This window comes from Paenibacillus sp. FSL R7-0273 (genome assembly GCF_000758625.1).
Taxonomy (GTDB): domain Bacteria; phylum Bacillota; class Bacilli; order Paenibacillales; family Paenibacillaceae; genus Paenibacillus_AQ.
Genome location: NZ_CP009283.1, coordinates 3,756,041 through 3,813,711, shown reverse-complemented (window position 1 = coordinate 3,813,711; position 57,671 = coordinate 3,756,041). Strand labels below are relative to the sequence as shown.

The window sequence follows — 57,671 nt, the reverse complement described above, 5'->3', positions numbered from 1 at the left end:
TGTTGCTGTTCCCGGTGCGGTGCCCGGAGTTGCTCCAGTTACCGGTATCGGTGTTGGTGTTGGTGTCGGTATTGGTGTAGGCTCCGGACCCGATGGCCCTCCGCTGTTACTCAGCGTGGTCACAGAATGGCTAGGACCGTCTGTGCTCCAGTTGCCTGCCGCATCACCGGCCTGGACTGAGAATTCATATCCGGTACCTGCTGAAAGACCGGACACCTCGTAGCGGTGTGCCGTTCCAGGCAGCGCTGCGATCTCCTCAGCACCCCTGAAGATCTTGTATGCTGTGACCGCTTTATCATCAGCCGCACTGTTCCATGTCAGGGTAAGTCCTGAAGTGGTTACCCCGGCGGCTTGAAGCTTGCTGCCTGCAGGCCATGAAGGCGGGATCGTATCCGCAGACGGCAGGGTCGCAGCCGAAACGGAAGGTCCGCCGGTGCTCCAATTTCCCCCGGTATCCCCGGCTTCTACGGTAAAGATATATTTCGTATCAGGTGTTAAGCCCTTGACCTGATAATGGTATACTGCCCCGGATACAGTTTCCGTGTACACGGCATCTGTAACTGTAAACGGCTTGTCGTCAACACCGTTAGTAATTCTGTAAGCGGAGATTCCGCTTTCGTCGGTTGCTGTTGCCGACCATGTCAATGTTAATTCCGTATCGGTAATGCCGAAGGCTTCAAGTGTACTGCCTTCCTGCCATACCGGCGGTGTGGTATTGGAAGTCGGCAGAGTTTTTACTGTAACAGAAGGTCCGTCCGTACTCCAGTTGCCGTCTGCATCCCCTGCTTCTACCTTGAAGGGATACAGGGTATTCGGAAGCAATCCGGTAAGCTGATAATGGTATACAGCGTCTGATACAGTAAGCTCATCCCCGTTCACAGTAACCGGGTCTGAACCAGCACCCGTATAAATCCGGTATCCGGTGACTCCAGTTTCATCTGTTGCTGCCGGCCACGACAAGGTGACTTCAGTACTCGTCAGATCAGAAGCTTCAAGCTTGCTTCCCTCACCCCATGCCGGCGGCCTTGTTTCCTCGAAGCTGAAATCGTCAATATAGTACGAAGCCGTAGCACTGTTAGGGCTTTCTACATATAGAGTGACATCATCGTGCAGGTAACGGTAGATGCCTTCCAGCTTGACCCAATCTCCGGTTGTACTTACAGTCCGGGTTGAAAGGCTGATGTAATAAGGTGTAGCAGCATTGACCAGTGCGGTCAGCTTCAGCTGGGCGCTTGCAGGCTCAAACAGCTTGACCCATACGGCAGCCTTGTACGCATTACCGGTCTTGATCATATCCTTCACATGAACGGACGGGCCGTCGGAGCTGGCTGTTCTGCCGGTTACCTTCAGGGCATACGCTCCGCCTGGAGTATGGTTGGCCTCTTTTACAGATGAAAGCGTTACGCCTGCGCTGCCTTTGGGCTTGAAGCCCTGAAGCGTCTGATCCTCAAAATCCCTTACAGCTTTCACACCCTCCGCAATGGTTAACGGACTGATCAATACACTTGCACTGCCCTTGGACAGCGTTAGGGAGAAAGCCTCATCCTGGTAGGTGAGCGCAGCTCTTACTTCAAGTGTCTTCAGCTCCTTATGGTTGTTCAGATATTCCTGTGCTTTGGCCAACAGTGCAGCTGCATCATCACCGGCAGCATCCGGAACTGTAATCCGGTTTCCGATCAGTGCAGCTGCCTCTTCTACTGCCAGCTGATCCGCACTTACCCCGCCGGTTTCTCCGGATGTTTTGAGAAGATTCACATTGGTGAAGGTTACCTGAAAATCAGTAGAAGCACTGGTATTGGTTCCGTACAATTGTACCCTTGCATCCTTAAAGAATTCCGGGGTATACGTTGACGGACTGCCCATAGCTGTCCAGCTGGAGCCGCTATTCGTCGAGAAATACCCCTGAACGACATTCCCTTCCTTTACAATGCGCAGGAAATAGTTCACTCCGCTCAAATTGGTCTGATTGGTATTGTTGGTAAAGGAGGTGCTGCCTGTTTTGCCCGAATTATTGACTTTAATATTCGCGCTTACTTTTCTTGCATTGATCCGGTAGAATTCTCCGCTCGATACCCGGCTGATGCCAAGTCCTGCCTGGGAATTCTCCCCCATGGACGAATCATTCAGCGGTTTATCCATTATCAGCTTTGCTGTCAGCGTCCAATTGCCTTCGGCAGTACCCGGAAACTGCAGCATATTATGGCTGGCCGGATATTCAGTATCGCCTTTGAGTGTCTTAATCGTGGCGCCTTCGGCGCTAAAGCTTAAAGCGCTCTGCGGATCCGCAGGATTCATGATTTCCCAGCCTGCCGGAAGGCCATTGGCAAATGAGATCAGCTCGCTTGTGCTGAAGGATATTGTATATGTCTTTACATTGTCCCCTTTTATAAACCGGACTACTGCAGTACCCTGCGCACTGTCTGCCTGTGAAATACTGATGATTTCTGCAGGATCACTGGAAACTGCCTTAACCTCCGGTATGGCATTTCCGGACAAGGTATACGTGTATTCATATTTGGCTGCATCAAAATTGGATGGCTGAATGCCGTCAATAAAGATACTGTATGACGCTACCCGTTCTGGAGTCAGCGACAGCTGATCTGCATACAGGATGTTGGCATCCTTTGCATATACCGCCAGCACTACCTTGGCAGTGCCTGCCGGTTCGTCGTAGGTAAACGGCCGGTTTGGCGTCTCATGCCAGTCTGCGACCTTAACGTCCACAGGCTGGAAGGAGCTTAAGGTAAGCGGCCCGCCCTCCAGGATGCGTCCGGTAAATTTACCGTTGCTCCAGTAAGCCGGATCACCAGCCTCACGGGCTGCATACGGCTCTGGCATATCACGGCTATTGATTCCGCTTATGCCCAGCTGATTGCCGTTCTGGTCATAATACACCAGCGCAGCCTCCACATCACCGGGATGCTCTGCGGCGAGATCATAGCTCTCCGGCCGGCTCGTCATCGAGAGGAAAAAGCCTTTGAAATTATAGCTCTCTCCCTTACTAAGCTTACCGGTAACATCCTGCCACATGCCGTCATACTGTCCGGCAGCGTCGATGCGGTCCGATATTTTCCCGGATCCGGCAACCTTCGAGGTGGCATTGTTTTTCAGGTAACGGGACAGACCCGAATAGCTCTGGATGGTATCTGCCGTTAACGCCGGTCCAGTCACAGACGGCTCAAAGATTCCATTGTGGTATCGGCCTGTAGACCAATGCTCTGTGTTGGAGGAGGTGGCTGTATCGAAGTCTCCATTCTGCAGAAGGTTACCCGGAATGGAGACTGTCCAATTATTAGCGGCAATACTCCAGTCGGAATCATTTGCTCCGAACAGGAAACGGTCTACGGTGATTGTACCGTCAGCTCCATTAGGTTCGGCAACAATGTAAAGATCCTTATGGCCATAGGCGCTCAGGTCCCCCGTATCAACCATATCCTGATACATACCGTACATATCGTTGGCCGGTACTGTGATCTCCGCTACACGCGTACCCTTGGACAGGACATCAGCTTCACTGCTCACTGCTGTGCCTACCGGAAGGACATAAGCGGCAAGCTTTCCTCCCCGGGCCGATTTCGTCTGGGCAGTCAGATACAGCAAATGCCTGCGGACAACACCGCCGTTAGCGGAGCCGTCGGCAAAATTCAGGTTTTTATAGGTGAGATACCGGCCTTCAGCCAGTGTTACGGCTTCATTGGCCCTGCCCGCATTTCCCGTACTGTCTCCCGGTATGCCGTTGTCATTTACTTCTGCTTCCAGGGTAGAGAAAATATCACGCTCTCCGTCAAGACCGCTGTATGTGGCGAAGGTCCCTTGGGACGGAACGATGGTAACAATGCTGGCGGACGGGATGTCAATGACGAACTTGCCGTTCGTAACCGGAATGGTTGCCAGCTTCTTCATATTTTCGCTTCCTGAAGTACGGAACACAGTTACACTATTGGTGCCCGCCGGAAAGTCCTTCAGGCTGAATTCAAGCGGCTGAATACTGTCATCGTTTTTAGCATTGGAAACCGTGATGGAGTAATCGTTGGTATTCGGGTTCTTGAACCCGGAAATATTGATATCGGCGGCCGGATTACGCGTCACATCAAACCGGACATCGCCGGGATTCATAAACCGGGAGAAATGCCCGTAGCCGTAAAAGCGCTTAAACAGACGATATTCACCGGTTAATGTACTGATACGCCCCGGCTCCTGCTGAGAGTTGGTGGTGACGAAACGGATCAGGTCAGAGCCGTCTGCTCCGTTGCTATCCCACATGCTCCACCAGACGAAGCCGTTAAAGCCCGGATTGCTGTTGAACATATTAGTCATGAGATTCGACCAGCGCACCGCGTCATTAATATTCTGATTGCCGTACCGCTGGGTATAGGCGCCTGCCGATCCGTCAGCGGTATCCTGATTCATGAACTCGGCCTGCCAGAGCTTATACTTGGTCAAATATTCGGGATACTTGCTTCCGTCTCTTGAATAATCGAGCGTATTCTGGGAGAAGTCACCGGTATGATACAGCTTGTTCTCGTCTGTACCTATGCCGACCGTGCCGTACAAGTGAGTCGTAAATACATCCAGATACGGATTTTTGTCGAGTGCATTATCAGGGTCGGTCTGGGAGAATACCTCCCCTCCTCTGCTGAGCGATGCGCCTAGATTGGTGCCGTCTACTGCTGCAAGCTGCGGAATAAAGTCAATCAGCTTGCCGTCAGGATTCTGGATATCGTAAAGAGCGCCGCCCGGCTGCATGGACTTCTTCAGAGTAGGGCCAATATAGCCGTTGATCAGCTCGGTTACATAGGAGGCGGTCCCGCCTGCCAGATCGACTTCATTAAAGGGGTTAATATGTGTAATGGGAATTCCCCATTGCTCCCACATGCCGCGGATATAATTAACGAGATAATCCGCATAGGCCTGATAATAGATTTTTACCGTCTTCCCGTTTATGGTAGCTGTGTCGTTGCGGATAATTTTACTTGGGGTATTGGTCGAAGACTGGCTCATCCAGTAAGGTGCAGTCCAGGTACAGGCATAGAATTGCTTAACACCGTACTGCATGGCCTGCCGCATCGTCCAGACCTGATCCACATCGAACAGCTCCTTGCGGGTACGCGGCGAATTCTTTATGACCACAGGTGCTTCTCCCGGAGCACTTAAAAGATTGGTCGGGCCGCCGTCATCATTGCCGATCGGCTCATTCCACGATGGATAATCCCAGACGAAATCCTGCACCGGTACAAGCGTACCGGGAGCATGCTCAGGTTCAACAGGCCAGACGCTGTCGGTATTCCCGTCATAATAGCGGTTCTCCGCTTCGATTTTATAACCATATTGACCCGCTGATCCCCGCATCGGAATCGCGTTTACCTCAACATCGAAGCCGGGCTTGCTGACATCGGCCAGCAGTCCTGTTAAAGGGTTGAATCCCGGGCTGGCCGCAGTGGCTCCTGTAGTGGTTAGACCGCCGTTGTCACCGATAATAACCCGGACAATGTCATGGCCTGTGCCTTCCTTTTCACTGAAGGTCAAATCCAGCAGATGCCTGACCGTATCCTGATGGCCGGCTGTGGCCAGCTGCAGCATATGGATAGAATCCGTATACGCATAGGCTGCCCCTACCCCGTCCATCGTCTGGTAGGTCTTGTACCAGTCGGCGGTTACCTGAGCCGGAGCTGCAGCTGCCGCAGCAGCCTGAACCGGGTTGGAAAACGGCACCGGGACAATAACGGACAGCGCAAGCGCGCCTGCCATTGAAACCGCAAGTGTCTTTCTCCAGATTTTTTTCCTCATTCTGCGCGTTCCTCCTTAGATTATTCTGTATACGCTTACAACGCCTTTCCTGGTTATAGCTTATCAATTCAAAAATGGAATTTGTATGAGAGCGATGCACGAATCATTTTAAAATAACACTGTAATGCTTTAAATTTGCACAAAAAAACACCCCTTGCCTTACAACGGTAAAACCATAGGTTTATTCCGGCGCAGTACAAAGAGGTGCATTGGATCAATTCGATTATTAAACTTTGAGGATTGTTGATTAGCCTTTTACTCCCCCGACGGTCATCCCCTGGACAAAATATCTCTGGAGGAACGGATAGACCATTAGTATAGGAACACTGGCGATAATGGTCATCGTTGCCCGCAGGGAAGTAGGAGTAACCCTTACGGCGTTCCCTGCAGACTGATAGGCCTCCACCGCGCCTGCTGTCGCCGAGGTGTTGGTGGTCTGTAAAATTTTCATCAGCTCATATTGAAGTGTACTTAGCTTGATGTTAGAGGAATTATATAAAAATACATCAAACCAGGAATTCCATTGTCCTACAGCTGTAAACAGCGATACTGTCGCCATGGCCGGAATAGTCAGCGGCAATACGACGCGCATAAAGGTTGTGAACTCCCCGGCCCCGTCAATACGCGCGGATTCCAGAATGCCTTCAGGCAGGCCTTCAATAAAGGATCTGACGACGATCATGTTGAAGACTCCGATAACCCCCGGAACAATGTAGACCCAGAAGGAATCCGTCAAACCCAGATTGCGGATCAGCAGATAGCCGGGAATCAGCCCCCCGCTGAAATACATTGTGAATACAAAAAATACGGTAACAAACTTGCGCAGGACAAACTCCTGGCGGCTGACAGTGAACGCGAGCATTGCCGTACAGAAGACAGATACCGCTGTGCCGATCACCGTGCGTAATAAAGAAATCAGGGTGGCGTGGTAAATATCCGACTCTCCAAAAATATATTTATAATTGTTCAAGGTCCACATCCGCGGCCACAAATAGATACCGCCCCTGACGGCGTCGTTGGCATCATTAAGAGAGACTGCGATCATATTAATGAAAGGATACATCGTAACAACCATCAGACAGATCATGAAGATTACGTTGCATATGTCAAATACGCGGTCTCCGGGACTGGAATTGCGTAAACGGGCCTTTTTCGTTGTCTGCATGTCATGGACCTCCTTCTAGAATAATCTGCTTTCACCCATTCTCTTGGCAATATGGTTGGCTGAGAACAGGAATATGAAGCTGACGACGGTTTTGAATATGCCTGCTGCCGTCCCCAGAGAGAAGTTACCCATACCCAAACCATATTTCAGCACAAAGATATCCAGGTTCTCCGAGTAATCAAGATTCATCCCGTTGCCCAACAAATATTGCGGCTCAAATCCGGATTCAAGAATATTACCCAGGTTCATAATCAGCAGGATAATGATAACCGGCTTGAGTCCGGGGAGCGTTATGCTCATCATCCGCTGAAAGCGGTTAGCCCCGTCGATTTCAGCCGCCTCATATTGAGAGGGATCTATGGCAGTGATGGCTGCCAGATAGATTATGGTGTTCCAGCCCACATCCTTCCAGACCTGTGTCGCCCCGAGAATTCCCCAGAAATACTCACCCTTACCCATCCAGAGCACCGGCTTATCCAGAAGATGCAGCTTTGTGAGCAGCAGATTAATAATGCCGTCCGGCGATAACACGGTTAGCACAATGCTGGATGCCACAACCCAGGAGATGAAGTGGGGTAAATAGCTGACGGTCTGTACAACGCGTTTAAAAATAATATTCTTCAGCTCATTCAGCAGCAGTGCCAGCGTGATCGCGGTAACGAACCCCAGCACCAGCTGAATGGTGCTCATCACCAGCGTATTTCTTAACACCCGGTAAAAGGTGCTGTCCTCGAACAGAATCCGGAAATGCTTTAACCCAGCCCACTCCTGCTCCGAAAAGCTTCTGGCCGGCTTGAAATTCTGAAATGCCATGGTCCAGCCCCACAGCGGGAGATACTTAAAGACAAAAGCCCAGATTACAAAAGGTATACACATAAAGGCCAGCGTCTTCTGCTGTATCAGGCGTTTAAAAAAAGTATGGGTTTTATTTAAACCCGCTCCGTTGGATTCAGGCGGCGGGCTTACAGAATAGACCGGTTTCTCCACTTCTTCTCTCTCCCTTCTCCTTGCCGGCAAAAGCCGGGGGCTGAAATCACATCATTCTAACCCCCTGGCCTCTGTCAGCCTTATAAGCCTGATATCACCAATTGCCCGCAACCCGCTCCTGGACTTTTTTGGTGATGAAATCCTCATACGTCTTCTTATCCAGCTTGTTGAACTGGCCCATGTATTCATCCCAGTTCTTATCGAAGTTAGCCGTATTGTCCAAAATCATGGTAGGCAGATATTTACGCTGCAGGTCATCCGCCTTGGTGATAAACATCTGTTCAGGTGAACCCTGCTCCAGGGCAATGGACCAGGCCGGCGACCACGGGCGTGCATCAGGAGCACTGAACAGCTCGCTGAAGGTTTGTACGCCGTATTTTGCAAGCAGCTCCTTGTCACCTTCTGTATATCCGTAGGATGCTACCTCAGGCTGGTTCCCCGGCCCGTAAGCATTGCCGTCCTCCAGTACAGAGTTATTGCCGTAACGCGGCCAGCTGTAGTTGAAATAGTCGAAGCCGAATTTAGTGCTTTTCTCCGGATCCTCGTGCATCTGGCGCTGTTCATCATTGGCATAGGTGAACCGGCCGTTCTCATCTACAGTATAGGACTGATCCTTAACGCCCCACTGAACCAGAATCTGATTCTCTTCCTTGAGCAGGTTGTCGAAGTATTTGATAATCCGCTCCGGATCCTTGGCATTAACCGTGATGCCTACGCCATAGTTGTTTACAAAGCCGGGAGGATCGATATATTGATCCTTGATTTCTTTGTCAAACACGATCGGCAGCGCAACATAACGCTTGTCATCATTGCCGGCCTTCTTCAGGTTGTTGGTTGCGTCGCCGACCTGCCAGGAATAGCTGAAATAACCGAGCACGCGTCCTGAGGTCAGCTTGGCCAAATACTGGTCTCTGTTCATCGTAAAGGATTCAGGATCGACCAGGCCCTGGCCGTTCGCCTCATTCAGCTTCTTGATCCACCGCTTCTGATAATCAGAGCCTCCTACCAGCTTGGCTTCATGCGTCTCCATATCCACAATGGTACTGCCGTCATTAGGATAGCCTGCCAGGTGGTTGGCCGGATTCTGGAGTGTAAAGAAGCTGCCCTGCTCTCCGGCAAAGGTAGCGAAGCCAATCGTGTCCTGGCCGTCCACCTGCGGATATTTATCCTTGTATTGCTTGATCAGATCAAAATATTCGTCAAGGGTTTTGATTGTGGGATAGTTGAACTCCTTCAGGACTGAGCGCTGAATATAAAATCCTGTCTGGAAATTTGGCTCGGAGACATAACCGATGTTGGCATCGTACGGGAAGAAGTAGATTTTACCGTCTTCCTGTCTGAACTTATCGAAGTAAGGTCCATATACACGCTTAATATTGGGGCCATACTTGTCAATCAGATCATCGAGCGGAATGAAGGCTCCCGCATCCATCAATTTGGCCATCTGGTTACTGGAATCGATAATGTCAGGGTAGTCTCCGCTGGCAATCATAACCCCGGCTTTTGTGTCGCCGTCCCCCACCAGATACTCTATGTTCCAATCAACACCGGTCTGGGTCTGCAATTCTTTACCGATTGTAGTTTCGCTTGCTAAAACTTGTTTCTTGGGTGCACCAAAGCTGAAATACTTGTAGGTAACCGGCGAGGTGTCTTCGCTGCCCGCTGAATTCCCCGGTTCTGCGGTGTTGCTGCCCGATGAATCATTACTGTTACCGCTGCAGCCTCCCAAAGCTGCCGCCAGGACGAGTGCCATGCCGGCGGTTACAAATTTGCTCTTTAACATTTTCGGCTTAATCCCCCTTTAAGTTCGCAAATCCTTATTGTTCTTGTAAGCTCTTTCAATATAACAAGAAACCGCTTTCCTGATTACCCACTAAACCATACCTTGTACTGCGAAAAGTATATCCGTCTATCCGTTGTCCTTTAGAATTTCAGTTCCGCAAGCGGAAGGGAAATTTCAATGCTTGTCCCCTGTCCGTCCCCGGTGTGAATTGCAAATTTGAAGCGGTCCTGGAAGCACAGCTTTAAACGGTAATAGGCATTTTTCATTCCGACCCGCTCGCCCATATCCTCATTGTCCTTCAGGTAACACTCTATTGCCTTCAGCTTATCCGGTGGCATTCCAATCCCGTTATCCTCCAGTCTGAAAATAAGCCGGTCTCCTTCTACCGTAACGGAGATCGTAATAATCCCTTTATCCGGACTCGATTCGATACCATGAATGCTGGCATTCTCTACAAAAGGCAGCAGCACCATCTTCGGAATCCGGTGGTCAAGTGCTGCGGGATCAACCACGATGCTGTATTCCAGCTTGTCGCCGAAGCGGTATTGCTGGATCTCCAGAAAGCTGCCGATGAGCTCCAGCTCTTCGCGGACAGTAACCTCGTTCTGGCTCCAGGAGATGGATTTGCGGAACATTTTCGCCATATGCTGAATGATATTTGCCGTCTCCTTCTCCCCTTTAATAAGGCTTCGCATCCGGACCGATTCCAGCGAGTTGAACAGGAAATGAGGGTTAATCTGGCTGTACAAAGCATGAAGCTGTGCCTGCTGCTGCCGCAGCTCCAGATCCTTTTTTTGAATATCGGCAATATAGACCTCATTAATCAGGCTGTTGATTGTCTCAGTCATCCGGTTGAACTCCATTGTCAATTGGCCGATTTCGTCTCTCGCCTCCTCGTAGGGGATGGTCTGGAAGTTCTGGGCCTTCACCTTTTTCATATGCTTCAGAATCCGTACCAGCCGCACATGAATTGATCTCGACATGGCTGCAATAATGATAGTGGGCAGGATAAAGTTGATGCAGGCCAGCCAAATGACAAAATAACGTGACTTGCGCACATCCTTGAGTACGTTTTCCTCGTCCATGACCCCTTTCAGGCTCCAGCCCTCCAGATAGTTAATTCCGGTGTAGGCAGATTCAAAGGTCAGTGAATTTTGAGGGAGGGGAATTTCCCTGAAAAGAGGCTCTTCTGTTATGCCGGCTCCGTTATTCTGAAACTTCACTTTCCCCCGGGGGTCCACCAGATAGACTGTGCCGTTAAAGCCGCTTCCCCGGAAAATTTGCTGGATATGCTCCATATTAAGATCGATTTTGACGAGCTGTTCGATGCCTCCGGTATTGTAGTTATTTAATTTTTGAACCAGACTGAATTTTTGTCCGGAATAAATAAAGGTCGGATAAGGGGCTGAGAAGGCTTTGGACTGGATATACCAGTCGGTAAGGCGGACCTTGTCTGTTAAACGGTCAATATAGCCCGAGGACAGTACAGTGGGATTATCTGTATAGACCTGATACCAGTGAACCCCTTGTACATTCTGGTCTGCAAGCGCTCCTCTTAAATACGAATTGAACGTTTCCACATAATCCATCTCACTTGTAAATCGGCGGGAAATGGTTTTGTTGAGTATAGAATCGGCATACAGAGAGTAAGAAACGCCAACCCCCTGATCGATGGTCACCTGCAGGTCATTTTTCAAGTTAGACAGCGCCATGTCTGCGTCACGGATTTTTTGATTCCGTATATTCGTAGTGGTGACGTTATAGAAAACAACATTCGTCAGGACGATGGGAATGAATACTGACAATATGTACATCATCAGCAGCTTGTCGCGCAGCTTCATAACATTCAGGAATTTGTTCATAGGACCGCCCCGCTATTCTTTTTCAATCAGCATGTTCCGGTATTCAGTCGGCGAGACATGCTCCAGCTTCTCAAATTGGGTTACGAAATAATCGGAGCTCTGAAAGCCGACTTTACCGGCAATTTCATAAATTCTCAAATCGCTCTGGCGGAGCAGCTTTTTGGCTTCCCCGACCCGGAGCTCCAGCAGATAATCGTTGAAATAGACACCGTAGGTTTTGCGGAACAGCCGCCCCAGATATACGGCATTCATATAAAACTCAGCAGCGATACTCTTGAGACTGATATTTTCAGTGTAATGGGTATCGATATACTGTTTGATAGGTTTAATACCGCTCAGGCTATGCGCTTTGCGGAGCCGGCCGATGTAATCCGCCGCTTCCTGCACCGCCAGTATAAAATGGTCCTTTAGCATCTGCAGGCTCCAGAGCTCAATGTCCCGTTCAGCAAGCTCCTTCAGCCGTAAAATCTCATCCTCGCTGCCATCCATGTCCTTAATAACACTAAGGATTCCGGTCATACACCTGGACAGGGAGCCTGTAACGGCCTGTGAAGTGAAGCGCTGCTCCTGAAACTGCCGGAACATACTGTTTACAGTATCCAGATAATCGTCCATACTTCCCTCTTCCAGTTGCGTAATAAGCCTGTTGGTCAAAGCCGGACTCATATCGAAAACGTACAAAGACTTCTCTTTAACCGCAGAATACATAATGACTCCGGAGGTCTCGGCATATTTGTGCCTTGCCGCTTCGTTCGCCTCCTTAAAAGAAAGATTCACAGCAGTCAGGGTATCCACAGGATTACCGGCATAGAGGCTGAGGCTAATATTCAGCTGCTCCGCCAGCCCTGCCCGAAGCTGCTCCAAATGCAGCATAAGACCGGTCTCGCCGCCTTGAATACGGCTTGTACACAGCAGCATTCCAAATCTTCCCGGCTGCTGCTCATGTACAGGGACACGGGTGTCTATACGTTCAAGGGATTGAATCACGCTCTGAAGCTGCTTCAGGGTAGGCTGCTTGTCCTGTAAATGACCATGAATTTCGGTAACCGCATACAAGAAGCCGCTTTCGCCTTCCAGTCCCAGTGCAGCAGCAAAAGGGTCCGCATCCTCTTCATGGAAATCACCCTGTACAAGCGCTTCCAGGATTGCACTGCTTGTGAGATCATCGTTAGTCAGTGCAGGGAACTTCTTCCTTCCGAGCGAATAGGAAAGCTTCCGCAGGGTTGCACTCATCTCCTCTTCGTCTATGGGCTTCAGAATGTAGTCATGCACACCATAGCGCAGGGCCTGCTGGGCATACTTGAAATCGTGATAGCCGCTGATGATGATGAACATCGGATCCGGGAAGAAAGCTTCCTTCACACTGCGAACCAGCTCCAGCCCGTCCAGAATGGGCATCCGGATGTCTGTAATCACCAGATCAGGCTCAAGCTGTTGGATCAGCTCCATTGCTTCCGCTCCATTATCCGCCTCACCTACTATGCTGAATTTAAGGGATTCCCATGGGATCAGCGCAAGCAGCCCCTTGCGGACAAACACCTCATCGTCTACCAGTAACACTTTGAACATGATTAGCCTCCTTCAGAAAAAAACAGGTATGCAATGTATTATAATAAGTATCCGCGCGATAATCCTTGTAAATTTTCCTCTAAATATTGCGTATTTTCTTTTTTTACGCAAAAAGAATCCCGGTTTGCAGGCCGCACTTATATATGCGGGGTCTGCAAGCCGGAATCGTCAGCAATCAGAAATAGGCAATGAAGAGGCTATTTCATTTAATTAAGCGTGAGGGTAATGCTGTCTATATTAGGTCCTTCAGTACCGGTAGTGACCACCTTGAGGGTGTTGATTCCAACATTCATCGCAACCTGAATTGTCTTCTCGCCCCAGGTTGTCCAGCTTCCGGTTGCTGTAAAGGCGAGATTGCTGATAACCTTGGTTCCATTTACATAGACATCCAGGTTTCTCGTGCCGGACTCCAATGCATAACGGAATTTCACATTTTTGCTGCTGGCAGTAGCGCAGTAGATACTGTTCCACTGGATGGCCGCATCCGCTGCTGCATTAAAATTGACGTATCCGCTGCCGTTATAGCCGGAATTGGTTGTTTCTGTTACTGCAGCAGTCAAGGTTGTGCCTGTTTCGGCTTCGTATGTGGTTCCGGTGCTGCCGCTGCCGCTTCCCAGTGCAGCTACAAAGGTTGTTACACTCTGGGCAGGAAGCTGGGCTGTAAACGCATTGTTGGTCACATTGATTGCAGCTCCTGCAGCAACCTTTCTGGACGCATCGGTTACCCACGGGGATACGCTTGAAGCTGTTCCGTTCTGCAGAACAAATTTTTGATTGACCGCTGAGGTGCCCTTGTTAATGGCTACAATGACAACCTTGTTGTCTCCCTTGTAAGCCGAGGTGTACACATTCGTATCCGGATTCTTTGTTGCGTCCACTCTGACATAGCCCGGGCGGATGAATTTGGAGAACTGGGCCATGCTGTCCCCGCGCTTGCTGATCGTACCGTCCTCATTCATCGGGCCGTATTGGCGGCGGATGTACCACCACACATAGGCCTGGAAATCCGCCTCGGCCATTGCATTATGCATATGGTAAGCGACTTCCAGTGCCTCAGGCCAAAGGTTGGCTGAGCTGTTATTACTGTTGGGATAATACACTTCCGTCATCCATAGCTCCTTCCCTGCCCCTTTTTGCTTAAACAGCGGGTACGGGAAATTACTGAACGAGGTGCCATAAGTATGAGCACCCAAAATATCCATATTCGCAAGGGCCTGCGGGTCGTTCAGAATCGGGTCCGACATATTTTTGAGATAGGAGAAGGATTCGGGAGCGATCACCCGGCAATTGATGGACCCGGCATTTTCTTTCATGAACTTAAGCATTTCTTCAGGTGTCCACCAGGTCCAGGTATGGGCATAATCCGGTTCATTCTGCACAGATATCGCGTAGAGGTCTACTCCGTTATTCTTCATGTACGTAACAAAATCATTGAGATGCTGCGCATAGGCAGCATACTTGTCATATCTGAGCCGCTTGGCTGACTCGCCGCTACGGGTAAAGGTTTCCGTCATGTCACTTGGAGGATTCCAGGGCGAAGCGAAGACTGTCGCTCCTTTGGCAATAGCAGCCTTTGCGGTATCTACTTCCCTGTACCAGTTATTTTTGTTCTCGTCTACATAAATTCGCAGAACAGAGAAGCCCAGCTGGTTGGCACCATTGCCGAATGCCGTGTCTCTTTGTGCAGGGGTCAGGTCTCCAATCCAGGCGGGGAGATTGATTCCCCCAAAACCGCGGATGACCTGCTTCTCTGCCGACAGGTTAACTGTGACATCACTTGCTGCCGAAGCTTTGGGAGGTGCAGGAACCAGTACTGCCGTCAGTACCGTTACAGCTGCCAGGAGGGTACACATTGATTTTTTTACACCGGTTATCATTTATCCATCTCCTCACTGAATTTGTCACTGCATCAATGAAACCTGGACCACCTCCCGTCTGGTCGAAGCAGCTGCATTAGGCACCCGGCTTGCCTTACCTGCTTGCAGTACTTGCAAGCGCTTCCTTTTACTGTATTATAATAGGTATTGAAGTTATAATCCTTGCAGTAAAACGATTTGTTATTGCGCGAATGCCACTTATCCCAAAGATCTACAGAAAAGGATTGAATGCGATGCTGCAGGCTACCGGCCATATATTTTCACCGATTAAGGAAGAGCTCCTCTGCTTTCACAATACGTCAACGACAGAGCTGATCGATCCAACGCTGCCTTATCACCGTCATGATGCCTATGAAGTTTATCTGTTCCTGAGGGGCAATTCCCTGATGTATCTTGAACAATCCTGCTACAAGCTGGTACCCGGGGATTTAATCATTATCAGCCCGGGTGAGCTGCACCGGTGTATCTGTCTCGATACCCAAACGTATGAACGGATCGGATTGAATATCAAACGAACAGCACTGGAAAAGCTATCAAGCCGCCGCACCAGCCTGGCCTCCTGCTTTGAGACTCACACTTTTGGACAGAACAATCTGACCCGGCTCACGCACGAGCAAATGATATTTTACACCGGATTAGCTGAACAGCTGATCTCCTGCCTGAGCTCAGAGGAATATGGACAGGATGTTCTGGCGGAGGCTTACGCAACCCAGCTGCTTGTATTCATCAACACCCTTTACCGCTCCTCGACGCATAGTCCGGACGATATCATGCCTGAGCTGGTCAGCAATACGATGTCCTATATCAAAAGCCATCTGGCGGAAGACATTACATCCGGACATTTGGAGCAGGAGTTTCATTACAGCAGCAAATATATCAGCCGGCTGTTCCGGGAGCATACCGGACTTACGATCCGTTCCTATATCATTGACCAGCGCGTATCGCTCGCCAAAAGCCATCTCGCCGCCGGTAAATCCGTTGCGGAAGCCTGTGAGCTATCCGGGTTCAGCGATTATGCGAATTTTATCCGCAGCTTCAAGAAGACAGCAGGCATCTCCCCCGGTAAATACAAGGCCAATAAGCATTCGGAGCGGTACCGGAGCGAAAGAGCTGCAAATGCCGGCAGAAAAACAAAATGGAGCTGACCCTGCCGGGTTAGCTCCTTTCTTAAATTACTAAAAAATTATCCTTCCTTTGTCAGCATAAAGTCAGTTTTTTATCAGTTCTGTCGGATTCATGCCGGTAATCTTTTTGAACAGCGTGCTGAAGTAGGGGATGTTCCTGTAGCCGACCCGCTCCGCCACTTCATATACCAGCATGTTCCGCTCCATCAGCAGCTCCCGCGCCTTCTCGATGCGTACCCGGGTCAAATAATTGTTGAACGTCTCCCCGGTGATATTCTTAAACAGGATAGACAGATGATTCCGTGAAATGAATACCTTATCCGAAAGCTCGGCAAGGGTCAGCTCCTCCGCATAATGCTCATGAATATAGCTGGTCATAAAATCCACAATCTGGCGGTGCTTGCTGCTTCCCTTCCATTGTCTGCTGGTGCAGATTTTGCTGATTTTGTCCATAAGCCAGCTTGCCAGCTGATCCGGTACAACAAGGCCGCTGATCTCCTTGGCAATCTGGTCATTGGTGAACAGATCATCCAGGACAAATCCGGATTCATATAGCGAGTAGGCTATGATCCCCCACAGCTCGCTTCCCAGCATCTGAACGTACCCCTGCGAAATGCCCTCTTGCTTCTTCATTTCCGTTATAAAAGCCAGCACAAGGTCATGGGCTTCTGCTTCCTGTGAAGCCTTCATTGCTGCTGCCAGCTTATACGAAAATTTCACAGGGAAGTGGGCGCCCCTTACCGGCACGCTGCTGCTGCTCTCCCTGTATCTGTATACCTCATGGGCCGGGGCGCACCGTAAGGCAGTCTGGTCCATGGCCCGGAAGGCCTCCTCCGTCGAGTCAGATAGCCTTGTCCAGGAATCCTTGATTCCCCCGATCCCTATGCGGGTGACAAGCTTGAGATAGGTGCTGATACTGTCGGTCAGCCTGACTCCCAGCTCATCCAGCCTGTGCTCAAGCTGTTCCTGCTGCCCTTCCTCCGGATGAATAATTAATAAGGCCCTTGTACTGTGCAGCTCTGTATATTCCAGATCCGGGAACAGCCTGCGTGCAACCTCACATGCGATATTGCTGACTGCAAAGCGGAACAGGTTCCAGTCCGAGACAGAGAGACATTTGGCCCGTTCATCCCGGATCAGCTCGATGCCGACCGTGACATGCCTGCGTTTCAGCCAATACTCGTAGGACGGCGGAAGATGCATGCTGTCCCTGTATGCGGAATCCAGCGTGCCGACAGCAGCCGAGCGGACCCACTCCTTTTCTACAAAAGGCTCATACAGCGTCATTTTGAATTCGAGCTCCCATTGGCGCATACGCTTTTCTTCCTCTGCCTCAAGCTCCTGTACGACATTTGACAGAATCGATCTTAAGGTTGGCAGGCTGATTGGCTTGGATACATAATCGGTCACCTGAAACCGCAAGGCCTGTCTGGCGTGTTCAAAATCTGAATAGCCGCTCAAGATAATGATTTTGCCGCGGAAGCCCTCATTCCTTAGCTGCTCCATCATATCCAGCCCGTTCATGACAGGCATATACAAGTCAGTAATGACTATATCCGGCAATGTTCGGCGTATAACCTCAAGTCCATCCTCTCCGTTCATCGCTTCTCCGACCCACTCCGCGCCTAGGTCATCCCAGGGTATTGAGCGTTTCATTCCCTTGAGTACCTGCCGCTCATCATCTATGATTGCAATTTTCCACATTGCCCTTTCCTCCTTAACTCCTTCAGCGAAAGCACCTTCCCGAAGGAAGCGCTTACGAAAAATTAGCGCAGTCCCTTGCTACACCAGCGCGGTCTCCGATCATTCATTGCCGGCTGGATGCTCCGTCAGCAGCGGCAGTGTAATCCGCACTCTGGTTCCGCCTTCTTCACGTTCCTCCAAAACAATGCCATAGCCTGCTCCAAAATATCCGTCGATCCGCTCTCTCACATTGCGGATGCCATAGCCTCCCGTATGCCTGTTCTGCGGCTTTTCTTCAGGCTGCTTCAGTCCAGACCCGTTATCCTCAATTCGAATCTGCAGCTTATCACCGCTCTTCTCCATCACGATGGATACCAAACCGCTCCGCTGCTTATTGAAGCCATGGACGATCGAATTCTCCACGAACGGCTGCAGCGTAAGCTTGGGAATGTATAAAGACTGAAGGTCTGCGGATGCCTCGATGCTGTATTCCAGACCCTCACCCCAGCGCAGCTGCTGGATTTCAAGATAACAATTAATATGCATAAGTTCATCTGCAATGGTGATAAGGCTGTCCCCGTTCGACAATCCGATCCGGAACATCCGGCCCATGAGCTCCAGAATCCGGCTTAACTCATCCTGGCCGGCCTCAATCGCCATCCAGTTAAGCTGGTCCAGCATATTGTACAGGAAATGCGGATTAATATTAGCCTGCAGCGCTTCAATTTCAGCTTTGCGCTGCTGCTCATAACGGCGCTCCAGGGACAGGTACAGCTCTTCAATCCGCTCATTCTGCTTACGGTAGCCGGAGAATAAATACCCGAACTCATTCTCATAGTCCGAGGGGAGCTCCACATTATCGCCGCCTACGGAGTATACCCGCATCGCATTTACAAGTCTCCTGATCGGCTTCGTAAACTGCCTGCTCAAAAAATGGGTCAGCAGCACGACCATCAGCACTGCACCAAGCCCGATTAGACCAATCCATTCCGCCAGCTTCAGGCTGCTTGCCGTGATCTGCTTCCAGGAAGTAAACTCTATGAGCGTCCAGATGGAATTATCTACCCTGGAATAGACTAGCAGTGTATCACGCGCTCCGTCCTTTGCCGGTATATGCACATAACCTGAGTTATTGCTCTTCAGATCAATCCACCGCGGCCAGTCGTCCTGGGCCAGCGTATCGCCGATCTTCATAATCTCCCGGCCTTCGCTGTCAGCCATGATCCGGTTAGATCCGTCAGAATTGCCGGTTAACAGCTTCCTTATTTCACCCGCTTTGATATGTACCATCAGAACACCGAGGTAGTCATTTTCATAGACAATTTTCCGGAAAAAGCTTAGTACCGGAACGTCCCCCTGTGAAGTAGATAAGTTATATTCCCTGGACCAGCAGAAGTCGCTTTTCTCCAGGCACTTGATCCCCTCCTGCTTATTCAGATCTTTGAAGCTGCGGAATTGAATATAGCTTTGCCGCTCGCTGAAGATGGGGTTATCCATGTAAAGATCGATCCCCTGGATCAGGGGAATGGCGTAGGTCAGATTCGCGAGTGCACTCTCCACCCCGGCACGCCTCCGGTATCTCTCGAACTCATCCTGCCTGTTCAGCAGGAAGTTGGTTAATTCACTGTCGCGGGTGCTGGACAAGGAAATCTGCTCAATCATGACCAGCTTGGTTGTAATTTCATTGTTAAGCTCATCCAGCAGCTGCTGCTGGTAATGGGAGGTTGTCTTTACGAGCGCTTTGGAGGAATTGCTGTAGCTTGTCCATGCGGTAACCCCGATTACTGCAATCAGCACAATGGCAAAGCTATGAAAAAACAGCCGGTCAATTCTATATTTTTTAAAAGGATTAGTCAGTTCCTTCACTCCCCCCGGCTATTGTCTAGACAAAATAAACGGCAAAGCAGCGAAAGAGATTCGGGGCTTTACCGTTATCGGACCAATGTTTTTACATCTTATCCTTTAATTCCCGTTGTTGCAATCCCTTCCACAAAATACTTCTGGAGGAACATGAACACGATGGTTGCCGGTAGAATCGATACAAGTGACATGGCAAGCAGCTGGCCCCATTCCTGGGCGGATTGGGAATCATTAATCATCCGCAGCGCCAGGCCGACCGTGTACTTGTCTACTGTGTTGATATACAGGAGATGACCCAGGAAGTCATCCCAGTTCCACAGGAAGCAGAAGATCGTCACTGTAACGATGGCCGGAAAGGCAAGCGGCATTACCACTCTCCAGAAGATACCGAACCAGGAGCAGCCGTCGATTTTGGCAGATTCGTCAAGCTCTCTGGGAACTCCGCGTATAAACTGGATCAGCAGGAAGACGAAGAAGCTGCCGCCTGCCCCGCCTGCGAGCAGATGGGGGATAATGAACGGGAGATATGTATTTACCCAGCCAAGCTGATAAAACAACGCATACTGAGGGATAATCAGCACTTGTCCCGGCATCATCAAGGTAAGCATCAGAATGGAAAACCAGAAGCCTTTAAGCGGAAAATCCAGTCTGGCAAACCCGAAGGCAACCAGTGTAGTGGACAGGAGTGTCGCAGCAATGACCGCCAGCTCAAGGCCGAAGGTATTCAGATAAAAATCAGTGAAGGTATGTCCGGGTACCGAATTCCAGCCGTTGCTGAAGTTGCTCCACTGCGGAACAGACGGGAAAATGGACGGCGAGTTAAGCTCAGTAGTATGCTTCAGCGAGGCGCCGATCCACCAGAGCACCGGATAGACCATCACGAAGCTGAAGAGAATCATGAACAGATGACGAAGCGCCGGCTTTATCTTTAATGTGGTCATTTACGTTTTCTCCCTCCAGTGTCTGCTTCATAGAATACCCAATACTTCGAGGTATAAGAGATTAACAGTGTAGCTGCAATAATCGCCAGAAGCATAATCCAGGCAAGTGCTGAAGCATACCCCAGCTCATAACGGCTGAAGGCCCTCTCGTACAAATACATTGCATACACATAAGTAGAATTCATCGGGCCGCCGTTCGTAATGACAAATGCGGAGGTGAACATTTGAAAGGCGTTAATAACAGACATGATCAGGTTGAAATACAGAATCGGCGAAAGCATCGGCAGTGTAATTCTGAAGAACTGTGTCACTTTATTGGCCCCGTCTACGGAAGAGGCTTCATACAGATCATTAGGAATTTGCTTCAGGCCTGCCAGGAAAATAACCATCGTTGAGCCGAATTGCCAGACTGTCAGCAGAATCAGCGTACCAAGCGCCGTATCGGGGCTTGTGATCCAGCCCTTTCCTTCAAAGCCGAAGACAGCGATCAGCTTGTTGAAAACCCCGTCCACGCCAAAGATGTTGCGCCAGAGCAGCGATACCCCGATACTGCCCCCGATCAACGACGGAAAATAAATGGCCGTCCGGTAGATGCTGATCCCTTTGACAGCCTTACTCAGAATCATAGCTACAAGGAGAGCAGCTATCAGCTTTAAGGGCACGGAAGCCAGCACATACATGAAGGTGACTTTGGCGGATTGGACGAATCGGGGATCTGCTGTAAAGATCCGTTCATAGTTGCGGGCTCCGATCCAGTTCATCGGCTGCATCAGCGTGTAGTCGGTAAAAGAGTAATACAGGGACAAAAATAACGGGTACGCCGTAAGCGCTAGAAACCCGATCAGCCAGGGAGATATAAACAAATAGCCTGCTAGCGGAGCGTTCCATCTGCTTTTGAAATAGGAGCTCTTTTTCGGCCTCGCAGCAGTTTTGGCTATGGCGGCTGTGGAACGGTTCATCTGTGGTCACCTCTTGTGGTTAATTTGTATACTTTAAGTATATAGGCCGCTTTTGTCCTCCTAAAGGAGGGGAATGCTCGAATTCTTTCAAAATATAACGGGAAAAAAAGAAGCGGATTGCTCCGCCTCTCTCCAACAGCATAATTAGTAGATTGTTCTTCCATGCAGGTCGGGAATACCGCTTTTCCGGAAGAAGTAGGTATTAATCCGGTCCCGCCACTCTTTACTGTGCCCTGCCTGTTCTGTAAGACGCGCTTCAACATGGCTGTACGCCTGTTCATCTACGTGTCCCTTCATTTGCTTCCAGTCAGACAGCAGCCCGTATGCCCGCTCTGCGCCATCAAAATGCGTGTCATATATATGCTGGATCACAGTTTTACCCGAATGCAGCACATGTGTATAAGGCACATGATGGAAGAACAGCAGCAGGTCATCCGGACAGCTTTCCAGCGACTCATACTTTTCCATATTGGGCTTGGCGTATTGGACTGTATAACCTGTTCCGGTGGCAGCTGTGCGGTCAACACCAATTCCGTGACAATCCGCAAAGTGATATGTGCCCCACATGGAATACTCATATCCGTCCACATTAGGCCCGTAATGATGTTCAGGGTTGACCATATATCCGACGCCCAGCGGGGCCGTATACGCTTCATAGATCTCCCAGGAATCCATTAGGATTCTTAACAAGATCTGAAACGGCTTATGCTCCGGGCTAAAGCCAAAAGTAAGGGTAATCCATTCCCCAGCTATCCCCCCGGCAGAGAGTCCGGGATTCCAGGCAAGACGGCCGTAACCGTATAGATTGGCCTGCGCCAGCAGATGGCCCGTCCAGTTATTGTCATTGCCTATATTAGAGACGGCTGCACAGCCGCTATAAGGATTGCCATGAACAGAGCCATCCGCAATGCGCCGTACAGTTGTTGCTTCCCCGTGGAGCTGTGTATCAAAATCCAGGATTTCCTTCCACTGGGGCACCAGATAGCACACATGGCGCTGCTGGCCGGTATACTCCTGGGCAATCTGGAATTCAATGACCTGATTCGTCTTTGGCATTGCACCCAGCAGCGGCGAGACAGGCTCTCTTACCTGAAAGTCAATCGGCCCATTCTTTACCTGCAAAATGACATTGTCCATAAAGCGTCCGTCCAGCGGCTGAAAATGGTCATAGGCTGCCCTTGCACGGTCGGTGGCACGGTCACGCCAGTCCTGCTTGCAGTTGTAGACGAAGCAGCGCCAGATGACAATACCGCCATACGGCTTCAGCGCTTCAGCCAGCATATTGGCTCCGTCTGCATGATCTCTGCCGTAGCTGAATGGTCCCGGCCGGTTCTCCGAATCGGCTTTGACCAGAAATCCCCCGAAATCAGGCACAGCTTCATATACAGCAGATGCTGCCATGCGCCACCAATCCCGGACATTAGGGTCCAGTGGATCTGCTGTCTCCAGCCCTCCGATGTCCATTGTGCTGGCATAATTAATACTCAGAAACAGCTTGATGCCATAGCTGCGGAAAATGGCTGCCAGCGTTGCTACATCCGCCAGGAAATCCGTGAGCAGCAGGCTCTCGGTCTGATGCACGTTCACATTATTGATCGTAATGGCGTTGATGCCGGCGGAGGCCAGCAGACGGGCATAATCCTGTATCCGTTCAAGATTGCCTGTGACCCGGTTATTCTCATAAAAGATGGATTGCCCGGCATACCCCCGCTCCACGCTGCCGTCCATATTATCCCACTGGTTGATCATGCGCAGCTGATTGGCCGGATTCTCAAGAATATTTAACTGCCGGACAGAATCTCCTGTCCCCATAATCCGCAGCAGATGAAATACGCCATATAATACCCCTGCAGAGGTAAGGGCCCCAATAACAATACTTCCGGTATGGCTGTTGGTTTGAATGGCATAGCCCTCCGCTTTAACAGCAGAGCTCACCTCCTTGCTGAAAGCCTCATCAACCTCGGCGCAGGTACCGAAGGTTCCAATAATGATACTGGGGGCCGCTGCCCGTGACTTCGAGATCAAAATATCATTGCCTGTGATTCCCTTCAGGCCCTGGGCCAGCTCGTCCACAGCCGTACGAACAACAGCATCTCCCTGGCCAGCGGCAACAATATGCTGGTAATCCTGATACCGGACCTGCTCTTCAGCCGCAGGACGGCGGTATTGCAGCCAGCCCAGATACCCGTCTCCCGGCTGACATTCTACATTGTTATTCATGAGTGACACATCCTCTCTAACCTTTGTACCGTATTGGAATTCTTAATAAAACAAGGCCCGGAACAAAATGCTCCGGGCTTTCGTTCTTGAACTATTTTTCGTAAGACTGGGCTGCTTCCTTCAGCTGCTCAAAAGCATTCTCCGGTGTCACTTTACCAAAGCTGAGCTGGTCACGGACAAGCACCCAGTCCTTGTCGATGAAGTTGGTCCAGCCGCCGGCTCCGGCTGACCAGGTCTGGCCGTCCGGCTCTGTAGCGCGGAGCAAGCCCAGCCCCACCTTATCCAGCTCGCTCATGCTCGCTTCCAGAGCTGTTGCAATTTCCTTGTTGGCCGGAAGACCGCGGAAAGTCTTGAGTATATTTCCTGCTTCCTGATCATTCACGAACCAGTTAATGAATTTCTTGGCTTCCTCAGCATGCTTGGAGTTTTCGGAAACGGACAGGTACATGGACGGCTTCAGCCAACCGCCAGCTTCCTCCGCACGCGGCATCGTTACCAGGGCATAAGCACCCGGCTTGATGCTGTCCCAGGTACCAAGGTTATTGGAGAAGCTGTACCGGAACAGAACCTTACCCGCTGCTAGGAGATCCATTTGCGGATCATTTTCCTTATCGGAAGCATTTACGTCAGCCGGAGGAACCAGCCCTTCCTTGCGCAGCTCTTCAAATTTCTTGGTCCACTCCAGATAGGCTGCCTGATCGACGTTAAAGTGGCCGTCATCTGTAATGACCTGCCCCTTGCCTTTGGCGTACTGGTAGGCTGAGTACATAAAGTAGTTGCCGCCATAATCCAGGGTGAAATATTGACCGTCAGGCAGCTTGGATTTGGACTCCTTGGCCAGCGCGAAGAAATCATCCCATGTCCAGCCGTTAGAAGGATTTGCAATACCGAGCTTATCCATAGCTGCCTTGTCGTATACCATTCCGAAGGCTACCGAGCCAAGCGGAACAGCGAACTGCTTGCCGTCAAGCTGTCCGCCGGACAGCAGCTTGGCATCGAATTTACTGACATCCACCTCAGGCGCCAGGTCAGCTAACTGGCCCCGGGACATCCAGTCCGGCATCCAGCCCGGATCAAGCTGAACGATATCCGGTGCATTTTTCGCTGCAGCCTGGGTCGATAATTTATCCAGGTAGCCATCCATACCTGAATATTCCGGCTCGAAGGTCACATTAGGATTGTTCTTAGTGTATAATTCCAGCGCAGCCAAGGTTGCCTCATGCCGGGGCTGGGAGCCCCACCACATAATACGCAGTTTAACAGGCTCATTGCTGGGTGCAGCCGTTGCCGCTGCAGTAGTGCTGGCAGGTCCGGCAGTAGGCTCAGCCTTGTTTGTAGCACCGTTTCCGTTACCTCCGCAGGCTGCCATCGTTCCCAGCAAGGCCGTCATGGCCAGCACTGTAAGAGAACGCTTCCATTTCAACATCTTTAACCCTCCTAATATAATCTGTATTCACTTGCTACACCGTTATAGTAACAATTAAAGATGGAAGTTCATATGAGGGTGATGCACGATTTATTTTAAAATCGCACGAAAATAGCTGCAGCCCTTACAAGTCATAAGGGCTGCAGCCGGGAAGAAGTGCTATATCATTACAGAGTCAAAAAGATTTGCAGAGTCCGGTCTGCGAGATACGGCAGGTATTCATGTCCGTATTCGTGATAGACCAACAATTCCTTGGGTGCCATAATCTTGTTATATGCAGCAAACTGTGTCGATGGCGGACAAACCGGGTCCATAAGTCCGGTGACCCATAATACCTTGCCTTTTATGCGGTCAGCCAGATTTTGAATATCGATATAACCGAGACGGTTAAAAATGTCCTGTTCACGCAGATGATGCGGATCGAAGAACCGGAAATAATAGTTAAGCTCCTCATAGGCGGACGCAGTGATATTCGCTTCCCATGCCCGCTTATAGTCGGAGAGAAAGGGATAGACAGGCACTGCTATTTTGATGCGCGGCTCCAGCGAAGCGCAGGCAACCGTAAGGCCGCCGCCCTGAGACAGTCCGAACGCCCCGACGCGTTCCGGGTCCACCTCCGGCATGGCCATCAAAATTCGTGCCGCCTGAGCTGTATCCAGAAATACATTCCGGTAGTACAGGTTATCCGCATCGGGATCATCAATTCCGCGGATGATATGACCGCGGATCGTCGTGCCCTGAACGGTCAGGTTATCCTCGGATGTCCCGCCCTGGCCCCGGCAATCCATTGCCAGCACGCTGATTCCGTGAGCCGCATAACCCGCCTTCTCGAACCAGTCGCCGCTGTCACAGGCATATCCGTGAAACATGACAACACCGGGTCCCTTTCCTTCGCTCTGGTTCTTCGGTCTTACATATTTACAGTGAATTCTGGCTCCGCCTACTCCGGTAAAATACAAATGGAAGCATTCCGCAAGCGCACTTGTAAATGCAGCGGGCACCAGCTCATATTCCAAAGACTGGGCATCCAACTCACTTAAGGCGCGTTCCCAGTACCGGTCGAAATCAGCCGGCTTCGGGCTGATCCCTTCATAGGCCTGCAATTGGGACAAAGATCGTTCGTTCATAGATGTTTCTCCTTATACCCGGCTCAGATTTTGCCAAGCCCGGCATCGTCACCCACTTCTTCATGGGTTTCAATGACATAGCTGACGATTTCCTGAACAGTGGTATAGACTACGCCAACATAAGTATCAGCAGCGCCATAGTAAATGGCGATACGGCCTGTTTCAGCATCGGTAAGGGCTGCGCAAGGGAACAGCACATTATTAACGAAGCCTCTCTCCTCATACCATTCTTCTGGGGTCAGGACGAAGTTTCTGGAGCGGAATTTGACTCTGGAGGGCTCGTCCTTATCCAGAATAACTGCCCCCATGCTGTACACTAGACCGTTACAGGTAGTAGTTACGCCATGATAGAACATCAGCCAGCCTTCACTCGTTTCAATCGGCGCCGGGCCGCCGCCGATTTTGGTGCTCTGCCACCAGCCTTGTCCGCCCTTGCTCATAACATGACGATGCTTCCCCCAATAGACAAAGTCAGGGCTTTCGCTCAGGAATACATCACCAAACGGCGTGTGTCCGCTGTCGCTCGGACGGGACAGCATTACAAAATTACCGTTTATTTTTTTGGGGAACAGCACCCCGTTACGGTTAAACGGCAGAAACGGGTTTTCCAGGCTGACGAAGGTTTTAAAGTCTTGCGTCCGGGCTACCCCGATCGCTGCTCCATAAAAATCGGTACACCAGATGATATAATACGTATCTTCCACTTTGATCAGACGCGGATCGTAAGCATAGCGTGGTGCGTAAGGGTTGCCTGCTTCGTCAGTGAACAGAATCGGCTCATCCTCGATCTTCCAGTCCAGTCCGTCGGCACTATAGCCCATCCGGAGATGAGGGCGGGTCGTGTTGTCCTCTACACGGAATACGCCAAGGAAGCTGCCTTCATAAGCAATTACGGCACTGTTAAAAATCCGTGCTACCCCTTTGGCCGGATTCCGTCTGATAACCGGGTTATCATTATGTCTCCACACCGGATTGTCATTTCCGGCCGGCCGCTCCTGCCAAGGGATATTAGGCAGATTAGTTCCTATCAGTTCTACTTGTTTCATCTTTCATTCTCCTCTCAATTCTGGTTCTGCGTAAGCGTGCATTATTTAACCGAGCCTTGGGCAAACCCGTTGTAAATATATTTTTGCAAGGCAATGAAAGCAATCAGTGTGGGGATAATGGCAATCATAATCGCCGCACAGATTACCTCCCATTGTGAGCCGTAGGGCCCCTTGAATTTAAAAAGCGCGGTGGAAACAACCTGGAGGCTGCTTTTTGGCATATACAGAAAGGGGGTATAGAAGTCGTTATAGATGTTGACACCCTTCACAATGATGACCGTAACAATTGCAGGACTCAGCAGCGGCAGAATGATTCTCCAATAAATCGTCCAATATGAGGCACCGTCTAGCATTGCCGATTCATCCAGCGATTCGGAAATGGAGTCAAGGAACTGCATGAAAATATAAACAGCTATAATGTCCGTGCCCAGGTACATCAGGATCGGCGCCCAGCGCGTGTTAAACAAATCAAGGGAATTGATGATCTGAAAGGTGGCAACCTGTGTTGTTACTCCTGGAATCAGGGTTGCCAGCAGAAAAGCGCTCATCAGCAGCTTGCTGCCTTTGAATTTGAAGCGGGCCAGAATGTAGGCCATCATTGATCCGGTCAATGTTGCTCCTGCTATAGAGATCAGCACGATAATGATGGTATTCATGAAGCCCAGCAGCATGTTGCCGTCAACAAAGGCCTTGGTGTAATTGCTGAAATTAAGCCAGTTCTCCGGTAAAGTAAGCGGACCGGTATTTGCGTATTCGGTATTGGTTTTGAGTGATGCGAAAAAGACCACAATAATCGGAATGAGGGCGGCAAGGGCTCCAAAAACCAAAGTAAGATATTTAAAGAAGGAGGCTGCGCTGTATTTAATAGTATGCATCTCTTACTTCTCCTCCTTTATCAGAACACGCTGCAGAATCGTTACGATGATAACAATACCCAGCAGGACTACTGCCATTGCCGAAGCAAGACCCAGCTTGCTGTATTTAAATGCCACGTCTACGGTCTGAATGACAAAGGTACTGCTGCCGTTGGAACCGCCGGTCATGACGTAAGGAATTTCAAATACGCCGATTGCCCCGCTTACTGCCAGAATCAGATTGAGCTGAAGGATTCGCTTGATGCTCGGAAGAATAATATGTCTGAACTGGTGCCAGCGGTTGGCACCGTCAATCTCCGAGGCTTCATAAATATCGCTGCCGATCGATGAAATAGCACCCAGGAAAATAATGAAGTTCATTCCCATATATCTCCACACCGAAGCAAACGCAAGCGAAATGTTAATCAAATGCGGGTTAAGCAGCCATTTCTGCTGCCAGGCTCCGAGGCCCGCCAGATCAAGCAGTGTGTTCAAGGTACCTTCCGGTTTGAAGAAGAACAGGAAGATAAAACCGATGGCCACGCCGTTAAGCAGTGTAGGAAAGAACAAAATGCCTTTGAACCAGTTCTTCAGCCTGACATTAAAGCTCAGAATCGTCGCAAAATAGAGCGCCAGCCCCATCTGCACAAACGTGGCAAAGAAATAATACAGACTGACCTTAAATACGGCAAAATACTCCGGTCTCGTAAAAATCGTCTTATAGTTGTCGAACCCGACGTACTCCATGTTTTTGCTGAAGCCGTCCCAGCTTGTGAAGCTGTACTGGAACATTTTAATAACAGGCAGATATGAGAATGTTAACAGCAGGACAACCGGAACTAGCGAGAATAAAAGGATGATCAAAATACGCTGATTTTTATAACTTAAGTTGGACACTCTCTCCACACCTCCCAGGAACAAACACAGGCTACTTACTCCAGATCCTCAATGAATGCTGCAAAAGTGATGGGGAAAATACGCCGAGCGCATCTCCCCGATCTCTTGATTCTGTCATCACTCTGCTTAGATTGCTGTTAGCTTCCAGGTTTACTGGGCAGCTGTAACCTTAGCTCTTGCCGCTTTCCATTTATCGTTCAGATCCTTCATGATGTCATCGTAAGAATCTTTGCGGTTGCCGATTGCTGCTTCGATAATTACTTTCTTGAAGTCAGGCTGCCAAAGTCCGATTTCAGCTTCCTTGTCAATCGCATCAACCCAGCCTTCTTCACCCTCTTTGGCAGGGGCAAGGGTATCAAATGTAACCTCTGTACCGTCAAATTGCTTCAGGATTTCCGGAAGCTCAGCTCCCTTAACAGGACTCATGCCGCCGCCTTCAGTTGTCGGATAGCCCGACTCATTTATAAACCAGTCAACCCATGCTCTGGCTGCTTCTTTGTTTTTACTGTGGATGCTGATCCCGAGGTTATAATCGTCAGCAAGAGGTACAAGCACCTTCTCTGCATTCGTAGGGAACGGCATGAAGCCCACATCATCAGGATTGGTTGCCAAGCCTTTAACTTGACCAATCGCCCATGAACCGAGAACCATTGTCCCGATTTTACCGTTGGCCAGATCAGCCTTGGAGGACTCCCAGTCGGTTGTTGTAGGGTCTTCTTCAATCAGGCCATTTTTTGCCGCATCATACATTACCTTGTACAGATCATAGTGAGGTTGTCCCTGCACAAAGTTATCATCTGAAGCAACTTGAGCAATATTTACATAGTCACGGTTGCCGGCAACTGTTGCCAGCACGGCCTCCCACTGGGTCAGCGTCCAGCCTGCCGCGTAATTTGTATACAGCGGAACAGCATCCGTTTTGTCTTTTATACTCTGCAGTGCAGTCATGAACTGTTCAATGGTTCTTGGAACCTCAGTGATGCCTGCATCCTTGAACACTTGTTTGTTGTAGATGATTCCCGAGTAGTTAACAGTTATCGGAATCCCGTAAGCAATTCCGTCTACACTGCGTTCCTCAAGACCGGTATACTGCTGCTCCAGCTCGGCTTTTTGACCCAGCGGTTCAAAGAAATCCGGAAGGTCCTTGATAGCTACGCTTGTAGGAAGCAGGAGCACATCACCGTAATCATTGGTGCTCATGCGGATCTTGATCTGGTCCTCATAGGTGGAGAGCGCTTCAAAGTTCACTTTGACATTTGGATATTGTTCATTAAATTTAGCTGCATAATCTTTGAACACGGTATCAACAATATCTGTTCTCTGCGTAATTACTGTGATATTGCCTTTCAGGTCCTTTGCGCCGTCTCCTTCGGGAGCTGCCGTTGCTGCCGTACCGGCTCCATTATTTCCGGCGTTGGTTCCTGCAGCATTATCTGCATTATTGTTTGATGAACAGCCTGCGAATAAGCCCGCCATCAGTGTCAATGCTGCCAAACCGGTGATTGCTTTTGTTTTTTTCATTGTTAAAGCCCCTCTCTTCATTCAAACATAGTAATAACAAATAAACTAACAAATAAATAGATGATCCAAACGACCAACACCTTTAAAGGGCTATATATTCCATTTTAACTCTGTGAAAGTGTGTTGATATCGCTTACAAACACATTATAATGCGTAAAAAGCATGAAAACGATGGTTTCTATTGTTTTTTCTGGTCTTGTATTTGTTATTATTGTTTTTATAAAAATAATAATATATGCAAATAAAAATGAAAAAGAGGGCTTTCCGCCCTCTGGTGATAGATTTACCCTATTTTGTTCAGCATTAGCAGCCTAGACTTTTGGCATTCTACAACCGCTTTTATAATCCTTGGGTGTCACACCGCATATTTTCTTAAACAGCTTGTTGAAATATACAGGATCGCTGTACCCGACCTTTTCGGCAATCTCGTAATTTTTGAGATCAGGCTGGTTGATCAGCAGTTCTTTGGCTTTGGCAATCCGTATGCCGATAAGATAATCAGTAATCGTCTGGCCCGTCTTATATTTAAACAGGCGGCTAAGATAACTGGCATTCATCCCTACTGTCTCTGCGAGACGCTCTAGCTCGAAAATGTGTCCGTATTCCTTCTCAAGAATACCTTTGGCCTGCTCGACAACGTAATGTTCCCCGCCTTCCGAAGTCTGGACGGCCAGCTGCTGAGGTTCAGAAGAGCTGCTTTGTTTATTCTCCTCCACCCGCTTCAGCAGATCATACAGCTGTGCTTTTTCTATCGGCTTAAGCAGGTAATCCAGTACGCCATAACGTATCGCCCGCCGGGCATAGTCGAAATCACTAAAACCGCTCAGTACCGCGATCGGCAAATCCTTCATCCAGCCTCTGGCCTTTTCTATCAGCATGAAGCCGTCCATCCGGGGCATCTTGATATCCGTAATCAGCAGATCAATATCCTCCGCTGTTATAGTCGAAAGCTGGTTCCATGCTTCCATTCCATTGCCGTGCGAGCCGATAACCTCCACTTCCAGATCCATTCTGGAAGTGATTTTCTCAAGCCCGCGGCGGATAACCTCCTCATCATCCGCAATCATGATTCTGATCACCTGGACAATCGCCTCCAATTGTAATACATGTGCAAAATGATGGCGCTACCATTTTAATTATAGGCCTGATGTCTTCAAGATAATATGTGTTGTACAGCATTTTTATAGTCTTGTCTTTACCTTACATATTCGCCTCTTGTAATCCGTTAAAAAAACCGTTATAACTTAGATGTGTTTTGTTATTACTAACATAACACTTAAATAATAACATATCTATTTTGTTATTTTTTATTTTACAGTGTGAGAAAAGGAGACAGTGTAATGACAACAGTATTTGAAGAGCGCAAAGCCCTGTTAACAGGACGTTACGAGACGCTGATTGCCCGCAAAAATGAAAAGATGTCTTTCGGCAACGGGATCTATGACCGTTATCAATATCCGCTGCTGACCGCAGAACATGCCCCCTTAATCTGGCGTTATGATTTTAATCCTGTGACCAATCCGTATTTTGCTGAGAGAATCGGCGTGAACGGCGTGTTCAATCCGGGTGCGATTGAACTGGACGGCAAATTCTACATAGTAGCCCGTGTAGAAGGCAACGACCGCAAGTCCTTCTTTGCTGTGGCTGAGAGCAGCAGCGGGGTAGACGGCTTCCGCTTCTGGGATCACCCCGTCGTCCTGCCAGAGACCGAAATTCCCGATACCAATGTCTATGATATGCGTCTGGTCAAACACGCCGACGGATGGATTTACGGGCTGTTCTGTACTGAACGCAAAGATCCGGAAGCTGCACCCGGCGACCTGTCCAGTGCTGTAGCCCAGTGCGGCATCACCCGCACCAAGGATCTCAAGACCTGGGAACGGCTGCCGGATCTCAAGACCGGCTCTGCCCAGCAGCGCAATGTTGTCCTGCACCCTGAATTCGTAGAGGGTAAATATGCCTTCTACACCCGCCCTCAGGACGGCTTCATCGACGCAGGCTCCGGCGGCGGTATCGGCTGGGGCCTGTCTGACTCCATCGAGAATGCTGTTATCACCAGCGAAACTATCATGGATCAGCGCTATTACCATACCATCAAGGAAGTAAAGAACGGACAAGGTCCGGCTCCGATCAAGACGGCCCGAGGCTGGCTCCATATTGCTCATGGCGTACGCAACACAGCTGCCGGTCTGCGTTACGTGCTCTACGCCTTCCTGTCCGATCTGGAGCAGCCAAACAAGGTTACCCATGCTCCCGGCGGCCATTTCATCGCCCCTGACGGCGAAGAACGTGTCGGGGATGTTTCGAATGTCGTGTTCTGTAACGGTGTTATTGCCCGTGACAACGGAGAGATTTATATCTATTACGCTTCATCGGATACCCGCATACATGTCGCTACCACCACAGTTGACCAGATGCTGGATTATGTGCTGAATACCCCGGAAGATCCGCTCCGCTCTTATGCCAGCGTTCAGCAGCGCATTGAGCTGATAGACCGTAATCTGCAGCAGTAATCTGTACCTTATGGGTATTCCAAAAGACAGCCCCGGCAGAAATGACTTTCTGTCCGGGGCTGCTTTTCTGCAGCTTGGCCTTTGCGGGATTGTAGTGCTGCGCTGTTTAAGGTTGAAAGGAAGCGGGCTGCCCTTCACGGGCATCCTTCCATCTTTGATTCAGCTCATCAAAGGATTTCTGCAGATCCGGTGCAGCGATCAGCTCCTGAATGTAGTCGCCAGTAGCAAAAGAAAGCTTTGAGCGGTTAGCCATATCAATAAATGCATCTGTCTGTACCACTGCTTCCACCAGTTCAGGATGATAGGAATTAAATTCCGTATACTGTTCCATTGAAGGCTCAGACGAACCATCAACCGGAAGAAAGCTCTCTGCGGTATAAGCGGTTTCCTTGACCAGAAAGTTCACCCATGCCATCGACAGCTCCTTGTTTTTACTGAACTTGCTGACGCCAATAAACCAGTCGGGATTTAGCGGGGCATAGTGTGTCAGGCCGTTATCATAAGGTAACGGGAAAAAGCCGATATCCACTGAAGCAGCCCCGGCATCAAGAACCTGGCGAATCGTCCAGTTCCCGCTCAGGTACATCCCGGCTTCCCCCTTAGCCAGCCTTGTCTTGGATACCTCCCAGTTGTTCGAGAACAGCTCATCCTCCACATATCCCCGGGCAACCAGCGTACGGGCGATACCGAGCGAGCGCCCCCATTCGTTATCTGTCTGCCAAGGATTGTTGTTATGAACCATGTTATTTAGATATTCAGCATTACCGGTCATATAATTAACCATATTGTTGCCCCATTCCCGGAGCGGCCAGACCGCGCCATAATTCATGTACAGCGGTATGATGCCGGCTTGCTTGAGTTTAGCGCAGACTGCATAGAAATCATCCAGAGTTTGCGGAATTTCTGCGATACCCGCCTGCTGAAAAGCCTTCTTATTATAGATGATCCCGCTTGTAGTTGTCCCGGTGGACAGACCATAGCGCTTACCGTCAAACGCCGTAAAGCTTTTAAACCTCTCATCGGCGGACATCTCCTCACTCAGCGGTTCAAAAAAATAGCTCAGCTCCTTCGCAGGCAGATTAACCGGCAGCAGCAGCACATCCCCGGCATCCTTGGTAGACAGCCGGACCATTATATCTGTAGCATAGTTGGATAATCCTTCGAACTCCACAGCAGCCTCGGGATATTTCTTTCTAAACTGATCGGCGTAGCCCTGCATTGTGCCATTCTCTATCAGGTCAATCCGGTTTGTAAGCATAAGAATGTTCCCGGACAGACTCGCCTGTTCATTATCTGTGGCCGGTGTGGCTGAGAGTGCCTGTTTGCTGCCTGTTTTGTAACACCCTGCAGTGAATAGGATAAGGAGAAGCAGCACTGTATGCAGCGGCCAATGCTCTTTAGCCTTCTTCAATCCAGATCGCCCCCTTCTGTTTCTGATATGCTTTCTTTGCGGTATGAGGGAAGCGGCAGTGAGAGGATTACGTCTGTTCCCTCCCCCAGCTCACTAAACAGCTCAATACCATAAGCTGCTCCATAGTTAAGCTGCACCCGCTGATGAACATTTTTCATGCCGATTCCGCCGTTAATGCTCTTCTTGTGAGGGGTCTCCCGCTTTAAATCAGCTTTCAGTTTATCCAGGGTCTGATGATCCATCCCACAGCCGTCATCGCGGATATGGAACAGCAGTTTATCTGCTGTGAATTCACATCTGATGCTGATATGCATGTGCTCTTTGCTGTCATCAAGTCCATGATAGGCTGCATTTTCTATGATTGGCTGGAACACCAGCTTGATAATGTTGTACTCATTTAATTCTTCCGGAACATCAATCTGCAGCACAAATCTTCCGGGATAACGGCAGTTTAACAGCTCAACATAGTTGCGGACATACAGAAGCTCCTGCTTCATTGTTGTTCGGCCGGTTACTTCACCTGTGCTGTAACGCAGCAGCTTGCCCAGAATCGAAATCATATCGGCGGCTTCCACATCATCATTAATTTCTGCGGTCATCCGTATGGATTCCAGTGTATTATAGATGAAATGCGGATTGATCTGGCTCTGCAGGGCATGAAGCTCCGCTTCTTTCTTTTGCTCCTCAATACGGTAAATATCCTGAATCAGCTCTCTGATGCGGGCAAGCATCCGGTTAAACTGATGACCCAGCAGTCCGATTTCGTCCCGCCGCTTCACAAGAAAGTTTACATCCAGATCCCCGTTCTGCACCCTTTTCATCAGCTGAATCATTTGCTTCAGCGGTTTGGTCAGTGCGAATGACAGCACAATAGAAATGATTAACGCCACGACAATAATAATCAAGGTGGCCAGCAAGGTTGCGTTGCGGGTCAGCTTGACATCACGGGTTAATTCATCGACCGGAATGGAGATAATCACCTTCCAGTTGGTCTTGGCTGAACTGGAATAGATATTAAGCCGCTGCTTGCCTGATACTGTATCATAAAAGCTCCCTGCCGCTCCCTGAGCATTCCGGAACAGCATCGTTTGCGAAATATCCATAGTCAGCAGTTTCTGGTCACTGTCATAAACCACCTTGCCATCCTGATCCACGATCATGGATTTCCCCCGGGTTACCTTGTCCAATTCAGCTACCTGGCTCTCCATATTACTTATATTAGCCTCTACCGCAATCAGTCCGATGGGATTCCATAGACCGTCAACGATTTTTCGGACTACAGTATAGGCATAACGTGTACTCTGAAGGTTAGTAGTATAGGCCTGGGTGCCAAAGAGCAGGGCTTCACCACTGGAATCCCTCGCCTGCCGGCTCCAGAATTTGTAGCTCTGATCAAGGTCCAGCCGGACACCGCCGTCCTTTGCAGAATAATAACCGTTTCCATAAGCGTCAAAAATATAGACAGAGTTCGTACCCCGTTTAATATTGTTGATAAAAGAGATATTGCCTTCAATCCCCCGCTGGATGGACAACAGCAGGTCAAAGTCTCCCGGTGCAACGGTTCTGCTTCCCGTGTCCCCTTCGCCCCGGCTCTTTTGTTCATGGTAGCGGTTGGAGGCAATCAGATTTTGTTTGATCTCGTTCACATAAGCCGGCATGGAAGAAATCCGTTTCATATCTTCTATGTAGTCGTCGATCCCGTCCATCATTTGATCAATCAGCTTCTCTGAATAAGCAACTGTATTGGCCTCAATCGACTCTGAATAGCTCTTATAACTGATAATACCGATAATGGAAAGCGGCAGTGTAACGATAACCAGGAAGACCAGCAGCAGCTTGCGTTCCATGCTCATGTCTCCAATAAAGGGCCACCCGTTGAATTTGCCTTGTTCCTTCATGAGTCTTCCCCTTCTTGGCTGTATACTGATTAAGTATAATCATAGTAACACTAATTTAACTTGAATTAATGTATTAATTTTATAATCAACAATCGCAAAGGCAAGTGCCGCTTGAATGCAGTAAATGCCCTTTCATTTCTCACGGAGGAGCGAAAGGGCATTACTGTTCATTATACTGAGCATAATGTAAGCGATTCATTTATTATCATATCAGTTCGCTTTTCACAGAAACAGGGGCTGTATTGACATTTATAGTGCTCTGTTTGTATTTTGATCTGTGAAACCTCTTATCTTCTCAGATATTTCAGCGGAATGGGAACGGTACAAATAATGGTCCGCATCCAGTAAGATGATTTCTCCTTGCAGAGAGTCCTCTATTTGCTTCTCATGCTCCGGAACCCACTGGTCTGTTACCGGGTGATTCTCCTGGAGAAAGAACAGGACCGGTAAATTGGCGGGAAAGCTTTGCTGTTCCGCTGCATCATAGTTGGCATACATGCTTACCGCTTCATTTAATTGAGTGGGATTGTACATGTTTTTACGCATCAGGATGTTTATTTGATCCAGCGTGTGCTCATCATATGGCAAGCCCTCATAAGCGTCGGGACTTAGCTTCAGCTGGACGCGGGCGAAGCCAAGGTCGCGGAACCATTTTACCGGCTTCGTGTCGGATGAAGTAATCCTCTGTTCTCTTAATGCAGGGACGCTGCTGTCCAGCCCGATATAAGCACTCACTTCATTAGAATACTGGTTCACATAATCCAGGCTATAGAGTCCGGAGATAGAGTGAGCCATCAGAATGTAACGGTCAATATGAAGGCTTTGCAGCGCTTCATGAATCTCACTAACGATGTTGGCGGTAGTGCGTTCCTTCCCGGTCTGGTCGCTTAACCCGTAACCAAAGGGCTCGACCACCACCACTTTATAGTAGGGGCTTAGCTCTGATATAAGCGGCTTGAAATCCAGGGCGGGTGCCGCGGTTCCATAGCCGGGAAGAAGCACGATGGTTTCCTTTCCCTGACCTTCAATGAACACATTCATTTGTTTACCGTCTACAGGCACAAGCTGGCCGTAATGATCTGTTCTTTTTTGTTCTGAATAAGAGCTTGCTTTATTTACTGTAAACACCACAGCTATAAAAAGCAGGACAAGTATAATGAACGCTGCGATTATTTTCAGCACAATATGAAGCACTTTCTTGGCTGTGGAACGATTCTGGACTGCCGCTCCTGCTGGTTGAATCATACGCTTCTTCTCCTCTTGAACACTATTTATTGGATATGCTTCATATAATCTTTGAAGGCCTCAGCGATTTCCTTGTATTTCGTATGATGCAGGTAATGAGAGCCTTCCATCGGGATCATCAGGCCTTGCGCAGACTGTTTGACTTGGGCCTCATGCAGCGGAACCCATTGCTCGTTCTGCTCGTTGTTCGACTGGACAAAGAGGAGCACCGGCAGTTCATTAGGATAAGTGAGCTGTTCTCCATTCTTAAAATTGGAGCCGAGATGCTTAAGCTCGTCCATCAATGTTGCATTACCCCCGACTTGATTTGTAATGAGACGCATCTGCTCTTTAGTATGCTCATCGTAGTCAAGTGACGCATAAGCATCTCCGCTCACTTTTTGGAGTAACCTCATCAGACCTGACTGCTGCAGAAGCTGCATTGATTTCAGAGGGAGCTTGACATCCATACCGGGTTGATTCGGAACACTGCTGTCAATGCCGACAAAAGCGAGAACCTCATCAGGATAGCTGTTCACATAGGACACACCGTACAGTCCAGTGATCGAATGTCCCATAAGAATGTAACGGCCGATATCCAGCTGCTGAACAGCTTCGTGAATTTCGCTTACGATATTCTCGGTTGTCCTTGCCTTATCTGTTGTGTCGCTGAGTCCGTATCCGAAGGGTTCAATGGCGACGACCCGGTAATCCGGGGACAATTCGTCGATCAGCAGTTTAAAATCAAGCACTGGCGACGGGGTCCCCTGTCCTGGCAGAAGGACGATTGTCTGTGGACCGCTGCCTTGAATGAACACATTCATCTGCTTGTCATCCACGGTGACATATTGACCGTAAGTTTCGATTTTATTTTTCTCGACCCCTTTACTGATCACATGCACGATAAATACAATGCCCACGAACAACACAAGTGCCCGGAGTATTCCTCCTATTATCTTTAACCACAGTCTCCGTTTTTTGCGGATTCCGGTTCCGTTCCTGATGTTCACATTTTCTTCCACGTTCATCTTCTCCTGTCCTTATATCTGTAGAGCCGTATTATCGGCATGTTTAAAGTGTACCCAGTCCATATGTCCCCTTCGTGACGGCAATATGAACGGAGTATGAACTGGCATAAAAAAAGAGGCGCTACATCCATTAGATGTACACGCCCCATGTGGTTGAATATGCTTAGGTTATATTAGCCTGCCCGGTTGGCGGCTTTAGCGGCAAAGTAATAATGATGCTTGTGCCCTTGCCGCTTTCGCTTTCGGCCCGGATGTCACCGGAATGCAGCATAACAATCTGCTTCACGATCGCTAAGCCCATGCCGCTGCCGCCATTCTGTCGGCTGTGAGAGCGGTCTGCCTTAAAGAACCTTTCGAAAATGCGCCGCTGGTCCTCCGGAGATATGCCGATTCCCGTATCGGTTATCCGGACGATGACACTCCTGCTATCCTGCCTGATACTGACGGTAACCGCACCTCCCTCATTGGAGAATTTAATGCTGTTGCCGAGAATATTCGTCCATACCTGGTTTAAAAGATCATAATCTGCTTCCATTTGAATGGGCTTTAACTGAAGCTCAAAGCTGATGCTGCGCGCTGACCATTGCGGCTGAAGCGCCACAATAACCCGCCTGATCTGCTCATCCAGACTGAAGGTGCTGAACTGCAGCTGCTGTGACTGTGATTCAAGCAGGCTCAGCTTCAGGAGGCCGTCGCTCATTTTGGACATCCGTTCCGCTTCAGAGATAATAATATCCAGATAACGGTCCCGCTCCCGGTCCGGGAGGTTCATCTGCTTCAGCGCTTTGGCATATCCGGTGATCGAGGTTAGCGGTGACTGGACTTCATGAGATACATTTGAAACAAAATCCCGGCGCAGCTGCTCCACCTGCTGCAAATCCCGGGTCATTTCTTCAAAGCTCTGGGCCAGCGCCCCCAGCTCCCCTTTTTGCTTAATATTCAGCCTGATGTTGAAATTCCCGCCGGCGATATGCCTGGTAGCATCCGTCAGCTTTTTAATCGGATTAACGAGGAACTTGGTGGCAACGAGTATAACCAGACTGCCTGTCACCAGTGTATAAATGGAAAAGTTCAGCAGAAATTGTATCGCCAGCGTGTTAGAGGTAGGCGTTCTTTGGTCGATGAACATGGCTTTGGTCTCCCCGTTGCTTGTAAAAGGCAGCCCGACAAGAGTAGTGCTCACCACACCTCGGTTCACCTGAACCACATCTCCGTTCAAGATGAGGTTGATCTGCTCTTTGGTAACTGTTGCCGGCTGATATTCGTTAGGCTCTCCAAATGACTCATACTCGCCGGTCTCGTCAAAAAACCTGAGGTTATACATTTTAAGCTGACTCATTCCGCTCACATAAGCACTTGCTTCATCTGCCGGGAATGTCCCGTACATACGGGCAATATCCTGGCCGAAATAGATCATAGGAATCTGCAGGTTTTCATTCAGCTTATCTTCAAAGATCCAGGCTGCCAGTAAAAAGGATATAAGGGTGCCCCCGATTACAGAAGCCAGAAAGATTAGTACGACTCGTGTATATAAAGATCTGACCATAATTTAACGCCATCCCTTTCAGCCTATGTATCATTACCTTTTATGATCATTGTAAATCAAGTTTCAGTAAATGATCAAACCGGTCTCAGCGGGAAGCCTCCAGCAGGTACCTGATTCCACAAATAAAAACCCGCGCTCAGCGCGGGTCTTAATGGAATATGTTCTTGTCCGGTGTCAAAACAGAATCCAATCAATAATAGTAATTTAGTGACCCATACCATGGGTGTTTGTTGTAATTGTTCCTTTATAAACTACACTTTTCACTTCATCAGCACTTGCCGCAGCCAAAATTGAGAATGAACTAATCAGTAATACGGTGGTCAATAACAAAAGCTTCTTTTTCATCATTGAACTCCCTCTCTATGATTTTTTTCATTATGTAGTGATACTCCTGCTGCTGGGAAGCATTGGCGTCAGCTCTAACAAGTTCATAAAAAGCAGTCGACTTTCTAAAACCGCTCCCATCTCCTAGTCTACCACTCAATACTATATTTTCAATTATTAGGTTTATTGCATATTCTATTTTTCCTCTTTTAAATGAGTAAACCGATAATAGATGAGTATATTCTATGTAATAATGAACATCTACAGCTGGTGAGGAAGCATTGGCTTTTATAACATAACCTTGTAATTCGTCCAATGCTGAGTCCACTGAATAATTGTATTTTAATGCTGAGTCTAAAATGTTTAGCAAGCCGGCAGTAAGCTCATTTCTGCTACAGGTCTTAAGGAATTCAACATAATCAGGCAGAACCCTTGTGTCCCCCTCAAGCAAATCAATTACAAATGCATTTGCTACGGCAATGCTCTTATAATATTCAATTTCCGACAATGAATCTTCATCGTAAAGCTTTAACCAGCTCAAGTTCGAATACCTTTTAATACACTCCCTTGTAAAGTTATAATCTCCTAATTTCTGAAAAGCGATCCCCTTTGCGCAAAGGCTGAAACCAAAATAGTAAACTAGAGACCGTTTGAGCAGCTGCGCTTCTAATCCATCCAGATTGGTTGCATGTATGACTGAGACTACTTCTATAAGCTTGTCAGATATCTCTATCATGGCTGTCCAGTTATCTAGAGAGAATGAGGCTTTTAGCATGTCGATTAATGAATCAGCATTCATTCCATCAAGTTCCAACAAATTCTATTTCACCCCTTTATGTACCATATTATTACAATTATAAGATCGTTTTGTCCTATGGTCAATTGTTTTGGGATGAGGAGCTTTTGTTTGTCTTTTGGCACATCCGGTTAATAAAATAAAAATCTGTCATTTATTCTACAATCGGGAAAGGGTGATGTTAGTGGTCAGGTGGAGAGGGCTTCCGGCTCAAGGTATGAGGTGGCTGTTATGTACCGCTGTATTGGCGGGAGCGATATTGCTGCTGAATTTGTCCCCCGGTCAGACATTCGCTGCGGTCAACAAGAATATTGAGGTTAAGCTGGATGATAAAGTCCTTGCTTTTGAAAAAGCACCTGTCAATGAAAAGGGTACGGTGCTTGTTCCGTTCAGACCCCTGTTTGAGGCAATGGGCATGGAGGTAAGCTGGGATCAAGCTGCTCAGAAGGTGACCGGCAATAAGGAAGGATTAACTATTGTCATGACAATAAACAGCAAAACGGCAGCTGTTAACGGCTCCACGTTAACTTTATTGCAGGCTCCTACAATAATCGATAATTACACGATGGTTCCTCTGCGCTTCATTGGAGAGTCCACGCAGGCGCTGGTGGCCTGGAATCCGTATCTGCCGCAGGTGCTGGTGTATACGGAGCCTTATCTGACCAGTCAAGGGTTAACCAAAGCAACGGCCAAAGCTGAAATTGATAAGCAGCTGGAACATTTTAAAAAGCAGCTTGAAGATCAAGCAGGCGTAAACCAGCCATCGCCGCAGCCGTCATCACAGCCGCAAAAACCGGTAACCGTGCCTGCCCCTCCAGCGGGAGACGGCTCGTACAAGGCGCCGGCCTCAGGCACAGCGGAGCTCAATAAGCTTCAGGGGATGTATTACGGCTTCAGTCCGGATTACAGCGGATATGAATGCGGCGGCATGTGCTGGAATATCTTCACCTTCCTGCCAGGCAACAAGGTCGTGGTTGATGCACCGTCCAAAGGCGGACCGGAAACGATTGACTGTAAGCGCGACAGCTGCCAGACCTATACCATTCAGAGTGGAACGATGAAGCTTAACAACGGCGAAACGTATCCGATTGCGGTTAAATCCGGCAAGCTGTATATCGATGACGTAGAGCTGGAGCAGGTTAAGCCGGTCAAGAGCGGTCTGACCCTGAACAATACGTATATCCACCGGGGCTTCCAGGGACTCAGCGGGATTTCAGCCGGCTCCACCTCCTGGAAAGAAACACTGGTCCTCCGTGCTGACGGCTCCTTTGAAAGTGACAATTTCATGATCGGGAATGTTCAGGGCGGCGCACCGACCACCGGAGCAGCGGGGAATGCATCCTCCGGTTCATACAAAATAAGCGGCAATACCATTGTGATGGTCTATAATGACGGTAAGGTTGAAAGCGCCCTCTTCTTCCTTCAGGCAGATGGAAGCTTTAATATCGGAGACAAGAATTTCGATTTGGATACGGATTAGAACAGCAGGTTATAAGAAAGCCGATCCTTCCGGGATCGGCTTTCTTTATGGCCTTTACAGGGTTAATCGCGTTTGTTCTCTACAGATTTCATACGGTTTTGATCATCAGACACCCGGTCATTACTGAATTCCTGGCCTGCTTCTTCCTCGCCGTGACCGCTTACGCTGCGGGCAAAATTGGTGAACTGCCGTTTGTGCTCATCCTGCTCGTGTTTTTTCTTTAGAAGCTCCTTCGGATCCTGAGTTGTCATTGTTTTAACCTCCCGGAAATCAAATCTCACTGCTTGATCGTTCCATGGAAGTTTTCCTAGGTAACCAGCTGCTTATGCAAGTAATATTTATGCTATTTCATGAACAGCAGCAAAACATCTTGCATCGGGTCACTGCTAAGTGTCCATACTAAGTGTCGAATATGAATAAGGGAGAGACTGAATATGGATCTGCAAAGCGGTAAATTGTACTGGCCGACAACGGTCGCTGCCCCCCCTTCTTATCCCAAGCTCGAAGAGAACATATCCTGTGATGTCCTGATCATTGGTGCAGGCAGCTCAGGCGCCCAGTGTGCAAATCTCCTGTGTGAGCAAGGGATGTCTGTCGTTATAGTCGACAAAAGAAAAGCGGGAGAAGGCAGCACTAGCACCAATACAGCATTAATACAGTACGCAGGAGAAAAAAGCTTTGTTTCCCTGAGCCATTCTTTTGGTGAGGAGGCTGCTGCACGTCATCTCAAGCTATGTGAGCAGTCTATTAACGACATTGAGCGGGTAAGCAGCCAGCTACCCATAAATCCTGAATTTATCAGACGGGACAGCCTGTATTATGCTAGCTGCAAAGAGGATGTATCAGACCTGGTCAGTGAGCATGCTCTCCTTAAGAAATACGGGTTCAAAGTGGATCTGTGGGATGCGCGGCAAATATCCGCCCTGTATCCCTTTCAGAAAGAGTCCGCACTGTACTATCACGATGATGCTGAGATGAATCCGCTTAAATTCGTTTACGGTCTGCTTGAGAAGGTTAAGTCACTGGGAGGCTTGATATTTGAAAATACAGAGATAACAGGCAGACGTTTCGAACAGGATTATGCCCTCTTCTATACCAAAGAGCACCGGGAAATTAGGGCCAGACATGTTATTATCGCAGCAGGTTATGAAGACAGTGATTTTAAAGTAGAAAAAAATGCTACACTGGCCAGCTCTTATGCTGTAATCACAAGGCCTATCGCCGATTTTTCAAGCTGGCATAAACGAACCTTAATATGGGAAACTGCACGCCCTTATGTGTATATGCGTACAACACCCGACAACCGGATTATCATTGGAGGCATGGACAAGGATACGGCCTATGCTGAAACAAGGGATTCCAGAATCCTTGCAAGCAAGGATAAGCTGATTGAGGCGTTTAGCGAGCTATTCCCGGATATTCAGGCTGTACCGGAATACTATCTGGGTGCCTTTTATGGAGGAACGCACGACGGCATGCCAATCATCGGCCAATATGATGCCTATCCGCATTGCTATATGATTATGGCTTATGGAGATAACGGCACTGTGTACAACGGGGTTTTAGCCAAAATTGTCTCCGACAAGATCCTCACAGGGTCCAGCCCGGATCTGGACCTTTATCTGCAGACCAGACCCCTTGCTGTGACATGAATGAACAATAAGGATTATTTCAATTCTCATGATGCAAGCGGAGCTGCTGCCTGGAAATAAAGAGCAGCAGCCCTGCTCCAAGTATGGCGCAAATCATATACATCCAGGAATAGGATAACAAGTCGGCAACAGGACCAAGCATTACCCCACCAAGTGATACGCCCAGGTCAGCCATAGCAATGAATAACCCGATTTGTACGTTGCGCTTGGACTCCGGCAGAACGAAGGTCAAATAGGTGGTTAATGTCGGATACAGCATCGCTTGGGCCAAGCCCATTAGCAAAGCTCCGCAATAGAAAACTGCAAATCCGCCATAACCGGATAGTCCAGTGCATAGGGAAGCAGCAGTAAGAGACAAAATGATCCCTTTTACAAAGCCAGGATGCCATTTGCCGTCCGAGGGTATTTTTTTACGCAAAAAGAATCTTGCTGCTACTATCATCCCCGCCTGCAGCATCAGATAGAGAGCTGCGCTTGCATGCCCGATCTGCCCTGCGTACAAGGGAATAAACGTTGTTACTCCACCGAAAACAACGGATGAACCCAGCATCAGAATACTACAGAGAAATAAGTGCGGGTTCGTGAATAGCTGGCTAAAGGAGCCCTGCCTGTCAGCCTGCTGAGGCACAGGACGGATATCTGCAGCCTTCATCGTGGCACTGAAGCCAAAAGCACCGGTAAGCACAGCCATGCTGATAAGTGTTACTGAAAAAACACTCATGCTCCCGGTCTCCCAAATATTCACTGCCATTAATGGCCCAATGACTCCGGGTAACGAAGCGCAGAGCGAATACATTGAAATACCTTGTGAACGGTCCTTTTCGGGCAGTGAATCGATGATGCCCAGCTGCAGCGACATGGAGAAAAAGGCTGTGCATATACCTTGCAGCATCCGTGCAAAGAAATATCCGCCTAATCCTGTAAAGGTATAAAGTGATAAAGCTACGGCATTGATAAGCAGAATGATCCGCAGCACCTTTACAGGACCCTGTCGATAAATGACCTGACCTGCCCAGGGGCGCAGGAACATCGTTGTAAATAAATAAGCCCCCATGACTACACCTATGGTCGAATTGCTGGCACCGAGTGATTCACCTTTCAAGGGTATAATTACATTCAAAATCGAATTGGCGCTGAAATACAAAAATGTCAGCAGATACAATCTCAGAAAGGGCCACGCCAGGACTCCCTTCACAATATACGACTCTCCTTCCCGGCCCCGCCGTCAGTTATACGTAATGCCATCTGCAGCATCGCTTTGGAGTATTCGGACTGTACCTCGTTTAACCGCCGGGCGGATACGATCTCTTCGATTTGACCGCTGCGGACAAACATCATCCGGTCACATAAATAGGCAGCCGCCTGAATATCATGTGTGATAAATATATAGCTCATGCCGTACGCTTCCTTCAGCTTCTTCAGCAGCTCCAATATCTGAAATTGAACGGATGCATCCAGTGAACTGACGGCTTCATCCAGGAGGATATACCGGGGCTCCGTTGAAACAGCCCTTGCAATGCATACCCGTTGGGCCTGCCCTCCGGACAGTTCATGGGGATACTTCTTCCGGTAAGAGCTGTCCAATCCCACTTCACGCAGCAGGCTGTTTATCTTCCGATTAATTTCTGCATTACTTCGACCTTGAAGTTTGAGGGGCTCGGTCAAGGCCTTCTCCACACTGTAGTATGGATGGATAGATGAAGTATAATCTTGAAATACAGCACTGATCCTCCCCTGTCTCCCAGCCCGCTCCCCTATATCCCTGCCTTCAAATTGAATAGTGCCGCGATCCGGCTTCTCAATGCCCAGCAGCAGACGTCCCAAAGTTGATTTGCCGCTGCCGCTTTCTCCGATGATTCCCAGTATCTCGCCTGCGTCCAAGGTAAAGCTGATATTATGTAATACCTGCTTGCTCCTGCTGAAGAACATACCGCCGCCAGAATATGATTTGTCTACATCATTAACGGTCAACAAGTGCAAGTCCTCCCATACTCCGGATGAAGTGGCTGTTCAATGCCTGCTTCGCATCGATAAGATACTTGGTGTAAGCATGCTGAGTATTAGTGAAAATCTCGGCTGCTGTTCCACTCTCGATAATCTCGCCGTTTCTCATAACCGCGACATCATCTGCAATCCGCTTTACCGCGCTAAGATCATGCGACACAAAAATCATAGAGCAGCCGGTTTCAGCCTTAAGGGTGATTAACTGCTCCATAACCTCATACTGGGATAAGGTGTCCAGTGCGGAGGTTGGTTCATCGGCGATAATCAGCGTTGGTTTTAGAACGATTGCCAGTGCAATCATCATCCGCTGCAGCATGCCTCCCGATAGCTGATGCGGATATTTATTCATCAGTGCTACCGGGTCCTTAAGCATAACGTTTTCCATAGCTCTGGCCATCCTTGCCGTAATTTCTGCTTGGCTCCAGCCGTAATGCTGCTTTAACGTCTCTTTGAAATGACTGCCGACAACACTGGAAGGATCGAAGGCCCGCATCCCGTTTTGCATGATCAGTCCTAACTGCCTGCCCCTTAGCTTCCGCATTTCCGCTTCGGAGAGCTCTGAGAGCTCCAGTCCGGCAAGCTTAATGCTGCCGGTGTGTCTGATATTTGCTTTGTTCAGCCGCATTATTGCACGGCAGGTTACAGACTTGCCGCTGCCGCTCTCTCCTACAATAGCCAGACAGCTCTCGGGCTCGATCTGAAAGGAACTATCCTTGACAAGGATCTTGTCCGTTTGCTCATCCCATATTCGTAAATTTGAAACCTCCAGCGTATGCATTAAAGCTATACCACCTCTTCCCCCTTCAGTTTGGCAGACAATCCTCTAACTGCCCGCCGCGGTTTGGACAATTTTCTTTGCAGTTTCGGATCCAGGGCTGCTTGCAGCGCATCGGAACAGAAATTTACCGCTGATACCACGATGACGATAGCAAGCCCCGGAGCCAGCATGAGCTCCGGCCGGGAGAACATCACCCCTCTTGCTTCATTCAGCATCATTCCCCATTCTGCATGAGGAGCCTCGATGCCTAAACCAAGAAAGGATAGGCCGGAAATTTGCAGAATCATCGTTCCAAACGCACTGCTTGAAATGACGGCAAAATCCGGAAGCGCCACAGGTACGATGTGCTTTATCATAATCGTCAAATTGCTCATTCCAGTCGCCTTGGCAAATCTTACGTAGTCCGCATCGGCATACTGCATGACCGAAGTACGGATAACACGTGCAAACCAGGCCCACTTCATGATGACAAAGGCAATCAGAATGTTCTGGATGCCCGGACCTAATATGCCTACTACAGCCAGCGACATGACATAACCGGGAAAGGACAGCATAACGTCACAGATCCTCATGACTGCATTATCCGTCTTCCCCCTGAAATAACCGGCCAGCAGTCCGAGCATTGCGCCGAAAAGGGCTGATACGGCCAACGCAACAAACACCCACAGGACACTGGGACGTATGCCGTATATTAATCTGGATAATACACATCGCCCCAGGTGATCGTTGCCAAGCAGGTATTGCCAGGATGGTGATGCGTAGCGCAGCTCCATATCGACCTGCTCCGGACTATGGGGCGCTAACCAAGGCGCGAAGATTCCCGCAAATGCGGTCAACAGGATGACAGTCAGAGACATTGCTGCAAGCCTGTCCCCCCGCATCTTATGGAATACACTCATCTAGAACTCCTTTCTTAGCTTGGGATCCAGTGCTGCATTAATGAGATCCGACAGTGTATTAAACAGCACGAAGGAAACGGCCAGCACCAGCACATAGGCCTGGATAACCGGAAAATCCCTTCCGAGGATTGAATTCACGGTTAATGAGCCAAGGCCGGGCCAAGCGAAGATGCTTTCCACTACCACCGTGCTTCCCAGAATAATAGGGACCGCCATACAGAACACTGAAGTAGCAACCTGCATGGAGTTTTTTAGCATCCGCAGTGTGATTTTTCTCTCCTGCAGACCGCAGGCTCTGGCATATAGTGTATAGTCCTCATGAAGCTGACTCAGCATTGCGCTGCGGACAAGACGGAAGTAAATCCCGGCATAGCTGACTGTAAGGACGATTACCGGCAGAATATAGCTGGCATAGGAATCCAACCCGCTGGTTGGCAGCAAGTCCAGCTTTACTGAGAAAAACCAGATCATCAGCGCTGCAAGCCAAGCTGAAGGCATAGAGGTCAGGAAAAATGAAACACCCCGGATAGAACGGTCAAGCAGCCGCCCTTCCCTCAGCGCACAGAGAATTCCAAGCCCGACTGAAAATGCGAGAATAGCAATTACCGATACCATGGTTAGCTTGAGCGTATTCATAAAGGCAGGACCAAGTAAGGCCCACACTGGTGTGCCTGTAATGTACGATTCCCCAAAATCCAGGCGGAAGCAGGAGGCCAGCCAGGTGAAGTATCTGATCAGAAACGGCCGGTCCATGCCCAATGCAGCTTTGGTCTCTGCGAGCAAGGCCTCAGTGACTTGCGGGACGCCCTGTGCCCGGAGAACGACCTCAGCCGGATCCATTGGTGAGAGGTGGTTCAGGCCAAAGGTCAGGAATGAAATTATAATAAGCAGCGGAACCGCAAGCAATGTTCTCTTTAGGATAAAACGGCCCATACAGACCTTCCTTTCCGTAACCGGTTATTCAAAGCGCATTTTCTCGAAAGGCAGCTCAAATTGCGTTTGCTTGAAGCCGATGCCCTGCAGGCCGCTTGGAGCAACCACAGTAAGATTTCCGTTCGTGATCGGAATGAAAATAGCTTCATCATGGACAATCGTCAAGATATCTCTGTACAGCGATTTTCTCTGATCCTCTTCAGTAGCTACCATAACACTGCTGATTTTTCCGAAGAGCTCCTCCGCCTGGGCAATACCGCTTGTTGCATGATAATACGAGGATTCAGATGTGAATGCAGAAACTGTACTTTGCGGGTCATATGCAAGCCCCCAGGTCTGGTTGAACAGCAAGTCATAATTCCCTGCTGCTCTCCGGTTAGCGATAGAGGAGGAGTCTTCGCCGATCAGCCTCAGCTCCATACCTATCCCTTTTACAGTGTTTTGGATCAGCTCAGCTTGTGTCTTTTGGGATAAGGAAGCTGCATCATAAAACAGCTCCATGGATAACGCCTTCCCGTCCTTGGTGCGGGTTCCGCCGCTTGAGGCCGCCCAGCCGGCACCGTCAAGCAGCCGTGCTGCTTCCTGCAGATCATAAGCACGCGCCTTCAAGCCGATATCTGCATAGTTCACGTTTGCGGAGAATAAGGTTTCAGCAGGAGTTTCCTTTCCGTTAAAAATTTGACTGGCGATACTTTCGCGGTCAATCGCATGCCAGACAGCTTCCCGTACTGCTCTGTCATGCGCCGGACTATCCGTTTTGCTGCTGTTGGCAACAATCATTTTCGTGTTCATCGCTTCACTTCTGACAACCTGATAATCCCCGGATTCAATCAGCCGGTCCATCGCCTCTGTATCAATGCTGTCCGTTCCCCTGTCATCGGTAAAGACAAAGTTGACTTCTCCCTTTTGCAAGGCCAGAAATGTTGTTTCACCAGTCGGCAGCACCTTGGCCGTGATTTTCTTGAGCTCCGGGGCACCGTTCCAGTACTCATTATTGGCTTCAAAAACAGCATATTGATCCGTCTGATGTTCGGTTAGCCGGTAAGGGCCGGTTCCGTTATAGCCCTGAACCCCATCCTTGGTTTCACCGTTCACAAAGTCCTTTGGTGAAAGGAAGACATAAGGTCTGGTCATGGAAAGCTCAAGCATTGCCGGGTAGTATGGCTCTGACAGCTTCAGCTCAAAGGTATATTCGTCCAGCACCTTGGTATCCGTAATTTTGGCCGACAGCTTGATCCAGGAATGCTTGACGGCATTATGCTGGACAGCATCGATATTCTGCTTGACTGCCTCAGCGTTAAACGGTTCACCATCATGGAAGGTGACGCCTTGTCTCAGATGGAACGTATATACAGTTCCGTCTGCAGAGATATCCCATGATTCAGCCAATAACGGCTTGATTCCTTCAGGTGTGTTTTCAACCAGTGATTCATATACCATTCCTTGTGCCGGCATAGAGCCTGGATAAAGATGCGGATTCATATCATTAATATCCTTTACTGTTGCGTATACGAGCTCCTGCTTTGGACTGGACGCATTGGTTTGTGCGTTCTCTGTTTTACCGCATCCGGCCAGTAAAGCCAGCGCTGTGACTGCCGCCAGTAAAGTAATTAATTTCCGTTTCATTTGATTTCCCCCATGTTTATAGTTTCTAGAAATAACTGCAGATCAATTGAATATCTTCAGAAAAATCCTGTGCCTGAAATGCTTCAGACAGCTTCTGTCCTTGAAGCAAATGGGAAGAGAACATTAATTGCTGTTCATACCGGTCAATAAAGGTATCAATGATCGGGCTGCTCAGCTTTAAGTGCCGGGCCAAGCCCTGAATTATTTTGGTGCGGTAATAATCCTCCTTAGGCATTCGCGGAATATCCCACGCTCCGTCGCGGTTAATAAATACCGGCTGGATTGGAACAGCAGAGAAATCGTAATACCTTCCCTCTGAATCCGGCTCAGAGAAGGGGTCGATCAGCAGGGAGGCATAACGGATGTACAGCAGATACTCCTGATGAATCGGTTCAAGCGACATGAAGCTGTCTATGCTTGACTGCGGCAGGCTCTCTGCTCTGACCGGGTAATTATCCTCTGTCATGAATTTAAGAAGATTAATACTCTTCAGGTTCAAAGCCTCAAATATCGTCAGCAGCTCTTTCCAGCATTCAGACATTTCATGGATCAGCCCGTAAGTAATCGGCCCTTCCGGAAATAATTTATACACATATTTGATTTCTGGTCTTTGTCTGAAAAGGGTATTAAGTGAGAACTCATTCATAAATAGCGCCGGGTGCACGAATAGCGAAATGTTTCTGCTCTCTGCTTCCAGCGGTGAGCTCATGAACTCCAGCGTAATCCCCACTTGCCTGTACAGCTCAGTTAATCTGTTAATGCTGGGAGACTTGCCTTGAGTGGAACCGATGAACAGCTTTCTTTTCACGGCAGTAGTAAGTACACTGCTTGAAGGTTTTCCATTAACCCAGCGGGTATCCCCCAGATAGGTGGAACAGCTGATAATTTCCGCTTCCAGGCCTGTCTCTTGTATGTAATTGTGTACCAGACTGTTGGAGCCTAAGGTTGGAGAAATCAGCAGTATGCATTTTACATGCGCCAGCAAATCCCTGTTAAGGCTGCGTAAGACATTCAGATATGCATCAGCGGTCACGTTCAGGATTACGGTATCCCATTTCCCCGTAGCTGTGTCATAGCCGTGAAATACCTGGTCCAAACAGCACTCCCCTGCCATCAGCCGGTGTGATTCATTCTGTACCTTTGAGGACAACCGGTTTCCGCTTGTGCGGAGTGCAGCCATGAATAGCTCGGAGCGGCTAGACACCCGTCCGGCAATTCCAGCCTCGCAATGGAAAGCATTCTTTACCAGAACAGCCTGCTGAACTGCTGCTGGACCCGTACCCAGCAATAGCACGCGTTTAAATCCGTCCATAACGGCCTCCCTTATTTAGGCTTGTTACTAAGCTTTGCAGTACAACGCTACATCAAAGACCTGATCGGGACACAATACTTGCTCTGCAAGCTTCCATTTACAATCATCCACAGTCTGCATAGGATAATTAAAAAGTGATTTAAGCTGATTCCCGTACCGCATCGATACAACGATATCCTCAGAGGTTAGTGCATATAGACGGTCCAGTAATTCATATTTCTGGGCAACCGTTGAACTGAAAATAATATGGGTCGCCAGCTTTATTTCCAGCCTGTAATCATCTATTTCCCCTGTTACCAGACGTATTGGCAGGGTATTCCCCAGCTTTTTCAGGACCTTATTGCTAAGCTTTACCGCTGTGTCATCAATATCCAGTCCAAGTACTTCTACATTCATCCGCCTTCCAATCAGCATGGGTGTCATCGGAAAGGCTCCCGAGCCAATCATCACAACCTTAGAGTCGGGGGTGAGCTGAAAGCTCCCGAATTCCTGTTCAATGCAAAATTCAATGTTAGTAAAATAATCAGCTGGTGCTTCAATCCCGCTTAAGAGATTAATTGCACGGTTCTTTTCCATGATGGATACACACTTTGCGGAGACTTCTCTTAAATCTGCAGCAAGCTCAAGCCCCCTCTTTGAGCCTGATCGTTCAAGCTCCTCCCATAATGGCTGGTTACTTGGATTCATTATAAAACCGGTATAACCGTCAATAATTTCAGTGAGTTCAGCGCTTCTCTCCGTAGTGCCATCATATAGATCTGCCATTTGCCTGAACCTGGCTGCGTAATCATAAAGTGAAGACAGGAACATTTACAACCAGCGCCTCTCTTTATCATAGTTTAAAGATTGATATACGCTTTACCCTCTGCAACAATACAGACATTTCCTGATATACTCACACCTGCATTTTTGTGATTCCTGCCATTCGCGGAGACCCGGATAATTCCGCCGGGCTGTTGGATTGGCGCTTCAAATACACTGTTATTCTTCCAAGCCGCGTAGGCACCCACTGAAGCCGTTCCAGATCCGCAGCCTCTTTCCCAAACCAGAGTATCCAGCGATGTAACATGCATAAGCGGAAGCAGCTCATTGAAATCAGGCCTAAACAATAAGACACCGATGAGGGAATAAGAGGATGTAATTTCAAGCATTCTTGCCAAATTTTCAGCCATTCTCTTTAAGGAGGCGGTAAACTGCTTTACTTCCAAAACAAGGTGCAGATAATTGGAGTATTGGACTAATCCGACGGTATAATCGTTTCCCTCGTGTTTTAAGGTTCTGGCATCAATGTTCCAGGGGACGGGCATTCTAAGCTTGCAGAAGAAATCATCCTTATCTGTTTTTTGCACAAGACAGCTGATCAGTTGATCTGTTCCGGAAGCCGCCAAATGTATTGTTGTGAAGTCGCCGTATTCCATGCTCTGCTGCCGGGCGGTTAATGCAGCCAATGCCATGCAGGCATTTCCGCAAAATTCACCTCCTGCCATATCAAGAGCAGCAGCGGCATCAGGATGTGCTGCCATTTTAACAAAGCCAACCTGCTCAGCATAAACACTGTCGTAGGACATAAGCTTAGAAGCAATCGGTGCATAATCCTCTTCTTTATGCATGCTTGTAACCAGAATGGTCATGTTCTGTGTCGGGCTTAATTTGACGAACGAAATTTCCTGAAGCATTCCTCACCTCCTGTCTGAAGGAATTATACGAGAATAGAATTAAATTGTAATGATTACGATTATCATTGTAAATTATATCCACGATATTAGCTGCGGTCAATACATTCTTTTGGCTTAGAAAAAAAACACCTCCGGAAGATTCCATGCCCTGTGGCAATACTGGGATGTTCCTGAAGGTGTTTTTGAAACAAATGCTAAACGGCATAAGCTATTATTTACTTAGTGTGATGAACCATTCATCCAGCGCCTGAACGACATTCTGAAGCTGCTCGTCCTCGGTAATTTCCGGCGCGTTATCACCCTTTTGCATGCCGTACGATCCAAATTGCCCGTGATTACCTCCATCTATACTGATAAATGCCGTATCAGCGGGAAGATTAGCTTTGGTCTTCTCCCATTCCTCCCAATTGAGTACGCCATCAGCGGTTCCTGTAATCTGCAAAGCGGATAAGCCGGTTGCGCTTAAGCTTCCGCCATCATCGGCATAAGAGGCCAAGTAAAAAATTCCCTCGAGCTTATCGGAATGATCCGCTGCATAGCGGGATGCAAAAGCACCGCCCAGTGAGTGGCCGCCAATTACGTAGGCTTCATCCGGATGTTCAGCAATGAAGGAGTCCGCTTTGTTTTGACCGAAAATAGCCAAATTCAACGGCATCTTGGCAATATATACCCGGTGTCCCTGTTCTGCCAATGTTCTGGCGAGAGGGGAGTAGCTTGCCGGATCTACCAGACCGCCCGGATAAAAAATGATATTCGGCCCCACCGCCTCAGCTCCCTGCGGCTCAAACCGGAACCCTTGTTTGATTTCAGTGACAGTTACCTTAGCGTCACTTTGCATTGCAGCCTCTGCTTGCCTGGACGGGCTGTAGGTGGCCGACGCTAAATAGGCAAATCCGCCTGCTACAAGGACAACGACGATCACACTTGTCCATATCAGTACTTTTTTCCATCTGCTCATGCGCTTCGCCGTTTTCAATTTAAAACCACCTTTACTTGTTTCAATTTTAATTATCTATTAAATTATATTTACCGGTAAGTAAAATTACAAGAGGATTTTGCTTACAATCGGATTATGCCATAATATAATCTTGAAGGAGAGTGCGCAATGCCAGAGAAGCCAGCAAAACGTCTGCCGGGCAGGCCCAAACAGGCTAATACAGATATTTCTATATATCAGACTATCATTTCTACTGCGTCTGCATTATTTAAGGAGCACGGCTATGAGGCCGTCTCCCTTCAACAAATCGGTAAACAATGCGGTGTGTCCAAGCAGGCTATATATTATCATTTCGCAAGCAAGCCGGAACTATTCAGCGTCGCGATGACAACCATGCTTCAGAACATCCGGACAGTGACCTCCAGACTGCTGGATGATGCCGGCCAGCTGGAGCAGGGACTGGTGCTTTTGGCTGAGGCCAGATTAGCGAATCCCCATGCTGAAATGGTTACAATGATGAGAGAGGCCGAGCCTTTTCTTGAAAAATCTCAGCTTCATGCTATCCGGGAAGCAGAGCAGCAGATTCACGAATTGTTAGCAGGCCATTTCAGGCTGGCCATCAGCCGGAATTTTCTTCGTGAAGAAGATCCTATGTTCCTGGCGGAGAGCTTTTCGACCCTTATGCTAATGGGGAATCGAGAAAGCACCCTTCCCAAATATGAATCCCCTCTTGTCCTGGGGCAGAAGCTGGTAGCCCTTTTCCTTCAAGGGGCGAAGGCACATTGATTTGATTCAATGCTGCCTGGAGGAGAACAGACAAATAGGCCTGCCGAAACGGCAGGCTGTTTGTATACAATCATTTCGTAAACTTAAACAATTTCTGTCACATGCTGCGCCTTGGCATCCAGCAGCCGGGCAGAAGCAGAGATAGCAGTGAAATCCTTCATCGCTACCTCAAGCTGCTGCCGGCTTTGCTTAAGGCTCTCTTCAACCTTCTGTGTTCCGCCGGAAATCGTCCTGATCTCTTTAGCTATCCCTTCAACATTGTCCCGGATATCATTAATAGAGCTTGCAACCATGTCAGATAATTTCCTTACTTCCTTGGCTACAACATCAAAGCCGCGTCCGTACTCGCCTGCATGTGCCGCTTCAATCGCGGCATTCAGGGCTAGAAGCTGTGTCTGGGAGGCGATCTCACGGATTGTACTGACAACTCCCTGAACAGAACCCGCCTTTTCCTGTAAATGAGTCAGTGTTGCACTATTATGAGCAGATACTCCAGATATGTAAGTAATATCAGACATTAATTCACGGCTTCGCTCCATGCCAATAGAAGAAAGCCCGTTAAGGTCATTAGACATTGTCTTTAATTCATTGACCACTGCCGAGATATTGTTCTGGCGGTGTGTAATATTGGTTGCAATTTTGGATACTCCCAGTACCTTCTGATTAGCTTCATCATAGATAGGCATATAAGTAGCTTCCAGCCATACGGTGTTTCCGTTTTTAGCCTTGCGTTCAATTTTATTCTGAAAGCATAAACCGTTAAACATACTGCGCCAGAATAGCTCATATTCCCTGCTGTTTACAAAGCCGTCAAAGCACAATTGCTGATGCTGCATTCCTAGCATTTCCGCTGCTTCATACCCCATCGTAGATGCAAATACAGCATTTACATATTTTACCCGCCGGTCGAGACCGAATCGGATGATAGCAAGATTATTTTCCATAGACTTAAGAACCAGCTCATCTGTGATTGTTTCGTCCGCTATAGTATCTTTGTTATCCAAGGCCAGTAAAGTCAATTCAATTCCCCGCAATCACTATTAGTTGTGGTAGGTCATTGGTCCTGCTTTAAGATTAGCTTTTTTAAGAGAACCTTTTAATAATGTACCAAATTTGAACGTTTTTGAAACAGGGGATGACTTCTGAAATAGGACATATGACTTAAGAGCTGTGCACGATTATGGAATATTAACCTTAGGGAGCCTGTAAAAGAAAAAACCCGCGCTAGGCGCAGGCTTTTATCGGACATAATTGTGAAGCTCAGATTACTTAAATCACGCCCTCTCCTCCAATAGCAGTCGCTGTGAAAGAGATAGGTCCAAACAGACTTATGGGCAGTGTGCTGTCATTTTGAATAACCAGCTCGTAGTTGTGGATTCCAATATAGGGGCCATCTACCCACTGAACATTTAATTGGATGTCTGTTAGGGTAGTAAAGCGGAAAAAGGACCGGTAGATATCCACTCCGGCACGCCGTATCAAAACAAAGAATTGGCTGTTTGCAAGCGCAGTAACGCTAAAGCTGCCGTTTAACTCCACTCTGCTGGAAAAAGAAGCCGGATTGGCCGGGCTGATATTTACTTGTGAGGTCGCCAGCCCCGCCCCTGCCCCAACGATTCCGGCAATTGTTACAACGGTGTTAAGCGGGTCTAACGGGATTTTCGCCTGTGAACCATAACTGATTATTGTCGCCATCTATCATCACTCCTCTTCAGGTCTATACGTTATTATATTGTGAAGCTTCCATGCTAGATTGGACTTCCTTCACCCAAAAAAAAGATAATAGAGATGGTTAACAGAAAATCAGGCATAAAAAAATCAACCCATTCAAGAAATGAGTTGATTTTTTTTGAAATTATCTTATATATATAATTATTTTAATAGCTTTTCCGGATCCTTCACCTGGATGGAAACGACTTCTCCGCAATTCAAGCAAACCGTATAAACCCTCTCGGCGCCTATCGACATTTTCTTGTCCAGCGGCCGAAGATTTATATAATCGGTAGCTTGTACAAAAGAGTTTTCTCCGCAATTCGTACATTTCTTATCAGCAATGTTCATGTGTATGGTTCCTCCTTGAGTGTTTTTAGTTTATACGTTATTAATTGGGTAAACGTTCCAAAATTAATATATTTACCGGGAAGATTAGGGCATTACTAC

The 57,671-nt window shown here is 48.6% G+C and carries 44 protein-coding genes (1 of these 44 cut by a window edge); 5 read left to right on the top strand and 39 right to left on the bottom strand.

All coding sequences use genetic code 11. The features are described 5' to 3' along the window. The 7 genes from R70723_RS16360 to R70723_RS16330 all read right to left on the bottom strand — a co-directional run. On the bottom strand, positions 1–5,787 hold the 5' portion of the coding sequence (locus R70723_RS16360; RefSeq protein WP_039873476.1) for an S-layer homology domain-containing protein. 582 nt of this gene lie to the left of the window's left edge; 5,787 of the gene's 6,369 nt are visible here — the first part of the coding sequence; the start codon lies at positions 5,785–5,787; its stop codon lies off the left edge, out of view. Positions 5,788–6,034: 247 nt separating this feature from the next. Continuing rightward, positions 6,035–6,952: a carbohydrate ABC transporter permease gene (locus R70723_RS16355; RefSeq protein WP_039873474.1), complete on the bottom strand. Its 918-nt coding sequence runs from the start codon at positions 6,950–6,952 to the stop codon at positions 6,035–6,037. Positions 6,953–6,967: 15 nt separating this feature from the next. After that, complete coding sequence (locus R70723_RS16350; RefSeq protein ID WP_039873471.1) at positions 6,968–7,939, bottom strand: ABC transporter permease; 972 nt, start codon at positions 7,937–7,939, stop codon at positions 6,968–6,970. Positions 7,940–8,033: 94 nt separating this feature from the next. Beyond that, entirely contained in the window at positions 8,034–9,722 is a 1,689-nt protein-coding gene (locus R70723_RS16345; RefSeq protein WP_039873470.1) for an ABC transporter substrate-binding protein, read from the bottom strand. Positions 9,723–9,862: 140 nt separating this feature from the next. Next, complete coding sequence (locus tag R70723_RS16340; RefSeq protein ID WP_039873468.1) at positions 9,863–11,584, bottom strand: sensor histidine kinase; 1,722 nt, start codon at positions 11,582–11,584, stop codon at positions 9,863–9,865. Positions 11,585–11,596: 12 nt separating this feature from the next. Then, positions 11,597–13,153, bottom strand: coding sequence for a response regulator transcription factor (locus tag R70723_RS16335; RefSeq protein WP_039873467.1), 1,557 nt, complete (start codon positions 13,151–13,153; stop codon positions 11,597–11,599). 206 nt (positions 13,154–13,359) lie between these two features. Beyond that, complete coding sequence (locus R70723_RS16330) at positions 13,360–15,030, bottom strand: glucuronoarabinoxylan endo-1,4-beta-xylanase XynC (protein WP_039873465.1); 1,671 nt, start codon at positions 15,028–15,030, stop codon at positions 13,360–13,362. A 233-nt stretch (positions 15,031–15,263) separates the two neighbouring features. On the opposite strand from R70723_RS16330, the gene R70723_RS16325 reads away from it, so the two are divergent. Beyond that, positions 15,264–16,175, top strand: coding sequence for an AraC family transcriptional regulator (locus R70723_RS16325; RefSeq protein ID WP_047171143.1), 912 nt, complete (start codon positions 15,264–15,266; stop codon positions 16,173–16,175). A 63-nt stretch (positions 16,176–16,238) separates the two neighbouring features. Here R70723_RS16325 and R70723_RS16320 read toward each other — a convergent pair whose 3' ends face one another. The 12 genes from R70723_RS16320 to R70723_RS16265 form a co-directional block, all read right to left on the bottom strand. Then, positions 16,239–17,858 (bottom strand): response regulator transcription factor, encoded by a 1,620-nt coding sequence (locus tag R70723_RS16320; protein ID WP_039873462.1) that lies wholly within the window; start codon positions 17,856–17,858, stop codon positions 16,239–16,241. A 99-nt stretch (positions 17,859–17,957) separates the two neighbouring features. After that, positions 17,958–19,694, bottom strand: coding sequence for a sensor histidine kinase (locus tag R70723_RS16315; RefSeq protein ID WP_039878865.1), 1,737 nt, complete (start codon positions 19,692–19,694; stop codon positions 17,958–17,960). Positions 19,695–19,792: 98 nt separating this feature from the next. Further along, positions 19,793–20,638 (bottom strand): carbohydrate ABC transporter permease, encoded by an 846-nt coding sequence (locus R70723_RS16310; protein WP_039873460.1) that lies wholly within the window; start codon positions 20,636–20,638, stop codon positions 19,793–19,795. After that, positions 20,635–21,597 (bottom strand): carbohydrate ABC transporter permease, encoded by a 963-nt coding sequence (locus R70723_RS16305; RefSeq protein WP_039873458.1) that lies wholly within the window; start codon positions 21,595–21,597, stop codon positions 20,635–20,637. Before R70723_RS16305 ends, R70723_RS16310 begins: the two co-directional genes overlap by 4 nt. Before the next feature lie 144 nt (positions 21,598–21,741). Continuing rightward, on the bottom strand, positions 21,742–23,817 hold the full coding sequence (locus R70723_RS16300; protein WP_039873457.1) for an alpha-glucuronidase family glycosyl hydrolase: 2,076 nt from the start codon (positions 23,815–23,817) through the stop codon (positions 21,742–21,744). A 91-nt stretch (positions 23,818–23,908) separates the two neighbouring features. Continuing rightward, positions 23,909–25,243 (bottom strand): ABC transporter substrate-binding protein, encoded by a 1,335-nt coding sequence (locus R70723_RS16295; RefSeq protein WP_039873455.1) that lies wholly within the window; start codon positions 25,241–25,243, stop codon positions 23,909–23,911. Between the two features lie 167 nt (positions 25,244–25,410). Continuing rightward, a complete protein-coding gene (locus tag R70723_RS16290) occupies positions 25,411–26,370 on the bottom strand; it encodes an acetylxylan esterase (protein WP_039873453.1) in 960 nt (319 codons plus the stop codon). Between the two features lie 23 nt (positions 26,371–26,393). Continuing rightward, positions 26,394–27,416 carry a glycoside hydrolase family 130 protein gene (locus R70723_RS16285; RefSeq protein WP_039873451.1) on the bottom strand — a complete coding sequence of 341 codons (1,023 nt, stop codon included), beginning with the start codon at positions 27,414–27,416 and terminating at the stop codon, positions 26,394–26,396. Between the two features lie 41 nt (positions 27,417–27,457). Then, on the bottom strand, positions 27,458–28,291 hold the full coding sequence (locus R70723_RS16280; protein ID WP_039873449.1) for a carbohydrate ABC transporter permease: 834 nt from the start codon (positions 28,289–28,291) through the stop codon (positions 27,458–27,460). Between the two features lie 3 nt (positions 28,292–28,294). After that, positions 28,295–29,176 carry a carbohydrate ABC transporter permease gene (locus tag R70723_RS16275; protein ID WP_039878863.1) on the bottom strand — a complete coding sequence of 294 codons (882 nt, stop codon included), beginning with the start codon at positions 29,174–29,176 and terminating at the stop codon, positions 28,295–28,297. Between the two features lie 141 nt (positions 29,177–29,317). Beyond that, the gene (locus R70723_RS16270) at positions 29,318–30,688 is read right to left on the bottom strand and encodes an ABC transporter substrate-binding protein (protein WP_039873446.1); all 1,371 of its coding nucleotides are present in this window, start codon (positions 30,686–30,688) and stop codon (positions 29,318–29,320) included. Positions 30,689–30,999: 311 nt separating this feature from the next. Further along, positions 31,000–31,767: a response regulator transcription factor gene (locus tag R70723_RS16265; protein ID WP_052421340.1), complete on the bottom strand. Its 768-nt coding sequence runs from the start codon at positions 31,765–31,767 to the stop codon at positions 31,000–31,002. Positions 31,768–32,028: 261 nt separating this feature from the next. On the opposite strand from R70723_RS16265, the gene R70723_RS16260 reads away from it, so the two are divergent. Continuing rightward, positions 32,029–33,201: a glycoside hydrolase family 130 protein gene (locus R70723_RS16260; RefSeq protein WP_039873444.1), complete on the top strand. Its 1,173-nt coding sequence runs from the start codon at positions 32,029–32,031 to the stop codon at positions 33,199–33,201. A gap of 106 nt (positions 33,202–33,307) precedes the next feature. Here R70723_RS16260 and R70723_RS16255 read toward each other — a convergent pair whose 3' ends face one another. The 6 genes from R70723_RS16255 to R70723_RS16230 all read right to left on the bottom strand — a co-directional run bounded on the left by R70723_RS16255 (position 33,308) and on the right by R70723_RS16230 (position 41,449). After that, complete coding sequence (locus R70723_RS16255) at positions 33,308–34,612, bottom strand: ABC transporter substrate-binding protein (RefSeq protein ID WP_052421339.1); 1,305 nt, start codon at positions 34,610–34,612, stop codon at positions 33,308–33,310. Then, on the bottom strand, positions 34,609–36,510 hold the full coding sequence (locus tag R70723_RS16250; RefSeq protein ID WP_047171142.1) for a sensor histidine kinase: 1,902 nt from the start codon (positions 36,508–36,510) through the stop codon (positions 34,609–34,611). The genes R70723_RS16255 and R70723_RS16250 overlap by 4 nt, the downstream gene beginning before the upstream one ends. 249 nt (positions 36,511–36,759) lie before the next feature. Then, entirely contained in the window at positions 36,760–37,755 is a 996-nt protein-coding gene (locus tag R70723_RS16245) for an alpha/beta hydrolase (RefSeq protein WP_039873442.1), read from the bottom strand. A gap of 26 nt (positions 37,756–37,781) precedes the next feature. After that, the gene (locus R70723_RS16240; protein ID WP_039873441.1) at positions 37,782–38,762 is read right to left on the bottom strand and encodes an alpha/beta fold hydrolase; all 981 of its coding nucleotides are present in this window, start codon (positions 38,760–38,762) and stop codon (positions 37,782–37,784) included. Positions 38,763–38,925: 163 nt separating this feature from the next. Continuing rightward, complete coding sequence (locus R70723_RS16235; RefSeq protein ID WP_039873440.1) at positions 38,926–40,308, bottom strand: sensor histidine kinase; 1,383 nt, start codon at positions 40,306–40,308, stop codon at positions 38,926–38,928. A gap of 301 nt (positions 40,309–40,609) precedes the next feature. Next, on the bottom strand, positions 40,610–41,449 hold the full coding sequence (locus tag R70723_RS16230) for a hypothetical protein (RefSeq protein ID WP_039873439.1): 840 nt from the start codon (positions 41,447–41,449) through the stop codon (positions 40,610–40,612). Between the two features lie 238 nt (positions 41,450–41,687). On the opposite strand from R70723_RS16230, the gene R70723_RS16225 reads away from it, so the two are divergent. Continuing rightward, complete coding sequence (locus tag R70723_RS16225; RefSeq protein ID WP_052421338.1) at positions 41,688–42,908, top strand: copper amine oxidase N-terminal domain-containing protein; 1,221 nt, start codon at positions 41,688–41,690, stop codon at positions 42,906–42,908. A gap of 62 nt (positions 42,909–42,970) precedes the next feature. Here the strand turns inward: R70723_RS16225 and R70723_RS16220 are convergent, their stop codons facing one another. After that, positions 42,971–43,159, bottom strand: coding sequence for a hypothetical protein (locus R70723_RS16220; protein WP_039873436.1), 189 nt, complete (start codon positions 43,157–43,159; stop codon positions 42,971–42,973). Positions 43,160–43,342: 183 nt separating this feature from the next. Here R70723_RS16220 and R70723_RS16215 point away from each other — a divergent pair, with 183 nt between their 5' ends. Beyond that, positions 43,343–44,560, top strand: a complete 1,218-nt coding sequence (locus tag R70723_RS16215) for an NAD(P)/FAD-dependent oxidoreductase (RefSeq protein ID WP_039873435.1) — start codon at positions 43,343–43,345, stop codon at positions 44,558–44,560. A gap of 19 nt (positions 44,561–44,579) precedes the next feature. Here R70723_RS16215 and cntE read toward each other — a convergent pair whose 3' ends face one another. The 10 genes from cntE to R70723_RS16165 form a co-directional block, all read right to left on the bottom strand. Next, positions 44,580–45,755: a staphylopine family metallophore export MFS transporter CntE gene (cntE, locus tag R70723_RS16210; RefSeq protein ID WP_039873434.1), complete on the bottom strand. Its 1,176-nt coding sequence runs from the start codon at positions 45,753–45,755 to the stop codon at positions 44,580–44,582. Then, complete coding sequence (locus R70723_RS16205) at positions 45,752–46,534, bottom strand: ABC transporter ATP-binding protein (RefSeq protein WP_047171140.1); 783 nt, start codon at positions 46,532–46,534, stop codon at positions 45,752–45,754. The genes cntE and R70723_RS16205 overlap by 4 nt, the downstream gene beginning before the upstream one ends. Further along, entirely contained in the window at positions 46,521–47,342 is an 822-nt protein-coding gene (gene cntF, locus R70723_RS16200) for a staphylopine uptake ABC transporter ATP-binding protein CntF (protein WP_039873433.1), read from the bottom strand. The genes R70723_RS16205 and cntF overlap by 14 nt, the downstream gene beginning before the upstream one ends. Positions 47,343–47,347: 5 nt before the next feature. Continuing rightward, positions 47,348–48,241, bottom strand: a complete 894-nt coding sequence (gene cntC / locus R70723_RS16195) for a staphylopine uptake ABC transporter permease subunit CntC (RefSeq protein WP_039873431.1) — start codon at positions 48,239–48,241, stop codon at positions 47,348–47,350. Further along, positions 48,242–49,174 carry a nickel/cobalt ABC transporter permease gene (opp1B, locus tag R70723_RS16190; RefSeq protein ID WP_039873430.1) on the bottom strand — a complete coding sequence of 311 codons (933 nt, stop codon included), beginning with the start codon at positions 49,172–49,174 and terminating at the stop codon, positions 48,242–48,244. It lies immediately after the preceding gene. 24 nt (positions 49,175–49,198) lie between these two features. Next, the gene (gene cntA, locus R70723_RS16185) at positions 49,199–50,800 is read right to left on the bottom strand and encodes a staphylopine-dependent metal ABC transporter substrate-binding lipoprotein (protein WP_039873429.1); all 1,602 of its coding nucleotides are present in this window, start codon (positions 50,798–50,800) and stop codon (positions 49,199–49,201) included. 25 nt (positions 50,801–50,825) lie between these two features. Continuing rightward, positions 50,826–52,112: an opine metallophore biosynthesis dehydrogenase gene (locus tag R70723_RS16180; protein WP_039873428.1), complete on the bottom strand. Its 1,287-nt coding sequence runs from the start codon at positions 52,110–52,112 to the stop codon at positions 50,826–50,828. A 27-nt stretch (positions 52,113–52,139) separates the two neighbouring features. Then, entirely contained in the window at positions 52,140–52,922 is a 783-nt protein-coding gene (locus tag R70723_RS16175; RefSeq protein ID WP_039873427.1) for a ribosomal RNA methyltransferase FmrO domain protein, read from the bottom strand. A gap of 29 nt (positions 52,923–52,951) precedes the next feature. After that, positions 52,952–53,788 carry a histidine racemase CntK family protein gene (locus tag R70723_RS16170; protein ID WP_039873426.1) on the bottom strand — a complete coding sequence of 279 codons (837 nt, stop codon included), beginning with the start codon at positions 53,786–53,788 and terminating at the stop codon, positions 52,952–52,954. A gap of 211 nt (positions 53,789–53,999) precedes the next feature. Further along, positions 54,000–54,764, bottom strand: coding sequence for an alpha/beta hydrolase (locus R70723_RS16165; protein WP_231574736.1), 765 nt, complete (start codon positions 54,762–54,764; stop codon positions 54,000–54,002). A 129-nt stretch (positions 54,765–54,893) separates the two neighbouring features. Between R70723_RS16165 and R70723_RS16160 the strand changes: the two genes are divergently transcribed. Further along, a complete protein-coding gene (locus tag R70723_RS16160; protein WP_039873424.1) occupies positions 54,894–55,511 on the top strand; it encodes a TetR/AcrR family transcriptional regulator in 618 nt (205 codons plus the stop codon). Positions 55,512–55,594: 83 nt separating this feature from the next. Here the strand turns inward: R70723_RS16160 and R70723_RS16155 are convergent, their stop codons facing one another. The 3 genes from R70723_RS16155 to R70723_RS16145 form a co-directional block, all read right to left on the bottom strand. Next, positions 55,595–56,530, bottom strand: a complete 936-nt coding sequence (locus tag R70723_RS16155; RefSeq protein ID WP_231574735.1) for a methyl-accepting chemotaxis protein — start codon at positions 56,528–56,530, stop codon at positions 55,595–55,597. Between the two features lie 250 nt (positions 56,531–56,780). Then, positions 56,781–57,206 carry a hypothetical protein gene (locus tag R70723_RS16150; protein WP_039873422.1) on the bottom strand — a complete coding sequence of 142 codons (426 nt, stop codon included), beginning with the start codon at positions 57,204–57,206 and terminating at the stop codon, positions 56,781–56,783. A gap of 177 nt (positions 57,207–57,383) precedes the next feature. After that, positions 57,384–57,572, bottom strand: a complete 189-nt coding sequence (locus R70723_RS16145) for a hypothetical protein (RefSeq protein ID WP_039873419.1) — start codon at positions 57,570–57,572, stop codon at positions 57,384–57,386. Positions 57,573–57,671 lie beyond the last annotated feature (99 nt).

Coding starts and splice junctions, on each gene's coding strand:
- R70723_RS16355 (WP_039873474.1), bottom strand. CDS start 6,952: ATGCAGACAACGAAAAAGGCCCGTTTACGCAATTCCAGTCCCGGAGAC.
- R70723_RS16345 (WP_039873470.1), bottom strand. CDS start 9,722: ATGTTAAAGAGCAAATTTGTAACCGCCGGCATGGCACTCGTCCTGGCG.
- R70723_RS16340 (WP_039873468.1), bottom strand. CDS start 11,584: ATGAACAAATTCCTGAATGTTATGAAGCTGCGCGACAAGCTGCTGATG.
- R70723_RS16335 (WP_039873467.1), bottom strand. CDS start 13,153: ATGTTCAAAGTGTTACTGGTAGACGATGAGGTGTTTGTCCGCAAGGGG.
- R70723_RS16330 (WP_039873465.1), bottom strand. CDS start 15,030: ATGATAACCGGTGTAAAAAAATCAATGTGTACCCTCCTGGCAGCTGTA.
- R70723_RS16325 (WP_047171143.1), top strand. CDS start 15,264: ATGCTGCAGGCTACCGGCCATATATTTTCACCGATTAAGGAAGAGCTC.
- R70723_RS16320 (WP_039873462.1), bottom strand. CDS start 17,858: ATGTGGAAAATTGCAATCATAGATGATGAGCGGCAGGTACTCAAGGGA.
- R70723_RS16310 (WP_039873460.1), bottom strand. CDS start 20,638: ATGACCACATTAAAGATAAAGCCGGCGCTTCGTCATCTGTTCATGATT.
- R70723_RS16305 (WP_039873458.1), bottom strand. CDS start 21,597: ATGAACCGTTCCACAGCCGCCATAGCCAAAACTGCTGCGAGGCCGAAA.
- R70723_RS16300 (WP_039873457.1), bottom strand. CDS start 23,817: ATGAATAACAATGTAGAATGTCAGCCGGGAGACGGGTATCTGGGCTGG.
- R70723_RS16295 (WP_039873455.1), bottom strand. CDS start 25,243: ATGTTGAAATGGAAGCGTTCTCTTACAGTGCTGGCCATGACGGCCTTG.
- R70723_RS16290 (WP_039873453.1), bottom strand. CDS start 26,370: ATGAACGAACGATCTTTGTCCCAATTGCAGGCCTATGAAGGGATCAGC.
- R70723_RS16285 (WP_039873451.1), bottom strand. CDS start 27,416: ATGAAACAAGTAGAACTGATAGGAACTAATCTGCCTAATATCCCTTGG.
- R70723_RS16280 (WP_039873449.1), bottom strand. CDS start 28,291: ATGCATACTATTAAATACAGCGCAGCCTCCTTCTTTAAATATCTTACT.
- R70723_RS16270 (WP_039873446.1), bottom strand. CDS start 30,688: ATGAAAAAAACAAAAGCAATCACCGGTTTGGCAGCATTGACACTGATG.
- R70723_RS16260 (WP_039873444.1), top strand. CDS start 32,029: ATGACAACAGTATTTGAAGAGCGCAAAGCCCTGTTAACAGGACGTTAC.
- R70723_RS16250 (WP_047171142.1), bottom strand. CDS start 36,510: ATGAAGGAACAAGGCAAATTCAACGGGTGGCCCTTTATTGGAGACATG.
- R70723_RS16245 (WP_039873442.1), bottom strand. CDS start 37,755: ATGATTCAACCAGCAGGAGCGGCAGTCCAGAATCGTTCCACAGCCAAG.
- R70723_RS16240 (WP_039873441.1), bottom strand. CDS start 38,762: ATGAACGTGGAAGAAAATGTGAACATCAGGAACGGAACCGGAATCCGC.
- R70723_RS16235 (WP_039873440.1), bottom strand. CDS start 40,308: ATGGTCAGATCTTTATATACACGAGTCGTACTAATCTTTCTGGCTTCT.
- R70723_RS16220 (WP_039873436.1), bottom strand. CDS start 43,159: ATGACAACTCAGGATCCGAAGGAGCTTCTAAAGAAAAAACACGAGCAG.
- R70723_RS16215 (WP_039873435.1), top strand. CDS start 43,343: ATGGATCTGCAAAGCGGTAAATTGTACTGGCCGACAACGGTCGCTGCC.
- cntF (WP_039873433.1), bottom strand. CDS start 47,342: ATGCATACGCTGGAGGTTTCAAATTTACGAATATGGGATGAGCAAACG.
- cntC (WP_039873431.1), bottom strand. CDS start 48,241: ATGAGTGTATTCCATAAGATGCGGGGGGACAGGCTTGCAGCAATGTCT.
- opp1B (WP_039873430.1), bottom strand. CDS start 49,174: ATGGGCCGTTTTATCCTAAAGAGAACATTGCTTGCGGTTCCGCTGCTT.
- cntA (WP_039873429.1), bottom strand. CDS start 50,800: ATGAAACGGAAATTAATTACTTTACTGGCGGCAGTCACAGCGCTGGCT.
- R70723_RS16180 (WP_039873428.1), bottom strand. CDS start 52,112: ATGGACGGATTTAAACGCGTGCTATTGCTGGGTACGGGTCCAGCAGCA.
- R70723_RS16175 (WP_039873427.1), bottom strand. CDS start 52,922: ATGTTCCTGTCTTCACTTTATGATTACGCAGCCAGGTTCAGGCAAATG.
- R70723_RS16170 (WP_039873426.1), bottom strand. CDS start 53,788: ATGCTTCAGGAAATTTCGTTCGTCAAATTAAGCCCGACACAGAACATG.
- R70723_RS16160 (WP_039873424.1), top strand. CDS start 54,894: ATGCCAGAGAAGCCAGCAAAACGTCTGCCGGGCAGGCCCAAACAGGCT.
- R70723_RS16150 (WP_039873422.1), bottom strand. CDS start 57,206: ATGGCGACAATAATCAGTTATGGTTCACAGGCGAAAATCCCGTTAGAC.
- R70723_RS16145 (WP_039873419.1), bottom strand. CDS start 57,572: ATGAACATTGCTGATAAGAAATGTACGAATTGCGGAGAAAACTCTTTT.